Genomic DNA, 56,143 nt, shown 5'->3' on the forward strand with positions numbered 1-56,143 from the left:
CTCCGGCGTCGACGGGGACAGGTGCCACCGTGGCCGGTCAGGATGAGTCCGTCTTCGTCAGGGCCCATGACGCCGAGTACATCCGAGCTTCCAAGCGGCCCCCCATGACGGCGACCCCGCGCGTCTGCGCCCCTGACGTCAAGGACAACGCCCAGCGCAAGGATCTCGTCCTGGCCTCGATGGATGATGAATCCGTCTACGGCTCCGACCTCTACGGGCTCGAGTTCGGCAGGGCCGTGGAGCACGGACTGCTCACCAACTACAAGGCCCTGGTGCTCACGGTCTCCGAGGCCCAGGTGAGCCGCGCCCTTCAGAGCTCCTTCGCCGCCAACGGCGACCTTGCACTGGATGATGCCGCCAGGATCGTCGGCTGTTGGAACGCCTTGGCCAAGCAGACCCAGGACCCCGCCGACTACGAGGCGGATCCGGGAGTCATGCGCACAGCGGTCGCCTTCGCCAGCGATATCAGGACCTCCGAGCGCTTCGCCGGGGCAGACGACGGAGTGGCGGATATGAACCTGGAGCGGACCCGTCAGGCCAGCGAGGCCCCCGGCAATGCTCTGTCCCTTGGGCCCGTCATGTGGACGGCACCGTGAACGCCATGGAGCGCAACGAGGCAAGCGCGCGCCGATGGAGGGGGGCTCCTGCCGCACCCCCACCAATGCGCGCTGCCTGAGTGAGGGCGTGGACGTGCCCGCGCTGATGGTAATAAGTTGAACGAGCTGCACGCCAGCGAGATCCTCCTGCTCGCCTACTACATCGCCTGCGCCAGCATCGAAGTGGCATACCGCAACCTGGCTGTGGAGGCCGGGATCCTCGAGGCGGAGCAACAGATGGCTCCGGAGGGAGGGGTGGAAGAGCGTGTCCTCTTCCGCCCTTCGAGGGGCTCGTCCTGGCGGACACCTTCCAGATGACAGAGGACGGCGATGTCCTGGACCGCACCGTCTTCGCCCGCAACAACGAGCGTGCCGAGGCCCAGTCGGGCCTGGACATCCTCCTACATCCGTGCGATCCGCTGGGCCACTGACCGACTGGGTGAGGCTGGCCCGCCGTCCGTCGTCGGGTCGAAAACGCCCGGCTCCTTACGGCCCGGCCAGCCGCACCCACTTCCATGGGGACGCCTAAACACCGGAGGCCGGCTGGCCAGCTCATCGAGTCATCGATCAATAGGTTCATCCACACACTCAAACCCCTCCAAGAGGTCATCGTCAGCATCAACAGCCACAAGCCCCCCTGCCACTGGCGTACTAACCGTCAGGAGTCGGGCAAGACGACTCCCGCAACAAGGCCTAGAAGACTGTCGCCGCAGAAAAATAGCAGAATCATAGTCATCGCACGCCTTGGCGGGCTGCTGAAAATATGATCGACCGCAATGACTGGCCGGACTACAGATAAGCGGCTTCTGAAGGGTTGACGTCCTTGGCACTGGCCATCGAAGGGCGGCCGGAGTCATCGGTGAAGATCATTGCGGATCGATAGGGCCGAGATCTCCACCAGATCTCCACCAGGTCCCATGACGACGTGATGAGCCCCGAGGCACACAATCGTTGCGGCACTCTTGGCCATGTCCGGAACCAGGATCGTGAGTTCACGGCATCGTGCCTGCATGGAGCGAACCGTGCGGAGCGCCGTCTCGCCATCACCGCCCGGAGAGCACAGCAAGAGGTGCAGGTCCTTAGCGGAACCACAGTCGACCAGGAGCGCCTCGAGGATCGTCATGCCGGTAGCGGTGATCTGGTCAATGACCACGATCAGATTTGCCCCACTGAGTTCTTGATATTGCGCAGTCAGCTCCCGGCGGACATAACGACCCGTGTGCTCGGCGTGCGGGCGGACATCAGATCCTGCCGACCACGGGGCGGAAGCTCTTGATCTTGCCACTGCGCAGCTCGGCGCCCGGGCTGCGAGCCTCCTTCGCACGTTGTACCTGAGCCGCCCAGCCCTGTTCCTGTTTCTCCGTCGAGGGGCGGAGCGCCGGCGTCGTGGGAGGATGCCCAGCAGGTGTTGCAGAAGACGTCGTCGTCATCATGCACCTCCTGGAGCAGTAAGGACTTCGTCCATGATATGGGCCCAAGGGCCTAGTCTGCAGTGACCCAGTCACCCAACCACCCGGGCAGAGGTGCTGGGCGCCGGGGAACCGCGGCCCTGCCGTGCGATCCGAAGCCTGGATGCTGAACCGCTCCTCCCGCTGCTGCGAGCGCAGCGTCCCGCTACTCGGCCCCGCGGTCGTCGTCGTGCGTGTCCGCCGCCGCGGGCCTCTCACCAGGCTCCTCGGCATTTGCGTCAGCCTCCGCGCCCGCAGCCCCGGACGGCGCATCCGCCTGACCGGGCGCACCTGCCTCGGCACATGCATCGTCTGCCCCATCGGGCGAGTCCGCAGCAGGCTTCTCGTCCGGCTTCTCGGGATCAGGATCCCCCGCCTCATCCGCCTCGCCCGGCCCGTCCGCCGTCTCGGGCCCGGCTTCGGCCGCCTCGGCCTCAGAAGCACCGCCCTCCCCGGCACCCTCGGTGACCGCGTCGTCGAGGTGGCGGCGCGAGACCATGATGTAGCCGACCAGGCCGAGCAGGAAGACGAGTATCGAGGTCCACACGTTCAGGCGCATCCCGAGCACGCGGTGGGCCTCATCGACGCGCAGGACCTCGATCCACACGCGCCCCGAGGTGTAGACCATGAGGTAGGCCCACATGAGCCGGCCGCCCACCGCCCCGTCGCGGCGCGCCAGGTAGCGCCCGAGCCAGACGAGGAGGGCGGCGCCCGCCGCGTTCCACAGCGCCTCGTACAGGAATGTCGGGTGGAACAGGGTGCCCGGGGCGTACCCGACCGGCAGGTGGGCCCTGTCGATCTCCAGGCCCCAGGGCAGGGTGGTGGGCCCGCCGAACAGCTCCTGGTTGAAGTAGTTGCCGAAACGCCCCAGCGCCTGGGCGATCAGGATCGTCGGGGCGGCGGCGTCGAAGAAGGGCCCCAGCCGCAGCCCGCGCCGGCGGAGCATCCAGACGCCGGCGGCCACCCCGAAGGCCACGCCTCCCCAGATGCCCAGCCCACCGTGCCAGATCTGCGGGATGAGGGCCGGGTCCCCACCCGGACCGAGGTAGGCGTCCGGCGAGGTGACCACATGGTAGAGCCGCGCGCCGACAATGCCGACCGGCACCGCGACCAGGGCGACGTCCAGGGCCGTGTCGCGCGGCCCGCCCAGCGCCCGGTAGCGGCGGTCGGTCCACCACACCGCCACGAAGACGCCGGCGAGGATGCACAGGGCGTAGGCGCGCAGCGGGAGCGGCCCGATATGCCACACGCCCTGGGCGGGGCTCGGAATGGAAGCGGTGAGCACTCAGAGAACCTCTCTATGGGCTGAGGGGAGGAGCGCCGGGTGGCTGCCTGCGGCGACCAGCTCGGCGACGAACTGCTGGGGGTCGGCCGAGCGGATGACGGCCTCCCCCACGACGACGATATCGGCCCCCGCACGCGCGTAGCTCATGACATCGTGCGGCCCGGAGACGCCGCCGGTGGCCATGCGGGTCACCGACGCGGGCAGCACCTCGGCAACCTGCTCGAAGCGGGAGCGGTCGATAGCCCGGGTGTCCGGATCGCGCGCATCGACCGACACGTAGCGCGCGCCCGCCGACACCGCCGTCAGCGCCTCGCGCCGGGAGTGGGCCTCAACGACCGCCGCCATGCCCAGGGAGTGCGTGCGCTCAATGAGCGACTCCAGGACGAGCGGGGCGAGGCGGGCGTCCAGGACGAGCATGTCGGCCCCGTGGGCACGCGCCTCATGAACCTGGTAGGGGGTGACGATGACGTCGTTGGCGAGCACGGGCACGTCCACGGCCCCGCGCACCGCGTCCAGGTCCGCCAAGCGCCCGCGGGAGCGGATCGGCTCGGTGACCACGGACACGCAGGCGGCCCCGCCGGCCTCGTAGAAGCGGGCGAGGACGGCCACGTCGCCGACCCCGGACAGGTCGGCGAAGGTCGCGGTGGCGCGCTTGACCTCGGCGATCACGGACACGACCCGCCCGGGGGCTCGCAGCGCCGAGGCGACATCGCGCGCGGTGGGGCCCGATCGGGTCCTCTCGCGCAGCTCCTTCAGCGGGGTGGATCTCTGCCGGGATGCGGCGGCGGACCGTGCGGCTGCGACCAGGTCGGCGAAGGCCATCACGGGGCGCCACCTCCTACACGCGTGATACAGGAACCGCGCGGGCGCGCCCAGCAGATGTGCCGGCGGCGCCCGCCGGGGCCATCGTCCCCGGCGGGCGCCGCCGAGGCAAATCCGCTCAACCGGTGGGACGCTCCCCCACCACCGCCGCGAGATCTCCACCGGCCCCGAAGCAGGTGCGCTCACCGGTGTGGCAGGCGGCCCCGACCTGATCGACCTCGACCAGCAGGGCATCGCCGTCGCAGTCGATGCGGACGGCCTTGACGTACTGGTGGTGACCCGAGGTGTCGCCCTTGCGCCAGTACTCCTGACGGGAGCGGGACCAGAAGGTGACTCGGCCCTCACTCAGGGTGCGGGCCAGCGCCTCGTCGTCCATCCACCCGACCATGAGGACCTCGCGGGTGTCGTACTGCTGGACGACGGCGGCGACGAGCCCCGCCGCGTCGCGCTTGAGCCGGGATGCGATTGAGCGAGGAAGAGTCACGACGGCGATTCTTCCACGCCGGGCGCCCACGAGCCGCCGGTCGGGCGCTCGCGCCGGCTCCGGGCACTGCGTTCGGCCCGATCCCGCGGGCAGGAGCCGACTCCGCCGTGTCGTCCGGCAGCCGCGCTCAGCCCGCCGGGCCCAGGAGCGGGCCCAGGTAGACCCACATGCCCGGCAGGTTGCGCACGACGGCGAACACCGCGGCGACGGCGAAGAGCGCCACTGCCTCGTGCGCGGACACGAAGGGGCGGGTGCCGCCGGCGCGGCGACTGACCAGCCAGCGCACCACGAGGAGGACGGCGAGCACCTCAAACCCCAGGGCGAAGGGGTTGTAGCCGATCGCCTCGGTCAGGTTGCCGTGGAGGAGCGCCCGAGTCGCCCGCGTGCCGCCGCACAGGGGGCACCACATGCCGGTCGTGCGGTGCAAGAAGCACAGGTCCGGGCCGGCCGCGGAGGGGCGCAGGCCGCCGATAACGACCAGTGCGCCGGGGAGACAGGCCGCGGCCACCATGACGCCCACGCGGGAGCGATGATGACCGCGACCATGCCCGTCGAAGGGGGAGCCGCAGGCTCCGGTCATCATGAAGCGTTGCCGACGATCTGGCCCAGGATGCCGGTGCTCAGGGCAATAATGGTCCACACGATCGACAGCGACCCCATAATGAGGCCGGCGATGGCCATGCCCTTATTGGAGGCGCGCCCCTCCTTGGCGGCCTGCATCCCGAGGTAGCCCAGGATGATTGCGGGAATACCGGTGAAGAGCCCGCAGCAAACCAGGCTGGCGATACCCAGTCCCAGCGCCCAGCCGCCCAGGTTGTTCTTCTCCGTCGATGCCCCAAAGGGGCTCATTCCCGGGGCGTACCCCCCCCCACCGGGCTGCGCCTGGCCCGGGTACTGCTGATAACCGGGCTGACCACTCGGATAGGCGCTCGGGTCGTTCGAGCCGCCGTAAGGGTTCTGATTCGGGTCGTAGTTCGTCATGGATGCACTCTTCGCTTGGGAACAACATTGCGGAAACTCGTGGAGCATACCTCAAGAAGGGAACTCGTCGAGCATACCGGGGACGAGACTACATGTTCTGACCGATCTGCGCCCACCCCTCACGAGCGCGGGCAGATCACCTCACCGGGTGGCCCGCATCGCGCAGGGCCCTCTTGGCCGCCCCGATGGTCAGCGTGCCGTAGTGGAAGACGCTCGCCGCCAGCACCGCGTCCGCGCCGTGGTCCGCGGCCGCAGCGAAGTCCTCGGCCCGGCCCGCACCGCCGGAGGCGATCAGCGGGACACTCACCTCGCCCCGGACGTCGTCGAGCATCTGCAGGTCGAAGCCGCCGGTCACGCCGTCGGCGTCCATGGAGTTCAGCAGGATCTCGCCCACCCCCAGGTCGACTGCCCGCACCGCCCAGCGGACGGCGTCGATGCCGGTGGAGCGGCGCCCGCCATGGGTGGTGACCTCGTACCCCGACGGGGTGCTCACGCCCTCCGGGCAGCGCCGCGCGTCCACCGACAGCACCAGCACCTGGTTGCCGAAGCGCTCGGCGACCTCGGACAGCAGCCCGGGCCGGTTGATGGCGGCGGTGTTGATGCCGACCTTGTCCGCCCCGGCACGCAGGAGGCGGTCGACGTCCTCGACGCTGCGAACCCCTCCACCCACGGTCAGTGGCACGAAGACCTGCTCCGCGGCGGCCGAGACGACCTCCAGCATGGTGGACCGGCCCTCTGCGGAGGCGGACACGTCCAGGAAGGTGATCTCGTCGGCGCCCTGGGCGTCGTAGCGCTTGGCGAGCTCCACCGGGTCGCCCGCGTCCCGCAGGCCCGTGAAGTTCACTCCCTTGACCACGCGCCCGTCCTTGACGTCAAGGCACGGGATGACGCGGACGGCGACGCTCATAGCAGCTCCTGAACGGATGAGGGGTGCGGATCGTATCAGGGCGGCGCGCGGGCGCCGCCTACTGGTTGGTGGCGCCCGGACTGGCCCCCGGAGTCACGTGCACGGTTCCGGGGCCGGGATCGGGGCTCTCGCTGGGTAAGGCGGCGGTGTCGGCTCCCCCGTCGTCGTCGATGGCCAGGACGTCGATGACAACGGCGACCGCCCCCTCGCCGGCTGCCTGGTCCGCGGGGATGGCGATGACGACCCGACTGCCCACCTGGATGTCAACCAGGTGCTCCTTGACTCCCGCCAGGGCGTTGTTCATGTTGATCGTGCCCGGCGGGGTGGTCGTGCCGTAGGTGGTGGCGTGCTGCACGCCGTCGGCCCAGCTCACGGTGGAGTACCTGGCCAGGACGGTGCAGTCGGCCTGGACCTGGGGTCCGTCGCCCTGCACGAGGACGGCGGCGGTCGAGCGCGTGGGCGCCGGAAGCCCCTGCACGGACAGCCCCGCCGTGCCATCGGCGTTCATCGTCACCGTCGGCATGCCCTCCGCAGGCTCTTGAGCCGTTCCGGTCGCGGTGGTGGGCAGGATGTCGATCACCGTGATCTCAGTGGTCTTGGTCTGGTCGTCCCTTGTCTGCGGAGCGCGCACGACAATGCGTGAGCCCTCGGTGACCCCCGTAACCGCATTGGCGAGATCGGTTCCGATCTTGTCGGCGTCGAGCGTGCCGGGATACAGACGCGTCCCCGTCGCGGTACCGGTGACGTTCGTGCCGTCGTTGCCGTCGAAGACCGCCACGGACAGCAGGACGGCGTCGCCGGCGCCCAGGACACGGCCCTCGCCCATGACGACCTGATCGGTACTCATGACCGTGGCGGGGGTGAGATGGCCCTTGAGCGACAGGACGGGAAGGGCTCCCACGCGTCCGGCGACCTCTAGCACCGTATCGAGCGGGCCGTCCGCACTGACGCTTCCACCGGGATTCGTGCCCGAGGACCCGAGGGAACCCGCCAGCCCCCCCCACACGCGCGCCACGACCAGGGGCGCGGCAACAATGGCCACCGTCGCCACGACCGCCAGGATGACGGCGACGCGTCCTCGCGGCCGGGGGCGTCCCAGCGCGGCGCCGATCGCGCGCTGGGCGCCCGTGGAGGTGGGGGGCTCGGCCGGTGAGGGCGCCGACGGCGGCGCCTCTGCAGGCCCGGTCCCGGGCGACGCGGCCATCGGGGCGGAGGCGGCGCGACGGGGCGCCCCGGCCGCCGGCTGCTCGGCGCGCCCCGCCGGGCCGTACTGCGCCCAGGGCGCCCCCGGGGCGGGCGGCGCGGCGCGGTGGGGGTCTGCGACCTGACGGGCACGCTCCAGCTCACGCTTTTGGCGACGCGTCAACGGCTGGCCGTCCTGCCCCACCTGGGGCAGTCGTGTCGTTTCGCGGGGGGAGGGTGAGAAGGTAGCCATCGGACTTTCCAGTCTGCCAGATGTTGTCGTGCCGCGTCTCAGACGCCGGCGGGTGAATCGGCGGCGGGGGTCCCGTCAGGCGCGTCCATGGCCCTCATGAGTGCGTCGACCCGCTCATCGACGGCGCTGAAGGGGTCGCGCAGGGCGACGGGCCGGGTGCGGCCGTCGTCGAGGCGCAGGTTCACCCAGTCGGCCGACAGGTCCCGGCGCAGGTCCTGCGCCCGCCCGATCGCCGTGCCCCGCAGGTGCGCGCGCGTGGTGGCCGGCGGGGTGTCGACGGCGGCGCGGCACGCCTCCTCGCCGACGAAGCGCCGCAGCAGCCCAGCCCGCTCCAGCTTCAGGCGCAGTCCGTCGCTCGGGCTCACGTCGTGGTAGGCCAGGGCGAGCCGCGCCAGGCGCGGGTCGTCGAGCCCGACGCCGGTGCGCTCGGCGTAGCGGGTCAGGAGCTGGTGCTTGGCCGCCCAGTCCAGGTCCTCGGCCACGTCCTGGGGCCTGCCCGAGCCCACGGCCTCAAGCCCCCGCTCCCACAGGTTGAGGACGTGGCGCTGCAGACCTGTCAGGTCCAGGTTCCGGGCGTGCTCGCTCACCCTGGCCAGGTGCTCGGTCTGCAGGTCCACCGGCGTCATGGTGCGTCCGTCGGCGAGCTCCAGGGCGACCGAGCCGGTCAGGTCGTGGCAGGTGTCGCGAATGGCCCTCATGGGGATGGCGAGCTGGAGGTCCGCCAGGCTCCCGCCCTCCTCGAGGTAGTCCAGCAGCAGGTCCATGGCCCCGACCTTGAGGAGGGTGGAGCCCTGGGCGATATTGGAGTCGCCGACGATCACGTGCATGCGCCGGTAGAGCTCGGCGTCGGCGTGGGGCTCGTCGCGGGTGTTGATCAGGGGGCGGGCGCGAGTGGTCGCCGAGGAGACGGCGTCCTCCATCTGGTCGGCCCGCTGGGAGAAGACGTAGCGTGCGGGGGCCCGGCCGCCGCCGGGCAGGATGTGCCCGGCGCCGACGAGGATCTGGCGGGTGACCAGGTGGGGCACGAGGGTGCGGGCGTCGTTCCAGAAGCTGCCGCGGCGGTGCACGAGGTAGTTCTCGTGGCAGCCGAAGCCGGCGCCCTCGGCGTCGAGGTTGTTCTTGAGCAGGTGGATGCGGCCGGGTACGCCCCGCCGGGCCAGGCTGGCGCTGGCCTGCTCGGCCAGGTCGGCCATGGTGATCTCCCCGGCCCGGTCCTGGGCGAGCAGGTCCTCCAGGCGGTCGCACTCCGCGGTGGCGAACTCGGGGTGGGAGCCGACGTCGAGGTAGAGGCGGGCCCCGCCGCGGGTGAAGACGTTGGAGGAGCGGCCCAGGCGCACGACGGGCTCGAAGAGCTCGCGTGCGGCGTGGTCGGCGTCCAGGGGCGGAGGGCCTCCCGTCGTCGAGGCGCAGGTGATGCCGTACTCGGTCTCCACGCCGATGATCCGCCGCGCCGGTCTGTGCGGGCGCGGCACTCCTATTCGCCGCCCTTCTGGACGAATCCCTGCACGAAGGCCGCGGCGTTGGTCTCCAGGACGGAGTCGATCTCGTCGAGGATGTCGTCGACGCCGGCCACCTGGGCCTGGCCGACCGCCTCGGAGGCCTCGTCGCCGCCGTGGCCCCCGGTGGGCTGGATCTGCTCGTGGGTGCTCATGGTGCCTCCTGCCTGACTCGGGGCGCCGCCCGGCGCTCCTGTGGGTTCAGTCTGCCCCCAGGCCCCGGTGTGGCCCAATTGTGACCTGGACCTGGCCCAGCACGTCGGCGACCCGCTGCGCATCGGCCCGCACGTCGTCCGGCAGGGCGAGCCGCAGCAGGCGCTCGTGGTCGGGCAGGTCCAGCACCAGGCTCGTCCAGGAGGCCGCGACGACCTCGGCGTGACGGGCCACGGCCGGCCCGCGGATGGCGGCGCGCGTTCCGGACGGCGGGGAGCCAGCGGCGGCCTCGACCTCGGCGTCGGTGGTCAGGCGGCGGGTGTGGCCCGCCGCAATGAGCCGCTCCGCCACGCCGTGGCCGGTGCGCAGGTCGGCCCACTGGATGTCGAGGGCCGCCAGGCGCGGGTCGTCCCAGCCCGCGCCGGTCCTGGCGCGCATGGCGTCGCACAGCTGCTTCTTGGCGACCCACTCCACGAGCGCGGCGGCGCGTGTGGTGGCCCCGGGCTCTCCGGAAGCACCCTGCGCCGCCGCGTAGCACTCCAGCGCGGTGAGGGTCTCCTCCCACAGGGCGACGGCGAAGGCCGTCTCCTCGCCGACGTGCTCGCGACCGGTGCCGCCGTAGTCCTCCTTCAGGGCGTCCGCGACCGCCTCCAGGTGCGCCCGCTGGATCTCCAGGGCCGTCATCGGGCCGGAGACCGTGACCAGGGGGCGGGTCAGGGCGGTGTCGTGGGAGGTCGCCCAGTGCTCCTCCACCGGGTCGTGGACCAGGCGCAGGGGCGCCAGGGAGCCCAGCCGGTCCCGGCGGGCCGCCGCCCGCTCGAGGTACCACAGGAGCAGGTCGGTGGTGGCGACCTTGAGGTAGATGGGGGCGTCGAAGCGGTTGGCGTCGCCGTTGATAATGTGCAGGCGGCGGAAGCGCGCGGCGTCCGCGTGCGGCTCGTCGCGGGTGTTGACGATCGGACGGTTGAAGGTGGTCTGCAGGCCGACGTCGCTCTCGACGTAGTCGGCGCGCTGGCTCATCTGGAAGCCGGGGCGCTGGGAGCGCTGGCCGATGCCCACGCGCCCGGCCCCCGCGATGACGGGGCGGGTGACGAGGAAGGGGATGAGGGCCGGGACGAGGTCGCTGAAGGCGAGGTCGCGGCGCACCAGGTAGTTCTCGTGGGAGCCGTAGGTCGCGCCCTTGCCGTCGACGTTGTTCTTGTACAGGACGACCTCGCCGGGCACCACTCCCCCGGCGCCCTCGGCCAGCGCGATCATGGCCCGCCGGGCGACCAGCTCGCCGGCGCGGTCCCACACGACGGCGTCGTGGGGCGTGAGGACCTCCGGGGAGGAGTACTCGGGGTGGGCGTGGTCGACGTACAGGCGGGCGCCGTTGGTCAGCACCACGGTGGAGGCGCGCGGAAGCGCGGCCTCAGCCGCGTTGGGGCGCGGCCTGGTCCCCCACGGGGCGGGCGGCGGGTCCGCCTCCGTGGGCTCTCCCAGGCCGTCGCGAAGCGGCGACCGGGACGCCGGCCGCCCCACCGGGGCGCCGTCCGCCGGGGCACGACCGGGATGCGCGCCGGGCCCGCGGCCGGGGGCATCGCCGGAGGGCGCGGGGCGGGCGGGGTCGTCGGTGAGCAGACTGGGGTGGGCGGCGGCCCGGTCGAGGTGCCCGCCGCGCAGGTCGGCGAGAGGGTCCTCGCCCTCGTAGTCCCAGCGCACGGCCCGCGCCGGGGCGCCGTCCGGGCCGCTCACGCCCGGACGCGAGACCATGCCGTAGGCCTCCACGACCCGGCTGGCCATGACGACGGCGCCAGCGTAGGGGTTGCCCGGCTGAAGGACCCCGAACTCGGTCTCAATGCCGACGGGCCGCGTCACCGGGCCGAAGGCTGGTGCGGGCTGGCTCATGCGCCCTCCCTCGACGTCTCGGCCGGTGCGGCGGTCAGGCGCCGCACTAGGCGGATGGGCTCGCCGCGGCGGCCGACGAGGCGGGCCCAGTCCTCCGGGCCGGCGGCGCCGGTGATCTCCTCGTTCTGGCGGGACTCGGCCGCGACGGCCTCCAGGACGCGGGCGGTGGACAGCCCGCCGCTTCCGCCGTCCAGCTCGTCCTTGATGGCGGCGGTCTTGGCGCGCGCGACGATGGCGGCGAGCATGGCGCCGCTGGCGAGGTCGGCGAGGTGGAGGGTCTCCCGCGCGCCGGAGGCGTAGGTGATCTCGAGCGCCTCGGTGTCGGGGGAGCGGGCGTACAGGGCGCGGACGGCGGCCCGGCGCATGGAGACGGCGGCCGCCTCCCGGTCGCCGCCGGCGGCGGCGAGCTCCGCCGGGTCGAGCGGCAGGTCGGCAGTGAGGTACTTCGACAGGATCTCCAGGGCGCCGTCGGCGTCGGGCCGTCCGACGCGGATCTTCACGTCGAGGCGTCCCGGGCGCAGGATGGCGGGGTCGATCATGTCCTCCCGGTTGGAGGCCCCGATAATGACGACGTTGCGCAGGGACTCCACGCCGTCGATCTCCGCCAGGACCTGCGGGACGATCATGGTCTCGACATCGGAGGACACCCCGGTGCCGCGGGTGCGGAACAGGGCCTCCATCTCGTCGAAGAAGATGACGACGGGCCGGTCCTCGGCGGCGACCTTGCGGGCCTGAACGAAGATGGCGCGGATCTGCCGCTCGGTCTCGCCGACGAACTTGCTCAGCAGCTCGGGGCCCTTGATGTTGAGGAACGCGGCGGGAGGCCTGCTCGCCTCCGGGCCTCCGGCCGGGGTCGCCGAGCCCGCCAGGGACGTGGCCACGGCCTTGGCGATGAGCGTCTTGCCGCAGCCGGGCGGGCCGTACAGGAGCAGCCCCTTGGGAGCGCGCAAGCCGTAGGCGCGGTACAGGTCGGGGTGGGTGAAGGGCAGCTCGAGGGCGTCGCGGATCTGGTCGATCTGGGGGCCGAGGCCCCCGATGTCGTCCCAGGAGACGTCGGGGGTCTCGGTGACCACGAGATCCTCGACGCTGGTGCGCTCGATCAGGGCGGTGGCGATGCCGGCGCGCGGGTCCGCGGCCAGGGTGTCGCCGGGTTTGAGGGTGTCGGGGCGCAGGTGGCCCGCCAGGTGGACGACGCGGGTGGCGCCCGACCCGGTGGCAACCAGGGCGCGGGACGCGCCGGAGGCGGAGGGGGTCAGGACCTCCTCCAGGGTGACGGCCTCGCCGGTGTCGGGGGCCGGCAGGGCGTCGACGACGAGCATCTGGTCGTTGACGGCGACTAGCTGCCCGACGGCCAGGTCGTCGGCGTCGAGGCGCGTATGCAGGCCCAGGCGCATGGGCCGCCCGCCGAGCACGACGTCGACCTCCCCCGGCGGCTCGGGGTGCGCGGCGGTCTCCTGCCGCCCGGCACCCGGGGCGGGAGGCCGGGCGGAGACACCGGTGAGCAGCGCGAGGGTGACCGGCGGCCGGGTGACGGTGTCGAGCTGGGCGCCCAGCTCGGTGATGCGCTCGCGGGCGGCGGTGAGCGCCGCGACGAGGCGCTCGTTCTTCGCGGCCAGGCTGACGGCCTCGGTGCGGGCCTCGCGCAGCTGGTGGCTGGCGAAGCCGGGCGAGGGCATGCCCAGGGGCCGGACGTCAGGCACGGTGCTGCACCTCCTCGGCCTCCTCACCGACGGCCGCCGGGCCGCCGGACAGGACGGGGGTGGCGTCCTCGGGCTGCTTGGCGATGCAGTCGCGCAGGACGCGGCGGACCTTGCGGTCGCTGCTCACGCGCTCCCCCACGTCCTGCGGCGCCCAGTAGCCGCCGTCGTCGTAGGCGCCGCGGGCGGGCGGGCGCTTGCGGCTCAGGGGGCGCGAGCCGGCGGCCAGGCGCCGGGCGGTGATGAGGAAGCCGGTGTGGGCGACCATGCGGTGGTCGGGGCGCACGGACAGGCCGTCGACGTTCCAGGTGCGCACCATGGACTCCCAGGACTCGGGCTCGGTGAACAGGCCGCAGTGGCGCAGGGCCTCGACGGCCCGGGAGAGCTGGGTGGTGGTGGCGACGTAGGCCAGGAGGAGGCCGCCGGGGGCGAGCGCGCGGGCGCAGGCGGCGACGTTCTCCCAGGGGGCCAGCATGTCCAGGACGATGCGGTCGATGGAGGCCGCCTCTATGCGGGTGTCGACCACCTCGGCGAAGTCGCCGGTGCGCAGCTCCCAGGCCGGGTGGTGGCCGCCGAACCAGGAGTCGACGTTGGAGGCGGCGATCCGGGCGAAGTCGGGGCGCCGCTCGATGGAGACCAGGCGCCCGTCCTCGCCGATGGCGGACAGCAGGCTCATGGTCAGCGCCCCCGAGCCGACGCCGGCCTCCAGGACGCGCGCGCCGGGGAAGATGTCGCCCATGGCGACGACCTGGCCGGAGTCCTTGGGGTAGACGACCTGGGCGCCGCGGGGCATGGACAGGACATAGTCGGTGAGCAGGGGGCGCAGCAGGAGGAGCTCGTGGCCGGTCTCGGTGGTCAGCACGGTGCCCTCCTCCAGGCCGACGACGTCGCGGTGGCGGAAGCTGCCGCGTCGGGACTGGAAGCAGCCGCGGGGGTCGAGCCGGAAGGTGTTCCTGGCGCCCTTGGTGTCGGTGACCTGAATGCGCTCGCCGTAGCGGAAGGGGCCGCGGCGTCCGGCCTGGCCAAGGGTCTCCTGGGTGACGGACCGCGCGGGGGGCGCGGGCACCGGCTGCGCGGCCCGGCGGGGCTCGCGCGCGCCGTCGGGGCCGCCGGCCTCGCCCGCGTCGCCGTGCCGGCCGGCGCGGGAGACGACGGCGTCCCCGCTCGGCTCATGGTCCCCGGAGTTCTGCTCGCTCATCGAGGACGAGTCTAGTAAGTGCCGTGCGCCCGCCACCCAGTGGTCCGCAGGGCGGTACGCGGCGGCGGACGACGACCGCGTCACGGCCCTCGCGATCGTCCCGGCCGGGCCCTGGAACCGGCCCTCAGGAGCGTGCGGGCCGGTGCGCGACGACGAGCAGCTGGAGCGGGAGCCTGTTGCCCATCACCGGGTCGGTGAAGCGGTAGCCCTCCTCGCAGGGCTCCATGAGGTCCGGCCACCGGCACCAGGCGGAGATGCGGGTCTCGACGACCTCGGCAACCGCGCTGCGGGCGTCGTAGACATTGGCCCCGACCAGCTCGACGGCGGAGGCGGCGCGCGCGGCCAGGGCGCGGGCCCGCCTCAGCGACTGCGGCAAGAAGTCGAGGCCCGGTCGTCCCAGTTGGCGCGGTTGTCCGCGAAGTGACCGGCGTGGTCCGTCTGCGGTCTCATGGAGGAAGCCCATCCGGGCGCCCGCGGCCCCCGGGCCGGTCGTCCGCGCGGGCTCGAAGGCCGCTGTCAGGCGCCGCCGCCCGAGTCGGCCTTGCCGTCCTTGCCGTCCTTGCCGTCCTTGCCGTCCTCCCGGTCGCCGGCCAGCAGGCGGCCGGCGGTCACGAGGGTCAGGCCCCGGGTCTGCAGCGCGGCGATCGACTCCCCCATGGCGCGCAGCAGCTCCTCGCTGGGCTGGGTGCGGCCGTCGTGGCACAGGATCACCGAGCCTGCGTGAGCCGTGCCGGTCACGTCCGCCGCCAGCTGCGCCGTCGGCGTGTGCTCGCTCCACAGCAGGATGTCCAGCCCCCGCTCCGCGGCCACCATGAGGGCGGGCGCGTCGATGCGGCCATAGGGCGGGCGCCACAGCGCGGGCCTCGGCGCACCGGCGTCCTGGATCGCCGTGATCGTGCGATCCACCGAGTCCCGCAGCTCGTCGACCTCCACCCCGTAGACGTCAGTGTGGACCCAGTTGTGGATGGCGACCTCGTGCCCGGCCTCCGCCTCGCGGGCGACGAGCTCGGGGTGGGCCGCAACCGCCTCGCCCAGCACGAAGAAGGTCGCGGGAGCGCCCAGCTCGGCGAGGATGTCGAGGACGAGCGGCGTCCAGCGCGGATCCGGCCCGTCGTCGAAGGTGACGCAGACCTCGCCGCGGTCGGACGATCCCTGGAAGAGCACGCGAGTCGCGTACCGGCCCGGCTTCGCGGGCCGCGGCGCCACGCGCGCCGTGGGCGGCAGGTGCGTGCCGGCATAGCGCACGGCGCCCGCACCGGCCCCGCCGCCGACGGCGAGGGCCGCGGCGCCCGCGAGCCCGGCGCGCAGGACGCCTCGTCGACCGGGGCGATCCGGCCAGCCGGGAGCGGGCGTACGTTCGGGCACCGCGTAAGCGTAGACCAGCGCGGCCGCAAGGTCCCGGCGGAGCCGTCCTTCCCTCGAAATCAGTCGTCGGGCAGGTGCCGCGCGCCCGGCACGCGCCCCACCAGGAGGTAGGCGCACCACGCCCCCGCGATCCCTGCGAGCATGACGACGACCATGGGCGCGGCGCTGCGTCCGCCGCCCGAGCTCGCCAGCGGGGCCGAGGTCGCGTTGGCCAGCGCCTGGGCGACGCCCAGCAGCGCGCTCGCGGTCCCGGCGACGTGCCGCACCTCTCCCAGGGCGAGCGCGCTGGAGTTGCCGAAGACGAAGGCCTGAGCGACCATGACGAGCACGAAGCCGGCGCACAGCGGGACCAGGGCGACGTCGAGGAGGAGGACGCTGACCGCCACCGACGTCACGCCGACCGCGGAGACGGACAGGCCCAGGGCGATGAGGCGCCGGGGGCCGGCGCGGCGCACCAGGCGGGCGTTGAGGATGCTCAGCAGCATCTGGGCCCCGGCCGTGCAGGCGAAGAAGACGGAGAAGGCCATGGGGCTCAGCCCTTTGATCTCCTGGAGCACAAAGGACGAGGAGGAGATGTAGGCGAACATGGCGAAGCCGGAGAAGGCGGAGGTCAGCATGTACCCCAGGTAGCGGCGGTGGGCGAGGATGTCGCGGCTCCCCGATGCGAATCGCCCCCAGCCGCCGCTCAGCCGGCGCTCGGGAGGCAGGGACTCGGGCACCAGCGCAGCCGCCATGGCCGTCATGAACAGGCCGAATCCGACCAGGCACCAGAACACCGCCCGCCAGGTGGATACCGAGAGCACCGCGCCGCCGGCCACCGGGGCGATCATGGGCGCCAGGGCGCTGACGGCCATGAGGACCGACATCATGGAGGCCAGCCGGTCGCCGTGGGCGAGATCGACCAGGACCGCGCGCCCCACCACGGCCGCGACGCCGCCGCCCAGGCCCTGCAGGAGGCGCCCGGCCACGAGCACGCCGATGCCGGGGGCCAGCGCGCACACGACGGCGCCCAGGGTGCACAGCAGGCCGCCGACGACCACGGGCACCCGCCGTCCGCACCGGTCCGAGACCGTGCCGCCCACGACCTGCCCGGCCCCCATGCCGATGAAGAAGGCGGTCAGCGTCAGGCCCACCGCGGTCGCGCTCGTGGCCAGGTCGGCGGCCACGAGCGGGAAGGCGGGGCTGTACATGTCGGTGGCGAAGGGCGGCACCGCGTTCTGGACCGCCAGGGCGGCTATGAGTCCGACCGATACGGCCGCGGCGGGCCGGCGTGGCGGCGGCGCGTCCATCAGCGGGCCCCTGTGGGCACGGCGCCGGCCATGCGCCCGCCCTCGACGACGATGAGCCAGCGCGACAGGGTGCGCGCCCGTTTGAGGGCGTCGGCCGCGGCCCGCCCGGTCAGCTCGCTGCTCACGGCGGCTGTGGGCAGCACGGTGCAGATCTCGCCCGCGGTGACGGCGGGCTGCTCGGGCAAGGCCAGCTCGTCCAGGGCGGCGTCGTCGATCACGCCCAGCGGTGCGGGGCCGTCCGCCACCAGGACGACGGCGGCCCCCTCGCTGAGCGCGAAGCGGACCTGGGCGATGGTGGCGCTCGCCGGGAGCGTCGCCACCGGGCGCATGAGGGGGCGCAGGTCGACCCGTGCGGCAGCCCGCTCCCCGCGGCCGAGTCCGAGGACCCGCCACGACGTCGAGACGATCGGCCAGGCGACCATGACGGCCAGGATCAGGGAGAAGGAGTCCGGGCGCGAGCCGCGCAGCGCCAGCGGCTCCAGGACCCAGCGCCAGGCGATGGCGGCGACGACCACCAGCCCGCCGGCGGCGGCGACCCGCTCGCCCGCCTGCCTCCGTCCGGTGACCTGGGTGACCAGAGAGGCCAGGGCGTGCCCCCCGTCCAGCGGCAGGCCGGGCAGGGCGTTGAAGATCGCCAGGGCCAGATTCACCCAGGTCAGCGCCAGCACGACCACGCCGACCGGGACCGAGGTGACGGCGCCGCCGCGGAGCAGCGCGCCTCCCGCCGCCCACAGCGCGAGGTTCGCGGCCGGGCCCGCCAGGGAGGTGATGACGTCCTTCCAGGGCGCCCAGGCGCGGGCGGGACCGAAGCTCGTGCGGCCGCCCCACAGGTAGAGCTCGTAGTGCACGGGCCGTCGTCCCAGCAGGGTGCCCGCCAGGCCGTGGGAGAGCTCGTGGATGAGGATGCTCGCGCCCACACCCGCGACCGTGCCCACCACGGTCGCAAGTACCGTGACGAGGCCGGAGCCGGGCAGCGTGGAGGCCACCAGCGGGTACCAGGAGCCGGCGATGAGCAGGCCCAGCAGGAGCGAGGTCGGGGAGACGACGACGGGCGCGGCGCCGATCCGTCCGAGCACCCAGCCCTGGGGCGTGGAAGCAGATGACATGTGGGCGAGCCTATCCGCGATCGCCCGTGAACGGCCGTGTGTACATGTCGGCGCGACGCGGTAGGTTCCTCTCGTGAGCGAGCACGCCGTGTCATTAACCATGATGCCTTCCTCGGCGCCCGCGGGCTCCGAGTCCTCCGAACCGCTGGCGCAGGCCCGCGCGACCGGGCCCGGCGCGAGCCGCCCCCGTCGGGGCGGGCGGGCGGCGCTGTCGCCGTCGCGCGCCAAGGACTTCATGCAGTGCCCGCTCATGTTCCGCCTGCGCACGGTGGACCGGCTTCCCGACCCGGGCTCGCTGGCCACGCACAAGGGGACCCTCGTCCACGGCGTCCTGGAGCGCCTGTACGACCTGCCCGCGCGCGAGCGCACCCGCGAGGCGGCCCTCGCCATGCTGCCCTCCCAGTGGGAGGCGCACCGGGAGAAGAGCCCCGCCGTCATGGACCTGTTCGCCGACCCCGCCCAGATCGCCCCGTGGCTGGGCGAGGCCGAGGACCTCATCGGCGCCTACTTCCGCATGGAGAACCCCGTGCGCCTGGAGCCGGCCGAGCGCGAGCTCTTCGTCCAGGCCGAGACCCGGGACGGCCTGCTGCTGCGCGGCTTCGTGGACCGTCTCGACGTCGCCCCCGACGGGGCCATGCGCGTGGTGGACTACAAGACGGGCCGCTCCCCCGGGCCGCGCTTCCAGGCCGAGGCGCTGTTCCAGATGCGCTTCTACGCCCTGGTGCTGTGGCGCCTGCGCGGTCGGGCTCCGCGGCGCCTGCAGATGCTCTTCCTCAAGGACGGCCGCACCTTGACCCACGACCCCCACCTGGCCGAGCTGGAGACGGTCGAGACCAGGATCGCCCGCATCTGGGACGAGGTCGAGGGCTGCGCCACCGCCGGCGAGTTCGCCCCGAGGCGCTCCCGGCTGTGCGACTGGTGCGCCTTCCAGGCGCAGTGCCCGCTCTTCGGCGGGACCACTCCGCCGGTTCCCGAGGAGGGCCTGGCCCGGCTGCTCACCGCCCGTCGGCGGCCGGCGGGCTGAGACGACGCCACCTGGCCCATCACCGTGCGGAAATAACGCGACCGGCCGCGCGAGCGCTTACGGTTGTCCCTATGGAACACAGGAGGCTCGGCAGCACCGGGCTGCGAGTGTCATCGGTGGGGCTCGGCACGATGACCTGGGGCCGGGACACCGACGAGCTCGAGGCCAAGGAGCAGCTCGACGTCTTCCTCGACGCCGGCGGCACGCTCCTGGACACCGCCGCCTCCTTCTGCGAGGGGGTCTCCGAGGAGGTGATCGGCGGGCTGCTGGCCGAGCACGTCGACCGGCGCGACCTGGTCATCGTCTCCAAGGCCGGCGTGCGCAACTGGCGGACAGGGGCGCGCGGCACGGTCGCGGACGCCTCGCGCGGCACGCTGCTGGACACCCTCGACGACTCCCTGATCCGTCTGGGTACCGACCACCTCGACCTGTGGCTCGTCCAGCTCCCCGACACCACGACGCCGCTGGAGGAGACGGTCGACGCGCTGCGCACCGCCGTGGCCTCCGGTCGCACCCGCTACGTCGGGGTGTCGAACCACCCGGCCTGGGCGTCGGTGCACGCCGCCGACCTGCTGGCCTCGGGCGCGGCGGCCGCCGGCCCGGGCATGGCCGCGGTCGAGGTCGAGCACTCCCTGCTGTGCCGCGGCATCGAGCGCGAGCTCCTCCCGGCCTCCCGCGCGCTCGGCTTCGGCGTGCTCGGCTACGCCCCGCTGGGCCGCGGGGTCCTCACGGGCCGGTACCGGGCCGCCACCCCCCCGGACTCGCGCGGCGCGTCGCCGCACCTGAGGTCCTATGTGGCGCCCTATCTCGGCGAGTCCTGCGTCGGCGTGGTCGAGGCGGTGGCGACGGCCGCCACAGGGCTGGATCGCAAGCCGGTGGAGGTGGCCCTGGCGTGGGCCCGGGACGCGCCCGGAATCGCGGGCGCGATCGTGGGCGCGCGCACGCCCTCACAGCTGCGCGGGGCCCTGGCGAGCGAGGACCTCGTGCTGCCAACGCAGATCCGCCACGCCCTGGACGAGATCACCGCTATCAGCATGGGCTACCCCGAGCAGTTCTGAGCACGCCCGGGGCCGGCCCCGGGCCTCAGCCCCGCACCATGGACACGCGCCGGCCGTCCAGGTCCACCCAGCCCAGGGCCGGCGTGACGACGGCGTCGTCGCCCTCGGTGGGGCGCCCGCGGTTGTGCGGGCAGCGGCCGGCGCCTTTGGCCCCCACGAGGCCGATGAGCCCCCGGCGGGCAGGACGAGATCGTTGTCGGTCAGGACCGGCCCCGTTACCTTGCTGGTGGTCCTGGAGCACCAGGTAGGCGTTGGGGTCGAGCAGGCGCGAGACCATGACAAGGCGCAGGGACTGCCCCTGAGACCCGCCGCGCAGGAGGTCGCCGAAGCGGCCCGTGTCAGGCCGGGGGTCATACGGGCAGCTCGGTCTTGATCTCCTCGGCCATCCGCGGGCTGACCCCGAAACCGCCGCTCGGCGTCGCACCGGCGGTGGCGTCGTCGGCCTCGACGGTCATGTCGGTCGTCGTGAAGCTCTTCGGCAGAGCCTCGTAGAGCCTGGCGGTCCGCTTGGCGACGATGACACGGTCGGGGGCGGGCCCGGCGATCGCCTTGTCATCCGGCTCCTTCACGTTTCCCACGTCGGCGTACTTGTCGCTCTTGTACCGGGAGAGCGAGTCGGGGTAGGCCGAGTCCTGACGGCCAAGGCGCTTCTCGACCAATGCGCCCCCGAGAGAAAGAGCACACCCCGACGGCTCCGGCCGGCGGCGACGCGCACCGGACCCAGGACTGGACGCCGGTGCGCAAACGTTTGTATAGTCTCTGCGTCGCGACGCCCCGTGCGGACCATTCCGCCCCATCCCAACCCACGACGAGGTGGCCCATGTCCATGACGGACAGATTGTTCAGAATCGATGCCCGGCCAACCGGCACCATCCCCCTTCCCACGCAGCGCAAGCGCTGGCTGATGGAGTTCCTCAAGGTCTACTCGGTCCTCATCATCGTCTACGGCGGTTTCTACCTGCTGCGCACCAACTTCAAGTCCGCCCAGCCCTTCCTCGTCGATCAGATCGGCCTGACCACCACCCAGCTGGGCACCATCGGGTTCGCCTTCTCCCTGACCTACGGCTTCGGCGGCCTCATCCTCGGCTTCTTCATCGACGGGAGGAACACCAAGCGCGTCATCTCGGCCCTGCTCGTCGCCTCGGGAATCGCCTCGATCGGCATCGGCGCCGCCCTGGCCGCCATGCACAACCCGTACGGCGTCCTCATCCTCCTGTGGTCCCTCAACGGACTCTTCCAGGCGCCCGGCGGCCCCTGCTGCAACTCGACCATGAACCGCTGGACGCCGCGCCACCTGCGCGGCCGCTTCATCGGCTGGTGGAACAGCTCCCACAACCTCGGCGCCATGGCCGCCGGGGCGCTGGCCCTGTGGGGCGCGAACACCCTCTTCCACGGCAACGTCATCGGCATGTTCATCGTGCCCGCTGCCGTCGCCATCCCACTCGGCGTCTGGGGCTACTACTTCGGCAAGGACGATCCGAGCGAGCTGGGCTGGGAGCGCCCCGAGACCATCTTCGACGAGCCCGTCGCCAAGGCCGACGTCGTCACCGAGGACATCTCCAAGGGGCGGGTCCTCATGCAGTACGTCGTGAAGAACCCGGCCGTCTGGTTCCTGTGCGTCGCCAACGTCGCCGCCTACTGCGTGCGCATCGGCATCGACAACTGGAACGTCCTGTACACCCATGACGTCCTCGGCTTCTCCGACTACACCGCTGTCAACACCACCATCGCCCTGGAGATGGGCGGCCTGGCCGGCTCGCTGTGCTGGGGCTTCTTCTCCGACAAGCTCGGCGGCCGCCGCGCCGTCACCGCCGCGATCGGCATCGCCCTGGTCATCATCCCGATCATGATCTACGCCCACGCCACGAGCGAGGTCGTGGTCTACGGCGCCCTGTTCTGCATCGGCTTCCTCATCTTCGGCCCGGTCACGCTCATCGGCATCTGCGTCATCGGCTTCGCCCCGAAGACGGCCACCGTCGTCGTCAACGCCGTGCCGCGGGCCTTCGGCTACGTCTTCGGCGACTCCATGGCCAAGGTCCTGCTCGGCCGCATCGCCGATCCCACCAAGGACGGCCTGGTCATCGGCGGCTACACTCTTCACGGCTGGGGCTCGACCTTCACGGTGCTCATCGCCTCCGCCTGCGTCGGCCTCGCCTGCCTGATCGCCGTGGCGGTCCTGGAGGAGCGGATGCTGCGCGGCGACCGCGCATTCAACGAGCAGATGGCCGGCAACGCAGACAACGCAGACAGCATCGACAACGCCGAGGAGACTCCCGCATGAGCACCCCGCGCCTGACGGACCACGAGCTCGACACCCTGCTGAAGACCGCCCTGGAGGTCGTGAGGCAGGCCGCCGACATCGCCCGCCGCTCCGCGACCGACCTGGACGTGCAGGCCAAGTCGAGCCGCAACGACCTGGTGACCGCCGTCGACAAGTCCGTCGAGGCCCATGTCGCCCACGCGCTGCGGGAGGCCACGGGCTACCCCCTGCTCGGCGAGGAGGGGCACGCGGTCGAGTCCTTCTCCGGGCTCGTGTGGGTGCTCGACCCCATCGACGGCACCATGAACTACGTCGAGACCCACCGCGACTACGCCGTCTCACTGGCCCTGTGCGAGGACGGCGCCCCCGTCCTCGGTGTCGTCGCCGACGTCGAGGCGCGGCGCGTCTACACCGCCGTGGCGGGGGGCGGTGCGGCCTGCGACGGCGTGCCGCTCGCACCCGTCGGGGAGGGCCCCTCGCGCCACGACTGCGTCATCATCACCGACCTGAAGGAGATGCAGGCGCTGCCCCGTCTGGCCCAGTGCCTCCGGGAGTCCCGGGGTCATCGCCGGTACGGCTCGGCGGCCCTGGAGTGCGTCGAGGTCGCCGCCGGGCGCGCGGGCGCCTTCGTCCACATGTGGGTCTCCCCCTGGGACGTCGCGGCGGCGGCCCTCGTGTGCTCCGAGGCCGGCGTACGCTTCACCCGCCTGGACGGGACCCCGCTGGACGTGCGCCACAAGGGCTCCGTCCTGGTGGCGCCGCCGCGCACCCACGGCGAGCTGCTCCAGCGCCTCATGATCGACCCCGCCTGAGGACTCGGTCCGAGGCGCGGGTGGGGGCCGGGGCGCGCCGGCCCCCACCCGCGCGGCCGTCAGCGCCCGCCCCCGACCGCTCCGGTGGATCCTCTGACGACCATCCTGGTGGCGACCGAGCGGCGCTCGGGCTCCGCGCCGGAGGCGTCGTCCAGGCGCCGGGAGGCGTCGTCCAGGCGCCGGGAGGCGTCGTCCAGGCGCCGGGAGGCGAGCTCGACGGCGATGCGGGCGACCTCGGCGGGCCCTCTGTCGATGGAGGTCATGTTGAAGGCGCGCGAGGAGGCGATACGGGAGTTGTCGCACCCGGTCAGGGAGATGTCCCGGCCGGGCGTCCTGCCCGAGCGCAGGATCGCGACCATCGCCCCCTGGGCGCACTGGTCGTTGTAGCAGATCATGGCGGAGACGGACCCGTCGTGGGCCGATCCCCCCGGATCGAGCAGCCTGGAGGCGGCCCCGTAGCCGTCGTCGGCCCGTGCGCCCGCCGCGACGATCTCGTACTCCAGGGAGGCCCCGCCCGCCGCCTCGCGGAAGGCGGACCGGCGCTCGGCCGCCGACCGCCCCTCGGGTCCGTCGAGGTAGATGACGCGCCGGTGCCCGAGAGCGGCCAGGTGCTCCGCGATCTCGCGCATCCCACGGCGGTTGTCGCTCGTGACGAGATCGGCCCCGGCGACCGGGGCCTCCTGGCCGATGATCACCAGGTGCATGCCGATGTCGGCTCCGGCGACGCCGTCGATCGAGCCGGGGTCCACGACGATGGCGGCGCAGCAGCGCAGCTGGTTCAGGGCGCGGACGGCCCGCCTCGCGGACAGGCTCTCCCCGATGCTCTGAACGATCACGCGCAGCTCGCGCTCGTCCGCCTCCGCAAGAATCTTGTTGTGGTAGGTGAAGTGCAGCTCCTGGTCGAGCCGGCAGATGAGCCCGATGTTCCTGGGCCGGGCGGCCCGCAGGAGCGACCCGGCGAGATCGGCCTGGTAGCCGAGCCGGGCGGCCTCGCGCTCAATCCGCTCGCGGGTCCGCCTGCCGATGCGGGGGCTGCCGTTGAGCGCCCGCGACACGGTGCTCATCGACAGCCCCGTGACGCCGGCGATGTCCTTCAGCGTCGGGCGGCGCGCCGCCCCGTCGGCCATCACCGCGTCCTGCCCGTGCGACGGCGGGGCTCAGTCCTCGTCGTAGTCGTCGTACTCGTCGTCATCCTCGTCGTAGTCGTCCTCGTCCCCCTCGGAGTCGACGATGTCGAAGGGGAGCTCGATGCCGTAGGCGGTGAACAGCGCGTCGTCGTAGGTGAAGAAGGCGTCCTGGAGGGCGTTTTCGGCGGCGACTACGGCCGGCGACTCCTCGTCGCCGGTGACGGCCGCATCCAGATGCGCCTCGAAAGCGGCGATGAGTCGGTTGAGCGCGGACCGCGGGTCGTTCGTCATGAACTCATGCTACCGGCTCGCCAACCGAACGCGCACCGATCGGCCCTTCTCAGCCCTTCACCCCGAGGGCCTTGGCGATGTAGCCGAGGAAGAGGTCCTCGCCCTTCATACGGGCGGTCTCCTCCGGGCCGATGACGACGCGCACGCCGTCGCGCAGCACCTGGGAGGCGCCGCCGTCGGGGCCCAGCGGCAGGACCACGTGCTCCGGCTTGGGGGTGTAGACGGCCTCGGCGGCCCCGCCGGCGATGAGCGAGCGGATGTTGGCGGCGACGACCCCCGCGTGGGCCCGGGCGGCGTCGGCGCGCTTGGTCTCGCGCACGTCGGTGATGTCGCCGATGGCCCACACGCCTGGGTGGTCTACGACGCGCAGGTGGCTGTCGACGCGGATGGTGCCGTCGTAGTGGCGGATCTCGTCGTAGTCCTCGCCGAGGAAGCCGGTGGCGGCCGCCGAGCCGTAGGCGCGGAACCACATGTCGGCCTCCAGGCGCCGACCGGCCCTGGTCGTCACGCGGAACGGGGAGAGCACCCCCGGATCGACCGGCGGCAGGGCGACGAGCCGGTCCCCGGCGATGATCTCGACGTCGCGCTGCTTGAGCTGGAGGCGGATCGCCTCGCGCAGCTCCGGCTTGTAGTCGCGGGAGTGCAGGATGTCGGGCCCGGCCTCGAGGAGGACGACCTCCATCGCGGGGAAGGCGGAGGTGATCTCCCCGGTCAGCTCGATGCCGACCTCCCCGGCGCCGGCGACGAGGACCCGCCCGGCCTGCTCCAGGTTGGTGTGGGCGCGCTCGATGCGGGCCTTGGCGATGACCGAGGAGGACTCCAGGTGCTTGGCGGGGAAGGGGTAGGCGGTGCCGGTGGCCAGGACCAGGTGGTCGGCCTCGATGTCCCCCGCGCCCGCCACCGACACGGTGGTGCCCCTGACCGCCAGGACGGTGCCGTGGACGACCCGCCCGCGGGCCAGGAGACGGTCGTAGGGCAGGAAGATCCTCTCGGCCCACCTCCGGTCGACGGCGGCGCGCAGTGCGGCGGCGTGGTTGACGAAGGTGTCCTTCTGCTCGACGAGGGTGACCTCGGCGACGTCGTCGAGGGCCTTGGCGATGGCGATGCCGCCGTACCCGCCCCCGACAATGGTGACGCGCGTCATATTCGTCCTTCCGGTTCGCAGTGTTAACAGGTGGGATTGTCGGTCTGCTGGGCCGATGCGCCGAAACCGCCCACAGGCTGGTCCCGGGCCAGGCCGCGGCGCTTCAGGAGCGGCTCGATGCGCGGGTCGCGACCGCGGTACGCCCGGTAGGACACCAGCGGGTCGCGCGAGTCCCCGCGGGAGAGGAACTCGCGGCGCAGCCGCTCCCCGGCCCGGCGGTTCAGTCCCAGGTCGCCGTCGAGCGCCCCCTCGCCGTCCGTACGGAGCCACTCGGTGGTGTCGGCGTCCATGACCTCGCTCCAGATGTAGGAGTAGTAGCCCGCAGCGTAGCCGCCGGCGAAGATGTGGCTGAAGTAGGTGCTGCGGTAGCGCGGGGGGACGAGGGCGTCGTCGATGCCCTGCTCGGCCAGGGCGGCGTGCTCGAAGGCCGCGACCTGCTCGGCCTCGGCGGGACCCTGCCCGGGGCCCAGCGTGTGCCAGGCCTGGTCGAGCAGGGCCGCTCCGAGGTACTCGGTGGTGGCATAGCCCTCGCCGAAGGACCCCTGGCCCCGCAGCTGCTCGACGAGCTCGGCGGGCAGCGCCTCGCCGGTGTCCGCATGACGGGCGTAGGAGGCCAGGACCTCGGGGTGGAGCGCCCACTTCTCGTTGACCTGGCTGGGGAACTCGACGACGTCGCGGGGCACGGAGGTGCCCGAGGCGCTGGGCCACCGGGTGTCGGACAGCAGGCCGTGCAGGGCGTGGCCGAACTCGTGGAAGCAGGTGATGACCTCCTCCCAGGTCAGCAGCGTCGGCCCGCGGTCGGGCTTGTCGATGTTGGCGCAGTTGATGACGACGGGCCGCCGGCCCGTCAGGCGGGACTGGTCGACCAGGCTGTCCATCCAGGCGCCGCCCTGCTTGCCCTCCCGGGCGTAGTAGTCGCCCACGAACAGGCCCAGCAGCGGGGCGTCGGGACCGGCGCCGTCGTGCACCTCCCACACGCGCACGTCCGGGTCGTACATGCGGGCGGCGAGGTCGGGCCGCTCGCAGAAGGTGAGGCCGTACAGGCGGGCGGCGGCGTAGAAGACGCCCCGCTCGACAACGCTCCACAGCTCCAGGTAGGGGGCGAGGGTGGCGTCGTCCACTCCGAAGCGCTCCTTGCGCTCGGCCTCCTCGTAGCGGGGCCAGTCGGCCGGCCCGAAGGTCTCGCCGGGGCGGGTCGCCGGGTCGGCGGCCATGCGGGCCGCGTAGGTCTCGGCGTCGCGGCGGGCGTTCGCCATGGCGACGGGAGTCAGCCGGTGCAGCATCCCGGTCACCGCCTCGGTGGTGCCGGCCGCGGACTCGGCGGCGACGATGGCGGCGTGGTGGGGGTAGCCGAGCAGGGCGGCACGCTCGGCGCGCAGGCGGGCGATCTCGACGACCAGGGCGCGGGTGTCGTACTCGCCGCCCAGCCCGCGGCCCATGGCCCTGGCCAGCAGCGCGACGCGCGCGGCGTGCGGCTCGGTGGTCGCCAGCTCGGGGGTGGCGGTGAAGCCGGCGACGCCCGCGGCGTGCATGGCGTTGGCCGCCAGGGTTGCGAAGCGGGTCGTCAGGGTCGTCAGCCGGGAGTTGATCTCGCGCAGCCGGTCGGCGTCGGCGCCGGCCAGGGCGACGCCGTCGCGCTCGAAGGCCTCGACGGTCAGGCGGATGAGGCGGGCGGTCTCCTGGTCGATGGGCGCGCCGTCGGCGTTGACCGGCTCGGCGCCGGCCCGGTGCGCGGCGCGGACGATGTCGTCGAGGGCCCTGAAGCGCCGGTACAGGCGGGGGTCGAGGTCGTAGGCGTCGTTGTGCGCCGACAGCTCGGGGGCGAGGGCCTCCTCCAGCGCATCGAGGTCGGGGCAGTGCGTGGCCGAGGTGAGCGTCACCAGCACGGTGCTGACTCGGTCGAGCAGCTCCCCGGAGCGCTCGAGGGGCTCGATGGTGTTGGCGACCGTGGGCTCGGCCTCGTCGGCTGCCACGGCCTCCCACTCGGCGCGCTGGGCGGCCATGCCCGCGCGCATGGCCGGCTCGATGTCCTCGTGACGCACGGCGGCGAAGTCCGGCAGGCCGAGGTCGAGCGCCCAGGGGCGGGCGAAGGTGCTGGTGGCGGGCAGCGCGTCCGTCGCGGTGCCGGGGGGCTCAGTCATGAGCCCATCGTGCCATGAACCCGCGGGCCTCCCGCCCGCAGCGGGCCGCCGCCGGCCGGATCAGCGGCTCTCTCACGTCCCGCGCTCGTCGGAGACGAGGGAGACGATGAGCGCGCGCGTCGCGGCGTCCATCGCCCCGGTGCACTCCGTCCCGGAGGCGAGCTCGGTCCACCAGCCGTCGACGGCGAGCAGGCCGACGCGCTGGGCGGGGGTGAGGGTGAGGGGGTCGCCGATCCACTGGCGCTGGAACGAGCCCCAGGCGCGGTTCAGGCCGGCGGCCTCGGGGCGGCCCGAGATGAGGAAGGCGAGCTCGCCCGGCAGGAGGGCGCCCTCGAGGACGGAGACCGCCAGGGCGGTGACGCGCTCGGCGCGCGTGGCCGTCTCGAAGGGCTTGCCCAGGGCCTCCAGCGCCTCTGCCTTCCAGCGCGCCAGCAGGTCGGCGGCGATGCCCGCGATGAGGGCCTCGCGCGTGCGGAAGTGGTAGACGATCCCGCTCCGGGTGAGCCCGACCTGCTCGGCGAGGGCGTCGAAGGTGAGCCCGTCGACGCCCTTGCGCCCGATGATCGTCAGCGCGGCGGCGATGATGCGGGCGCGGTTGGACTGCCGCACGGCGCTCAGCGCTCCGCCGCCCGCTCGGCCGCCTCCCCGGCGGGCACGTGCCGCCAGGCCATGACGGCCGCGAACAGGAGGATCGCCGCGGCGACGACCGCCGTTGCCTGCATGGCGTGAGTGAAGGCGTGCTGAGCCTGAAGGAAGAACTCCGCCTGGGCGGCGTCGGCGCGGTCAATGGCGCCGGCCAGGGTGGCCAGGGACTGACGCGAGGCCCCGACGACGGACTCAGGCAGGGCGGAGCCGGCGTCGCCGGCGAGCGGCTCCAGGAGCAGGCGGTAGCCGACGTCCTGGACAGTGCCGAGCACGGCGATGCCCAGGGCGGCCCCGAGCTCCAGGCCGGTCTCGGAGATGGCGGAGGCCGCCCCCGCGCGGTCCGCGGGCACCGATCCCAGCACGGCGCCGGTGGCCACGGAGGCGGCGACGCCGATGCCCGCGCCGATCAGTACCAGCGCCCCGGCCAGGGCGAGGTACCCGGAGACGGACTCGGCGGTGGCCAGGGCCAGGAGCCCCGCGGCGGTGGCCGTCAGGCCGCCGGCACCGGCCCTCCCCTGGCCGAAGCGGGTCACGAGCCGCCCGACGACGGTGATGACGGCGATCGCGGCGATGGAGCCGGGCAGCTCCGCCAGGCCCGCCTGGAGGGCGGAGTACTCGCGCACGAGCTGGAGGTACTGGCTGAAGAAGTAGACCAGCCCGGACAGGGAGAAGATCGCTATGACGGAGATCAGGACCGCCCAGGTGAAGGCGGGGCGGGTGAAGAGCCCGACGTCGATGAGCGGGGTGGTCAGGAAGCGCTGGCGGCGCATGAAGACCCAGCCGAGGGCGAGCCCGACGACCAGGCTCACCAGCCCCGTAATGGTGAGCCCGTCATGGGCGAAAGACTTGACGGCGTAGACGATCGGGACGATGGAGCCCACGGACAGGGCGGCCGACAGCAGATCGACGGGCCCGCCGCGCTCGTTGCGGGACTCGGGCAGCAGCCACGCCCCGGTGGCGACCACGAGCACCATGACGGGGACGTTGATGAGGAAGACGCTGCCCCACCAGAAGTGCTCCAGCAACGCCCCGCCCACCAGGGGCCCCAGGGCCGTGCCGCCGGCGGTGCCCGCGGACCATATGGCGATGGCGGTGGTGCGGTGGCGGGCGTCGGGGAAGATGTTGCGCACCAGGGAGAGGGTCGAGGGCATGATGGCCGCCCCGCCGATGCCCAGGAGCGCGCGGACGGCGATGAGGGCGACGGCGCTGGGCGCGCAGGCCGCCAGGACGCTGGAGACGCCGAAGCCCGCGCTGCCGATGAGCAGGAGGCGGCGCCGCCCGATGCGGTCGGCGACATTGCCCATGGTCACCAGCAGCCCCGCCAGGGTGAAGGAGTAGACGTCGCCGATCCACAGCAGCTCACTGGCGCTGGGCGCAAGATCGGCGCTCAGCGAGGGGACGGCCAGGGACAGGACCGTGGAGTCGATGGCGAGCAGGACGACCGCCAGGGTGAGAACCGCCAGGGCGGCCCAGTCGCGGGCGCGGGGCGCGGACGCCGCATGCGGTGGACGCACGGTGGTGCCGAGGTCGCTCGTCATGCCCGCAATTTTACTGTACGTCAAGTACAGTTGCGGGTGTGGGACTCATCGCCCCTCCCGTGAGGCGGCCCGTCCCGGGCGCCCCCGGGAGGCGGGACGGTCAGCCGCCCCCGGGGCGCGGCCCGCGGCCGATCCCCAGCGCCCCGGCCACGTCCGGGGGGACGTAGCCGGGGCCCTTGAGGACCTTGCCGTCCTCGCGGTAGACGGGCCGCCCGTCCGGGCCCAGCTTGGACATGTTGGAGCGCTGCACCTCGGCCAGCACGGCGGCCAGGTCGATGCCCGTCTCCAGGGCCATGCCGTAGACGACGTAGACGAGGTCCGCCAAGGCGTCGGCGGCCTCGACGGTGCTGCGCCGACCGTCGTCGGCGGCCACGGCCCGGGCGTAGGCGGCCTCCGCCTCGGCGCGGGCGGCCGACCCGTAGACGGCCCCGGTCAGCTCGGCGAACTCCTCGGCGATCAGGCTCATGCGCATGTGGAGGCTCTCGCGCTCCAGGGACGGCCCGTCGGTGCGGATCGGCAGGCCGTAGAGGCGGTGGAAGCGGCGCACGAGGGCCTCGGGGTCGTCGCCCTCCCGCTCGCCGACGCCGTCGGCGGGCACGAGCGGGGTAACGGCACCATGGCTGTGGGAAGAGCCGGCCGCCCGCCCCTCGACGACGGGCCCGTCCCAGGGGGCGCGCGGCTCGCGCGGGTCGTCGGGCAGGAGAGTGGCGATCCAGCCGTCGTGGAGGGCACCGTCGTTGGCCAGGAGGGAGCGCACCCGCCCCTCCCGGCGGAAGCCCAGCCCCCAGGCCACGCGCCAGGACGCCCAGTTGGGGACGCCGTCGTGGATGTCGCAGCGCCACCGCAGGGCGCGGGCGCGCAGCGGCCCGTCCGCCTCGAAGGCCGCCCCGATGAGGGCGCGGGCGGCCCGGGAGACGGTGCCCCGCCCGCGGGCCGCAGGGTCCAGCCAGTAGCCGATCTCCCAGACGCCGCCCGCCCCGCCGGCCAGGCCCATCATGCCCACGAGGACGGGGGCGCCCTCCCCCCGGTCCTCGCGCACGGCCCAGCTGAGGTCCTTCCCGCTCTCCCAGCCGGAGGCGACCGTCCCGGTCACGAAGCTCTCGGCGTCGGCGCGGGTGTAGCCGCGCGGGACGGTGGTCCACTCCTGGATGTCGGCGTCCCGGCAGATCTCGGCGATCCTGTCGATGTCGGCCCCGGTGGGCGCGGACAGCAGGAGCGCGGGCAGGCGGGCGCCGCCTCGCTCGACGGCGGGGACGCGGATCTCGAAGGGCCTCACGCCGGGCGATCATAGCCGCCCCGTCCGGACGCCGGCCGGGCGCGGCGCAGCGAACCGCTGTGCAACCGGCCTGCCGCGCCTCCTACTATGGCGGGGCGCCGACTGATCCGCTCGCCTGACAGACCTGACAGAGAGGACCCGATTCATGCCCCGTCCTGAGCACCCCGAGTCCTCTGCCGCTGGATTCCAGAGCCCCGGTGCCGCAGGAGGGCGGCCCGCGCAGCCCCCCATGCCGAGGTGGCTGCACCCCGGCGTCCGGGTGCGTCGGCGCTCGGGGGTGGTGTGCGTCGAGCAGCGCGTCCCCGCCCGCGTCGCCCGGGCCGGGGTCGAGAGGCAGGACCTCGACGGGCGCGCGGGCGGGCTCAAGCGCACACGCGCCATTCGGCGCTACGAGTCCGGGCTGACCGGCGCCCCGAGCAGTCTGCCGCTCGTCCGCGAGCGCCTGACCGTCCCGCTGCCCGCGGTCGGGTCCGCAGGCGCCGTGACCCGGGCCGTCCACGAGGCGCTGGCGGCCTTCCGGCCGCCCCGAGGCGCCTCGCGGACCGCCGCCCTGCCCCCGCTGGGATTCTTCGTCCGCCTCCTGCAAGCGGTCATGCTGGCCGGCTTCGTCATCATCGCGTGCGCGTTCACCGTCAGGGCATGGCAGGAGTGGCGGGACCCGTCGGGCTCCCCCGGGGCGGGCGACGCGCTCGCATCGACCGCGATCACCGCGATGCTGCTGGTCGTAGCGGGCCTGGCCGCGCTGGCGGCCGTCATGGGGCGGCGCGCCTGGCTGGTGCGCACGCCCCCGTGGCTGGCCGAGGACCAGTGGCAGCTCCTGCGCGGGAGGCTCGCGCGGCTCGCCGGCCAGGAGCCGGGGTCCTCCCGGCCGCTCGACATCGAGATGGGGTGGCGGCGCGACCTCATCACCCACCCGGGCGGGGAGCGGGTCGTGCGCGGCCTGACCCGCAGCGGGCTGCCGGGCCCGGCCTGGCCGGACCGTGTCGAGGTGGCGCGGGCCGCGCGCCGCGCCAGGCGGGGTACGGCGGGACTCGCCGTCGTCCTGGTCGCCGGGCTCGCCCTCGCCGGGCTCGCCCTCGTCATCCCGGTGTCCATGGGGCTGTTCTCCCCCGCGCCCGCGCCGCTGCTCGCCTACGGGATCCTGGGCGCATTCGTCTGCGTGCGCCTCAGGCGCTCCGACCCGGTGGTCCTGAGCCGTCCGCGCACGGCGCCCGGGGACCGCGAGCCCGTCAGGATCGACCTGGACCGCGTCGACGTGGCCGCCCTGCCCTCGTGGTGCCGGGCCCGCCGCCGGGAGGACCGGTGGAACGCCCTGGCTCTTCTGCACGGCGGCCTCGCGGGGGCTGTGCTGGCCTGCCAGGTCCTGGTCGCCGTCGTCCTGAACGGCGAGTCGCGGGTCGCCGGCGGGCCGGGGATCGGGCCGGCGGCCACGGCGGTCCCGCTGGCGGCCTTCGCGCTGACGGGAGCGGTGGGCGCGTGGTGGTGCGCGGCCCGGGTGCGTCGCCGGGACGCCGCGCGGCGGGCCGCCGCCGGGGTGCCCTGAGCGCTCACCGGCCCGCGCGTGCGCCCGTGCGCAGCACCGGCCAGCTCGCCATGAGGATCGCGCCGCCCAGCAGGCCGTAGACCAGGGCCACCCAGGTTCCGTGGGCGTCGGCGAACCAGCCGACGACCGGCGGCGAGACGAGCATGATGACCCGGGCGAGCCAGGACACGATCGTCAGGCCGGCTCCCGGCCTCATGCCGGGCACGTCGTCGGCGGCGGCGTAGGCCACGGGCACGGCGACGGCGCAGCCGGCTCCGGCGACCACCATGCCGGCCAGGGTGCCGGGCACCGACCCGGCCGCGAGGGCCGTCCCCATGCCCGCGGCCACGAGCGCGCCGCCCCCGGCGATCACCGCGCGCGCCCCGAAGCGGTCGATGACGGCGTCGCCCACCAGCCGCCCCACGATCATGGTCGTCTGCAGGCAGACCAGCCCCATGCCCACCGTGCCGGGAGCGGCGCCCTGCTCGGCGAGCAGGAGCGAGGACCAGCTGGCGGTGACGTCCTCGGGGAACATGGCGGCGGCGCACATGAGGCCCAGCACGACGACGGCGCCGACTGTCAGCAGGCGGGCTCGGCCCCCCGGCCGCCCCGGCCGCCCCGGCCGCGCGCCGGCGGGGCCCTGGGAGCCGGCCGGGCCGCCCTCGGGCGCCGTCTCGGGCCGGTCGTCGGAGTCGGGCCCCTTGATCGTCCACGGCGCCGCCGCCGCGGAGACCACGGTCAGCACCACGAGAACGCCCGCCATGTGCAGCCCGATGGGAACGCCCGCGCCGGCCATGGCCTGCCCCGCGACGGCCCCGAGCACCGCGCCCAGGCTCCAGGCGGCGTGGAAGCTGGTGATGATGCTGGACCCCCAGCGGCGCTCCACGCGCAGGGCGTGCGCGTTCTGGGCCACGTCGATAACGGCGTCGGTGCCGCCGACCCAGGCCATGCACAGCGCGAAGACGAGCCAGGAGCCGGCCGCTCCGGCGCCGAGCAGCCCGAGCCCGAGCACGATCATCCCCACCGAGGCCACCCGCGCCGAGGTGAAGCGGGTGATGCACCAGGAGGCCGCCAGCCCGGCTGCGAGCGCGCCGACCGAGGAGAACATGACGGCCTGGCCGAAGGCGGCCTTGGTGATGCCCAGGTGGGCGAGCACCTCGGGGTAGCGGGGCACCAGGTTGGAGAAGCCCAGGCCGTTGGCCAGGAAGGTGAGGTAGACGGCGATGCGGGCCTTGATGACGGGAGCAGGGTGTCTCGTGGGAGGGGCGGCGGGGCCGGTGTCCGGGCTGGTCACAGAGGTGTGTCCTTGCGAGTCGTGACGAGTCGTGACGAGTCGTGAGCAGAGGCGGTGCTGGCGGTGGGCACGAGCATACGAGACCAAACGACCGAAGGGACAATAAAAGGCGGTGTCGGGCTCTCGCGGGCTCCGGCGCACCGGGCGCGTCGCGGGCCCCGGTCCTTCGACCGGGGCCCGCGCTCCTGGTGTCCGAGGGGGGACTTGAACCCCCACGCCCGTTTAATAAGGCACTAGCACCTCAAGCTAGCGCGTCTACCTATTCCGCCACTCGGACGCTGTCGTCACCGCGTCTCCGCCGTCGGGAGGCGCACCTCCCGCAGCGACGGAGAGAAACTTAGCACGCCTCCCGCGAGGCGGGGCAACTCCGCCCCGGTGCGCTCGGTCACAGGGGTGCGGCGGGCTCGGTGGCGATGACGGAGCTCATCGACCATGACGCCCCGGGGTCGATCACGGGCGCGTCCTGGCGCGCCGCGGCGGTCTCGACGCACACGAAGGAGGCGAACTCGTCGTCGGCGAGATCGTCGATCTGCGAGGCGCCCCGGGACCAGGGGTTCCACACGATGGTCGTCGGCGACCCCGTCCCCCGCACCACGATCGCGCGGCCGTTGCCCGGGTCGCTCACGCGCACCGGCGCCTCGGAGCGGTAGATGCGGTCGATGGGTCCGGTGAGCCTGAGCGGCCCGGCCTGCACCTGCCCGGAGACGCCGTCCTCGGTGTACTCGGCGCCCTCCAGGCCGGTCAGGACGCTGGCCGTGACGTCGTGCACCGCCAGGTAGGCGTGCAGGGCGGCCTCGACCAGGCGCGGCTCGGCCCCCGTGTTGCGCAGCGACAGGCCCATGGTCAGCGTCTCCCCCACCGTCACCTCGTAGAGCGCCGAGACGGCGTCGTGCTCCAGGGTCAGCAGGGCGCGCACCCCGCCCTCGGGCGTGGGCTCGACCGAGCGCAGCTCCCATCTCATGATCCGCGCCCAGCCGTGCTTGGGCCGGGATGTGCCCTGAGGCCCCACGCTGAACCACGGCAGGCACAGGGGGACCCCGCCGCGGATGGCGGTCTCGCCGTCGAATCGGGCCTGTCGGGACAGGAACAGGACCGGCCTGCCGCCGCGTGGCGTCCAGGCCGTCAGGTGCGCCCCGAAGAGGTAGATCTCGGCGCTGCCGGCGGGCGCGTCGATCAGCAGGCGGGGCTGGCCCCCCCGGCCGGCGCTCAGGGCTGCGGTGTGCGGAAGACGGGGGCGGGTGGCGTCGGCGCTCATGAGGCCACGCTAGTAGGCTGGCCGGGTCCTGTCCGAGTTTTCCGGCCGAGAGCGAGCATCCTTGAGCACGAGATCATCATTCCGTCCCGCACGAGGCTCAGCGGGCGAGTTCTCGGCCGTCCTGCTGGACCTGGACGGCACCGTCACGGACTCGGCCCCCGTCATCCTGGCGTCCTTCTGCGCGGCCTTCGACGACCTGGGCATCGCGGTTCCCGACCGGGCGAGGCTCATGAGCTTCGTCGGGCCGCCGCTGGCGGAGACCTTCGCGCGCTACGCGGGGCTCACCGGCCGGGCCAATGCCCGCGCCGTGGCGGCCTACAGATCGCACTACCGCGAGCTCATGTACCGGGCCCCGGTCTATAAGGGGGTGCCCGCTCTCGTGCGCTCCCTGCACGAGAGCGGGGTGCCGCTGGCCCTGGCGACATCCAAGCGGGAGTCCCTGGCCCGGCTGATCATCGAGCACACCGGCCTGGGCCCGTGCTTCGACGCCGTGACGGGAGCCGCCGACGACGACCGGGGCGGGGAGAAGGCCGTGGTCATCGCCCGTGCGCTGGTGCTGCTGTCCGCGGCCGGAGCGGACACGAGCCGAGTAGTGCACGTCGGCGACCGCAGCTACGACGTCGAGGGCGCCCGGCAGGCGGGCGTGGAGTGCATCGGCGCGCTGTGGGGCTACGGCGATGCGGACGAGCTGGCGGGGGCGCAGTGGCTGGCCGCCGACGTCCCCGAGCTGGCCTCGCTGCTGGGAGCGGAGGTCTGAGGCATGGCGCAGGAGGAGCAGGAGCGGGAGGCCCGCCCGCAGGCCGCCTCCGCCGAGGCCCGCGAGCGGCCCGCGAGCGCGCACGAGGAGACGCCGACGAGGACGGCCGACGGGGCGGCGAGCCCCCACCAGCCCCACTGGCGGGGGCTCGGGGCCCGACTGCACGACGGGCGCGACGCCCTGTCGCGCGCCATCGACCGGGCCGAAGAGGCCAGGCGGACCGCGCGAGCCGAGCAGCTGCGCTACGAGGACAGCACCACGACGCGTACCGAGACCGCGGGCGCGACGGAGGCCGGCGACGCACCGGCCTCGACGACGGTGGTCCCCGTGGTCCCCTCCACCGTGACCACGCGCGCCACGGTCTTCGAGGCACTGCCCTCCTGGATGGTGCACGGAGGCGTCGGCGCCTGGCTGCTGCTGGGGATCCTCATCGTCATCGCCCTGGTCTTCTACATCACCTCCCAGATCGTCCCGGTGTTCATCGGGCTGTTCATAGCCCTGGTCTTCACCTCGCTCCTCCAGCCCCTGGTCAACCTGTTCGCCCGGATCATGCCGCGCTACCCCGCGACCTTCCTGGCGCTGCTGACCACGGTGGGCGTCGTGGCCGGGCTCGTCTTCTACGTGGTCACCTCGGTCACCAGCCAGTGGGCCACCCTGGGCACGCAGTTCTCCAACGGCGTGGACACGATCCTGGACTTCGTGGAGCACGGGCCCCTGCCCATGCACCTGACCGAGGCCGAGGTCATGGGGCAGGTCCAGCTCCTGGTCGAGCAGGGCCAGGCCTACGTGCAGTCCAACGCCCCGACCCTGGCCACCGAGGTGCTGTCGAACGCGGGCACCGTCGCCGACGTCTTCGCGGTACTGGCACTGGCTCTTTTCTCCACGATCTTCTTCCTCGCCTCGGGCGGGCGCATGTGGCGCTGGTTCCTCAACGAGCTGCCGGCCACCATGCGCGAGTCGGTGCACCGGGCGGCCGGCGCGGGCTGGTACACCTTCGCCGGCTACGCGCGCGGCACGGTCATTGTGGCGCTGACCGACGCCATGATGGCGGGCGTCTTCCTCCAGGTCGTGGGCGTCCCGCTCGCCGCGCCGCTGGCCGTGCTGGTGTTCATCGGCGCCTTCATCCCCATGATCGGCGCGCCGATCGCCATGGGCATCGCCATGGTGGTGGCACTGGCCTCCAAGGGCTTCATCACCATGATCGTGGTGGGGCTGGGTGTGGCGGGGATCGGCCAGATCGAGGGGCACATCCTGCAGCCGCTCATTATGGGGCGCCAGGTCTCCATGCACCCGGTCGTCGTCATTATCGCCGTGGCCGTGGGCACCTACTCCGCGGGGCTGCTGGGCGCGATCGTCGCCGTCCCGCTGGTCAGCGTGCTGTGGTCGGTCTACTCCGAGCTGCACGTCAAGGACGCCCCGGTGGTGGGCGACCTGCCCTCCTACTCCAACGGGAAGGGCGACTGAGCGGCTCGAGGCGGTCAGCACCAGTCGCGGCTGCCGAGCGCCTCAACGCCCTCCAGGGCCTCGAGGCGCTCGGCGATCAGGGAGGTGGCGCCGTCGGACGACTCGACCCGGCCGCGCACGACCAGTGCGCTCGCACGCCGGCCGACGCGGCGGTAGCGCCTCCACAGGCCCACCGAGCACACGACGTTGAGCAGACCGGTCTCGTCCTCAAGGTTGAGGAAGACGGTGCCGGATGCCGTGCCGGGCCGCTGGCGGTGGGTGACGACTCCGGCGACGCGCACGCGCTCACCGGCGCCGCGACGGGCGGCCTCGGCGATGGGCAGGACCCCGGAACGCGCCAGGTCCGGGCGCACGAAGACGGTCGGGAAGCCGCGGGTGGACGTGCCCGTCAGCCGCAGGTCGGCCGCCTGCCGCTCGCGGTCGGTCATGGGGGGCAGGCGCGGGGCGCGCGCGCCGACGGCGGTCCCGGGCAGTGGCGGCTGGTACCACCGGCCGCCTGCCTGGCCGGCCGGGCGGCGGGGCCCTGGTCGGCCGTGCTCCTCGGAGAGCGCCCCGGCGGCCCACAGGGCCTGCCGCCTTCCGACCCCCAGGGAGGCCAGGGCCCCGGCGGCGGCGAGGGTCTCCAGGCGGCGGCGGCTCAGGCGCACGCGCCTGGCGAGGTCGGCGACGTCAGCATAGGGGCCGTGGGCGAGGCGCTCGGAGACGATGGCGGAGGCGCCCCGCCCTCCCAGCCCCTTGAGCCGGGCCAGGCCGAGGCGGACCGCGAGGTCGGGGTGGGTCTCCAGGGGGCTCAGGGCGCTCGGCGACGGGCGCAGCGGCCCCCAGCCGGCGCCCCCGTCCCCTTCCTCGCAAGGCCTCTTCCCGGCCTCCTGCCCGCGCGTGCGCACGCGGGCCTCCTCTCGCGAGGCGTTGACGTCGGCGGGCAGGACGCGCACGCCGTGGCGCCGGGCGTCGGCGACCAGGGTCTGGGGGGACCAGAAGCCCATGGGCTGGGACGCCAGCAGCCCCGCGTAGAAGTCCTCGGGACGCCGGGCCTTGAGCCAGGCCGAGGCGTAGACCAGGTGGGCGAAGGAGAGGGCGTGGGACTCGGGGAAGCCGAAGCCGGCGAAGGCCCGCAGCTTGTCGAAGACGGTCTCGGCGGTGCCGGCGTCGATCCCCCGGGCGGTCATCCCCTCCACCAGGCGCAGGTGCAGGGCCTCCATGCGCTCCGCCGAGCGCTTGGAGCCCATGGCCTGGCGCAGGGCGTCGGCCTCGGCGGGGCTGAAGCCGGCGGCGTCGACGGCGATCTGCATGAGCTGCTCCTGGAAGAGGGGGATCCCGAGGGTCTTGGCCAGGGCCGGTCTGAGGGAGTCGTGGAGGTAGTCGACCTCCTCCCGGCCGAGCCTGCGGCGGATGTAGGGGGTGACGGCGTCTCCCTGGATGGGGCCGGGGCGCACCAGGGCGACCTCGACGACGATGTCGTAGAAGGTCTGCGGGCGCAGGCGCGGCAGGGTGGCCATCTGGGCGCGGGACTCGACCTGGAAGACGCCGACCGTGTCCGCGGCGCTCAGCAGCCGGTAGACCGCGGGGTCCTCCTCAGGGAGGGTGTGCAGCCCCCAGGCCCTGCCGGCCTGGGCGCGGCGCAGGGCGCCGGCCTCTCCGGCGCCCGGCCCGGGCACTCGCTCGCCGCGCTCGGCCAGGCCGGTGAAGGCCAGGCGCAGCGCCGTGAGCACGCCCAGGCCCAGCAGGTCGAACTTGACCAGGCCCGCGCTCGCGCAGTCGTCCTTGTCCCACTGCAGGACCGTGCGCCCCTCCGTGGCGGCCCACCGCACCGGGCAGACCTCGGTGACGGGGCGGTCCGCCAGGACCATGCCGCCGGGGTGGATGCCGAGATGGCGCGGGAGCCTCAGCAGGCGCTCGGCGATGCCGAGGACCTGCTCCGGAGGCTCGGCCGGCGGGTGCGGGCAGCGGTCGGCCGACACGGAGCCGGCGCCGTCGGTGCGCACGCTCCCCCACCGGTCCGTCTGGGCGGCCCAGGCGTCCTGCAGGCCGGGGGGATGGCCGAGGGCCCGGGCGGCGTCGCGCACGGCGGAGCGGGGCCGGTAGGAGATGACGTTGGCGACCTGGGCGGCGCGCTCGCGCCCGTAGCGGGCGTAGACGTGCTGGATGACCTCCTCGCGGCGGCAGGTCTCGATGTCGAGGTCGATGTCGGGGTAGCCGGCCCGTCCGGGCGACAGGAAGCGCTCGAAGAGCATCCTGCGGCGCACGGCGTCGACGGCGGTGATGCCCAGCGCGTAGCAGACGGCGGAGTTGGCGGCGCTCCCCCGCCCCTGGCACAGGATCCCCGAGGCCTGGCAGAAGTCGACGATGGAGCGCACGATGAGGAAGTAGCCGGGGAATCCCAGGGACTCGATGACGTCGAGCTCGTGGGCGAGAGCCCTCCAGGCCTCGGGGTCCTCCTCGGGCGGGCCGTAGCGCTCCAGCGCCCCGCGGCGGGTGAGCTCGCGCAGCCAGGTGGCGGAGGTGTGTCCGGGCGGCACATCGACGGCGGGCAGGTCGGGGGCGACCAGCGACAGGTCGAAGGCGAGGTCCTGGGCGATCTCGGCCGCGGCGTCGACGGCGCGGGGCGCGCGCCGGTGGAGGCGGGCCATGTCCGTCGGCCCGCGCAGCCAGCGCCCGAGCGCGGGCAGGTGCCCGCGGGCGCCCTCCAGGTCGGTGCGCAGCCGGGTGGCGGTCAGCACGTCGGCCAGGCGGGAGTCGGCGGGGCGCGCGCAGCGGACCGCACCGGTGGCCAGCAGCGGGAGCCGGTGGGCGGCGGCCAGGGCGCCGAGGGCGTCGGTGACGGCGGCGTCGGTGGGACCGCCGTCGAGGACGAGCTCGACGGCGAGGGAGTCGGGGCCGAGGGCGTCCACGAGCCCGCCCAGGGCGGCGTCGGCGGCGCGGCGGTCCCAGGCGGCCGGGCGGCGCGGGTCGCCCAGGGAGCGGCGCAGGGGCCCGTTGACCGTGCCGGTCAGGACCAGGCAGGAGCAGCCGGCGCCGGTGCCGCGCAGGGCGGCGGCGAGCTCGGGGAGCCGGTGGGCGGGCTCTGCGCGGCGGCCGGCGTCGAGGTTGTGGCGGGAGATGGCGGCGCTCAGGCGGCGGTAGCCGCGCGGGTCGCGGGCCAGGACGGGCAGGCGGGCGCCGTCGTCCAGGGTGAGCTCGGCGCCGTGGACGGTGGGCAGGCCGTGGGCGCGCCCGGCCTCGGCGTGCTTGACGATGCCGGGCAGGCCGTCGTGGTCGGTCAGGGCGAGTGCCTCCAGGCCCAGCTCGGCGGCGGCGCCGATGAGGTCCTCCGGCTCGTTGGCGCCGTCGAGGAAGGAGTAGGCGGAGTGGGCGTGGAGCTCGGCGTAGCGGTGGGTGCGGCCCGCGGCTGCGCGCCCCACATTATCGAACATATGTACATACTACGGCATTTCTCTGCTCGGCGCTCGGACCGCCGTACCGCCCCGCCGCCGATCACGGCTAGGGTGAGGCCGCCGCGTGCGCGAGTCGCGTCCATGCGACCAGCCCTTGCCCCCGATCCCGGAACGCATCATGACCACATCAACTGCTCAGAAGGACCGTCCCGCGCCCCCGAGCCCCGCCTCCGACGAGGGCCTGCGCCGCTCGTTGCGCAGCCGCCACCTGACGATGATCTCCATCGGCGGGGCGATCGGCACCGGCCTGTTCGTGGCCTCGGGCGCCACGATCTCCACGGCCGGCCCCGGCGGCGCGCTGGTGGCCTACGCGGCCATCGGCGTTATGGTGTGGCTCATTATGCAGTCGCTGGGCGAGATGGCGGCCTACCTGCCGGTGGCCGGCTCCTTCGGCGAGTACGGGACCCGCTTCGTCTCGCCGTCCTTCGGATTCGCCATCGGCTGGAACTACTGGTTCAACTGGGCGATCACGGTGGCGGCCGAGCTGGTGGCGGCGGCGCTGGTGATGAAGTACTGGCTGCCGGAGGTGCCCTCGATCGTGTGGTCGGGCCTGTTCCTGCTCATCCTGTTCGGCATCAACGCGCTGTCCACGCGCGCCTACGGCGAGAGCGAGTTCTGGTTCGCAGCCATCAAGGTCATGACGGTGATCGTCTTCCTCGCGCTGGGCGTGATCATGATCGTCGGGATCCTGGGGACGTCTCCGGGCACCAGCAACTGGACGGGGGGCGAGGCGCCCTTCGTGGGCGGCGGCAAGGGGGTCCTGCTGGTGCTCCTGGTGGCCGGCTACTCCTTCCAGGGCACCGAGCTCATCGGCACCGCCGCCGGCGAGGCCGAGCACCCGGAGGTCACGATCCCCCGGGCGATCCGCACGATCTTCTGGCGCATCCTGCTGTTCTACATCGGGGCGATCGCCGTCATCGGCTTCCTCATCCCCTACACCGACCCGAACCTGCTCAACACCTCGGAGGAGAACGTCTCGATCAGCCCCTTCACGCTGATCTTCGAACGCGCCGGCGTGCTGGGCGCGGCCAGCCTCATGAACGCCGTCATCCTCACCTCGGTGCTCTCGGCGGGGACCTCGGGCCTGTACTCCTCGACCCGCATGCTCTTCGCCCTGGCCGAGCGCGGCCACGCCCCGCGCTTCCTCACCCGGCTGAGCCGCCACCAGGTGCCGCTCAACGCCCTGCTGGCCACCACCCTCGTGGGCCTGGCCGGCTTCCTGACGTCCCTGGTGGGCGACGGGCGGGCATACGAGCTGCTGCTGACGGTCTCGGCCCTGGCGGGCTTCATCACCTGGGCGGGGATCTCCTGGTGCCACTGGAAGTTCCGCATGGCCATGCGCGCCCAGGGGAGGAGCCTGGATGAGCTGCCGTACCGGGCGAGCCTCTTCCCCGCTGGCGCCGTCGTCGCCCTGGTCGCCTGTGCGGCGATCATCGTGGGTCAGGCCTACGAGCCGGCGACCTCCGGGGAGCCGCTGGGCGGCATCCTCATGTCCTACGTGGGCGTGCCGGTGTTTTTCGCCCTGTGGTGGGGCCACAAGCTGGCCACGCGGGCCCCGAAGGTGGATCCGGCGACGGCGGACCTCGGACGGGGCTGAGAGGCTCCGGGGAGAGGACCGGCGACGCCGAGAGCCGCCGGGAGCCTCAGATGGCTGGTTCCGGGCGGGGCGCGTCGGAACGTGAACATACCCTCGCAGTCGATGTCGAGGCCCCGCCCGACGTCGGCGCCGGCCCGCCTCGAACCGATCTCCACGAGGGAAGAGGCCACAGACCCCAGACTTCGATCATCTCAGCGTGCTCAGGGGCGGGTCAGGAGCATGGCGGCCAGCACGGCGAGGGCCCACGAGGCGAGGGACCCGATGAGGAACTCCTCGGCCTTGTCGCCGCGCTCGTCCCTGCTGATCTCAGGGAAGCGGATGACGCCCTTAGCGGCGATGACTGCGGCAACGGCGGCGTGTACGCCCATGGAGGCGAGCAGGAGCAGGAGGAGCCGCTCCAGCGGCCCGATCCACCGCCCGCCGCGCAGGGGCGCCCAGTCGGGCCGCGTCTCGCCGTCCCGGCCGGGTCGCGTCTCGCCGTCAGGCCGCACCCGCCCGCGGGCGATGGCCAGCAGGTCGGTGACGGCGCGGTTGGCCGGCGTCGTCAGCAGGAGGAGGCAGCCTGCGCCCTGGCACAGCCGGGCGGCGCGGCCCGCCGCGGCCTGCGGCTCACCCTGAAGCACCGCGCACAGGGCGATCACCGCGATTGCCGCGCCCCAGCGCCAGAGAGTCGCGCGAGGAGCGGGGGCCAGCCGGGTCGCGGCGGTCCACAGGCCGGCCAGCCCCGCCGCGGCGGCGGCCTGCCACCACGGCAGGCCGAGGACGGGAGCGCCGAGCAGCGCCCCGAGGACCAGGACGACGACCTGCGCGACCCCCAGCCGACCGCCGGCGCCGCGCCAGGCGGCGGGACGGCCGCCCGCGGGGAAGAGAGCAGCCGTGACGCCGAGCAGAAGAACCAGAGCAGCAGTCACCGTAGGACCCTCCTTCCGCGCCTGTCGTCCGTCACCGCGGCGAGCAGGGCCTGCGCCTCGAGCAGCCCCGCGCCCGTGCCCCGCACCAGCGCCGAGACGGCCGACTGGGTGACGCCCTCGGCACCGGCCGCCTCCACCTGCGTGGCCCCCATGAGAAGGCGCCCCATCAGTCGGCGCGGCCGCTCGCGCATGCGCTGAACGGCCTGGTCCCTGAGCGTGAGCATCGCATTGGTGACCCGCTCGTGCTCCCGGACGTTCTCGCAGGCCGCGGGCCCTGCCGGGCCCTCGGGGGCCCCAGCGCCCAGGCGCACCCGGGTGCGCACGAAGCCGAGCCCCGCGTCCTGGGCGGCGTGCGCGCAGTCGATGGCCTCCCGCGCCAGCCACCAGGCGGGGCCGTCCTGAACGGGGGCGCCGTCGTTAGCGCCCACGTCCCGGGCCTCGCCCGCGCCCACGCCGAAGCGCAGCGACAGGACCCCGGGGAGGAGCAGCTGGGTGCGCAGGGTGAGGGTGAGGGCCGCGCCGAGGCTGTCCGCGACCGCCTGGAACTCATCGCCGACAGTCGCGTACGGGCTCCGAGGCAGGTTGAGCCCTTCACCGGCGCGGACGAGGACGTCGGTGAAGGTCCGCTGGGCCTGAACGCGGTCGGGCAGAGCACGCGAGCCCACGATGTCGGCGATGACGGCATAACGGATGAGCATACTCAAGAATATTCCTCATAACCCAGCAAATACAAGTATTAAATTTGACCAACACCGCCTCTTTAACAAGTCATATACTTGTATTCCAGCGGGTAGAAGGCGGAGACTGCTATGGCCGACGCACCTGCCGCCGCCGTCCGGCTGCCCCGCGCACCTGCCCGTTCCCGCCGCCTGGCGCACCCGGGATACCCTCGGCCTCCTCCGCACCGGGGCCTCGCCGGGGCCCGCGCCGCCCGGGCCTCTGCCTCACCTCAGTCGTAGACCGCGTCGAGCCACCAGCGCCCCGCGCGCACGAGCAGCAGCGGCGGGCCGGGATCCGCGACCACCTGGAGGTAGGCCCGGCGCGACGCCCCCTCGGGGCGCCACCAGCCCTCGTCAACGGGCCAGGGTCCGGCCCATGACACGACCCGCCGGTGCCCCTCCCACCGGCCGCCGCCCCAGCCGCCGTCCTGGGGCCGGTCCACCTCCAGGCGCGCGGGCACGCCCTCGAGCTGCCCCTGCCGGTCGACGAGGACGTCCCGGCCCTCGGCGTCCACCAGCACGGCGGGGGCGGGACGCTCCGGCACGACCGACGGGGACGGCGCAGGCAGCGACCCCGCCCAGGGCGCGCCGGTCCCGGTGGCGCCCGCGGCCGACGGCGCCCGCTCCCCCCAGAGGGCCGGCCGCGAGCGCGAGCGCGGGTCGCGTCCGGCCGCGAGACCGGGCACCTGGAGCGCGCCGGCGCCCAGGAGCGACTCGACGCGCTCGGCCGCCCGGTGGGCGCGCCTCTCCCCCTGCTCCCCGGGCGCGGTCCACAGGCCGGCCCGGCCGGCCCCCTCGGGGGCCGGCTCGAGGGCGCTCAGGCGCAGGTGCTCCAGCGGAGCGGCGGGCGGACGCCCCGCGCGCCCCGACAGCCACCCCTCCAGCTGCCAGCGCACCCGGTCGGTCAGCTCGGCGGGGGTGGGGACGGCCCGGAGCATCCAGGAGCGGGCGAGGCCGGTGCCGTCCTCGCAGCGGGCCTCCACGAGCAGCCGTCCCGGGGCCAGGCCGTGCGCCGCGAGCCGGGCCGCGAGGTCCTCGGCCGCCGCGCGCGCGGCGAAGGCGGCGGCATCCGCCCGCGAGACGGGCGGGTCCAGGGGAGCCTCCACGGTGAGCTCGGCCTCCGGCCGCCGCGTCTCCGGCACCCGCCAGGAGGCGCCGGATGCGAGGCCGTGCAGCCGCTCCCCCGCCGCCCCGAAGCGGGCGGCGACGTCGCGAGCCGGCAGGGCCGCCAGGTCCCCGAGGCTGCGCAGGCCCAGACGCGCGAGGATCTCCAGCAGCCCGCGCGCCTCGTGGCGCAGCCGGTGCGTGGGCAGGGCCGCCAGGACGGCCTCCAGAGGCCAGGGGGACAGGAAGGCGGGCGCCCGCCCGGCGGGGACGATGATCCCCTCGTGCGCCGCGAGCACCGCCCCGAGCAGCGAGTCGGCGATTCCGACCTGGCACTCCGCCCCCGGCGCCTCGGCCACGGCCTCGACGAGGGCCGCGGCGAGCGCCTCCTCGCCCCCGGCCCAGGAGGCGGGGCCGCGGGCGCCGGACAGGGCCAGGCCGGGCCGGGCGACGAGCGGATCGGCCAGCAGGGAGCCCAGGGCCTCCATGACGGCCTCGAAGCCGCGGGCCTCGTGGCCGGGGCGGGAGGGGACCGCGACGAGGCCGGGGCACAGGGCGCGGGCGACCCGCAGGCGCATCCCGGTGGCGACGCCGGCGGCGCGCGCGGGCGCGGAGGCGGCGACCACGCCGCGTCCGCCGACGACGGCGACAGGGGCCAGGGCCGGGTCCGGGGCCGCCTCCCGAGCCCGGTCTGCCGGAGCCCGCCGACGCCCGCGCGCCTCGAGGGCGAGGGCGACGACGGGCCAGTCGGGGACCCAGACGGCGACAAGGCGCGGGGCCCGGGGAGTCATGCGCCCCGCCCGGACACGACGGCGGGCCCGGGGCGGGGCTCCGCGCCCGCGGCCCGCGGACCGGCCCCCGCGGCGTCGAGGAGGAGCTGGAAGGAGCCCGCTCCGGCGGGGTCCCGCAGCGACCAGGCGAGGCGGTGCAGGTAGCCTTCGGGCATCTCGCTGGCGGGCCGCCCCGGGAGGGCCGGGTCGGCGGCCCGACAGCGGGGGTGCAGGGCGACGACGGCGCCGGGCCCGCCCGGCGGCGGACCCGTCTGCGGCACGGCGTCCAGGACCCGCGCCCCCTCCCAGGGGGTCGGGGCGAGGAGGAGGGCGCCGCGCTCGCGGGCGCGGGCGGTCAGGTGGCGGCGGTCCCGGGCGCGCAGGGCGGCGGAGCACCGCGGGGAGACGAGAAGGACGTCGACGCCGTCGAGAAGGGCCTCGACGACGGCGAGGAGGGTGCGGGAGTCGACGTCGGAGGCCGAGACGGCCAGGACGCGGTCGAGGGCGAGCCCGCTCTCCGCGGCGGCGCACCAGCCGATGCCCTCGGCGCCGACGACGGCGCACCAGCCGTGAGGCCCCTGCCGGTGGGCGGCGGCGGCCAGCAGGACGCTCGTCGAGCCGGTAATGCTGAGCGCCCCCGGCGCATCCGCGATCGCAGCGGGCCAGGGGTCCGACCGGGCGTCCTCCTGACGGAGCGCGCGGGCCCGGACCATGGTGCGCCGGACGCCCCGGGAGACCTGGTCCGCCAGGCCGGTGCGCTGCTCGGCGCGCCTCAGGGCGGCGCGGGCCGCGGCGAGCCGGCCGGCGGCCGGCGTCCGCGGTGCCTGCGGCGTCCGCGGCGTCCGCGGCGTCTGCGGTGCCTGCATGGCAGCTCCTCCTGGTTCCTGCTCTCGAGCGCACTCGAACGCGCGTTCGACTCATGGGCAAGGATAGCGCCGCCCTCCGACACGCAGCCCGGGCGCGGGTCTCTCCGGGGACTCTCGGGTTCCTGCCAGGTGCGGCGGATAGAGTGACCATGCTCTACTTCTCGTGCCCCATCACGATCCTGAACAGACACCGGAGGTCCGCTGTGAGTACCGACCTGACACGTCCGCGTCCGCCCTTCCCCTACGATCTGCTGCCGCCCCTGCCGGCCTTCACGCTGGAGTCCGAGGACATCGCCGAGGGCGAGCGCATCGCGGATCGTTTCACCGCGCCTGGCGAGAACATCTCCCCCGAGCTGCACTGGTCGGGCTTCCCGCAGGCCACGCGCTCCTTCGTCGTGTCCTGCTTCGACCCCGACGCCCCGACGCCCTCGGGGTGGTGGCACTGGACGGTGCAGGACCTCGACGCCTCGGTCACCTCCCTGCCCCGGGGGGTGGGAGAGTCCGACCTCCGGCTCGAGGGCGCCGCCTTCCACGCCGCCAATGACTCGGGCTCGCACGCCTGGTTCGGCCCCTACCCGCCCGGGGGAGACGGCGACCACCGCTACGTCTTCGCCGTGCACGCCCTGGACGTGGACACCCTGGGCCTGGACGACGAGGCCACCGCGGCGGCGGTCGCCTTCCACTGCGCGGCGCACAGCATCGCCCGCGCCACGCTCACCGCGACCTACTCGCTGCCCGGCGCCCCCGGCGCGGCGCCCTTCCTGCAGGAGTCCCAGTGAGCCCTGCTGGCGTCGCCCGCAATGAGTCCGGCCGGCACCAGCGCCGCCCTGTGGCACTGATCACCGGCGCAACCTCGGGCATCGGGCTGGCGGTGGCGCGGGACCTCGCCGCCGACCACGACCTCGTCCTCCTGGCGCGCACGACCACGGATCTGGACGAGCTCGCCTCGGTCCTGGGGGAGGAGACCGGCGCGCGGGTGCGCACCTGCGCCGTGGATCTCACCGACGACGAGGCGCTGGCCGTCGCCGTCGGCGAGCTCAACCTCACCCAGCTCGACGTTCTGGTCAACTCCGCGGGCGTCGAGGCCTCCGGCACCCTGGAGGAGCTCTCCCCCGCGCGGTGGCGCAGCGTGCTGGACCTGGACCTGGTCGCCGTCGCCCACCTGACCGGCCTGCTGCTGCCCGCGCTGCGCGAGACGCGCGGGCTGGTCGTGATGATCAACTCCGGCTCGGGGCTGCGGACCTGGCCGCGGCAGGCGCTGTACTGCGCGGCGAAGGCCGGGCTCAAGGCGCTGGCGGACGCGCTGCGCGAGGAGGAGCGCAGCCGGGTGCGGGTGACGTCGATCTACCCCGGACGGGTGGACACGCCCATGCAGAAGCGCCTTCAGCGGGACAGGGCCCGTCGTCTGCGCGCCGAGGGGTCGGCGTCCCGCCGCTACCGGGCGGCGGACCACATGGCGACGACGTCGGTGGCGGCCGCGGTCCGGCTGGCGGTGGACACGCCGATCGACGCGGTGGTCGAGGACCTGTCGATCAGGCCCGCGGACATGCTCTAGCCCGGGGCCCTCCCGCCGCGGCTCCCCCTCGCGCTCCTCGGAGCCTTTCAGCGGGCGCCGGGGAAGCCGAGTGCGCGCCACGCCTCGTACAGGCCGACGGCGGCGGAGTTCGCCAGGTTCAGGGAGCGGCTGCCCTCGACCATGGGGATGCGGACCCGCTCGGTGACGCGGGGGTGGGACATGACCCCCTCGGGCAGGCCGGTGGGCTCGGGCCCGAGCAGGAGGGCGTCGTCGCCGCGCCAGCTGACGTCGGTGTAGAGGCGCTCGGCGCGGGAGGTGAAGGCGAGTACGCGCCCGGGCACCTGCTCCAGGCACTCCTCGAAGTCGGCGTGGACGCGGGTGCTGGCCAGGTCGTGGTAGTCCAGGCCGGCGCGGCGCAGCTTGGCGTCGTCCATGTCGAACAGGGGGTCGACCAGGTGCAGCATCGAGCCGGTGTTGGCGCTCAGGCGGATGGCGGCCCCGGTGTTGCCGGGGATCCGGGGGGAGAAGAAGATGACGTGCAGCACAGGCACATCCTGCCACCGCGCGCCGCCCGCGGAGGCGCTCAGCGGGCGGCGCCCATCAGCGGACGCGCGGGGGTCTCCGAGCGCGCCGGGCGGCCCCGTGCGGCGCGTCCGGGGCCGCCCGCGCCGCACGGGCCCGGTCCCTGGCTGCCTTCCCCGGTGCCTCGCCCGTCGTGCCGCACGGGACTCGGAGGAGTCGAGGCCCTCCGCCGGTCGCCTCAGCCCAGGGAGTCCAGGACGATGTTGAGGCCCTCGCCCATGGTGGGGTGGGTGATGACGGCGTCGCGCACCTGGCGCCAGGTCAGGCCGCCCAGCATCGCCATCTGCACGCTGGTGACGACCTCACTGGCCTCGGCGCCGATAATGGCGGCGCCGAGGATCTCGTCGGTGTCGGCGTCGATCACGATCTTGTAGAAGCCCTCGGTTCGTCCCAGAGTCTTGGCTCGCGGCACCGCGGCTGTGGGGGTCTTGGCGATGCGGATGCTGTGGCCGGCCGCGCGGGCCTGCGCCTCGGTGAGCCCGACGTGCCCGAGCTCGGGGGTGGTGAACACGGCCCAGGGGATCAGGCGCCCGGAGGTGGAGGCCTCCTCGCCCGCCAGCAGGTCGCGCAGGACGCGGAAGTCGTTCCAGGAGGCGTGGGTGAACTGCGGGCTCCCGGCCACGTCGCCGGCGGCGTAGACGCCCTCGGCGCTGGTGCGCAGGTGGTCGTCCACCTTGATAAAGCCGCGCTCGGTGGTCTCCACCCCGGCGGCCTCCAGGCCGAGGCCCGCGGTCACGGGGGTGCGCCCCAGGGCGACGAGCAGGTGGGAGCCGGCCGCCTCGCGACCGTCCCGGGCGGTCACGACGACGCCTCCGTCCTCGCCGGCGCCCACCCGCGCGGCGCGGGCTCCGGTGAGGATCGTGACGCCGAGGGCCTCCAGGCCGGCGGCGACCTCGGCGGCGACATCGTCGTCCTCGCGGTCCAGGATGTGCTCGCCCGCGTGCAGGAGCGTGACCGGGACGCCGAGCAGCCCCATGAGCGAGGCCATCTCGACGCCGATGACCCCGCCGCCGAGCACCACCAGGCGGTCGGGCAGCCCGGGCAGGGCCAGCAGGTCCTCGCTGGTCCAGCGGGGCACGTCGGCCAGCCCCTCAATCGGGGGGAGGGACGGCGTGGTGCCGGTGTTGATGAGCACCTTGGCGCCGCGCACGCGCCGGGCGGTGCCGTCGGCCAGGGCGATCTCCACGGTGCGCTCGGCGACGAAGCGGGCCGTGCCCTTGACGAAGTCCATGCCGGAGGCGGGGAACATCGTCTCGTGGGCGGCCACCATGGCGCCCACGACGCCCTCCTTGCGCGCCCGCAGGGCGGCCAGGTCGATGCGGGCCCGCCCCAGGGCGGGGGCGCCGCCGTCGCTCTCGGGCAGGGCGACGCCGTGGGCGGCCGAGCCCTGGACCTCTCTCAGGACGCGGGCGGCGGAGATGAGGGTCTTGGTGGGGATGCAGGCCACGTTGATGCAGGTGCCGCCGACCTTGTCGCGCTCGACCATGACGACGCGGTCGCCCTTCTTGGCGCGCAGCATGGCCAGGGACTTTCCCGCCTTGCCCCCGCCGACGACGAGCAGGTCGACGTCCTCGGTCGGCGCGCTGCCGGTGAAGCCGGTTGTGATGGTGTGGGTCATGGATGCGTCTCCTCACGCAGGGCTGCGGCCGGCGGACTCGGTGTCGGCCGGCACTGGACGGACGGCCGGGCGGCCGCTGTCGGCAGGGCGAACAGGCCGCGACCGACTTCTATTCCATCCGCTTATCTTTCCGCTCCCGCGCGCATGTGGTCTTTATTGACTCCCGGTCGCTCGCGCCGTCACGCACCGTGCGCGTCAAGATGCACCCCGGACACCGGCGCCATTGGTGCGAGGATCTCCCCATGACCCCCGCAGCAGCCCCGGGCTCAGCGCCCGCCCTGTCGTCGGGCCCGCTGACCGGCGACGTCGTCCGGCTCGAGCCCCTGGAGCCCGGGCACGTGCCCGGGCTGCGCGAGGCCGCCGTCGGCGCGGGGACGAGCGCCTTCGCGACCGTGCCCGCCCCCGAGGACGTTGCGGCCTACGTGACCGGCTCGATCGCGCGCCGCCAGGCCGGCTCCTACGCGCCTTTCGCGCAGGTCGAGGCCGCCACCGGCCGCGTCGTCGGGCACACCGCCTACCTGACGCCGCGGTGGATGCCGGGCGGGCGGCTCTTCGCCGTCGAGGTCGGCTCCTCGTGGCTGTCCCCCGCCGCCCGCGGCACGGCGGTCAACCCGGCCGCCAAGCTCCTGCTCATGACCCGGGCCTTCGAGGACTGGGGCGTGGACCGCCTCGACATCAAGACCGACGCCCGCAACGACGTCGCCCGGCGCGCCATCGCCGGCACCGGCGCCCGCTTCGAGGCCGTTCTGCACGCCTGGCAGCCCTCCCTGGCGCCCGGCGAGGAGGGGCGCGTGCGCGACACGGCCATGTTCTGCGTGACGGCGGACGACTGGCCCCGGGTGAGGGCCCATCTGGAGGAGCGCGTCGCCCGGCGCCTGGCCCGCGCCCGCTGAGCGGACCGGCGCGCTGTCGTCGTCCCGGCCCCATAGACTCCTGCCCGTCACGCCGGCGGCCGGCCCGCGCCACCGGCCGCGTCGTCGGAAGGATGCATGATGAGTGAGCTGCTCGATCCCGCCGAGGTCCTCGCCGAGGAGACCGGCTGGCAGCCGGCGCTGGAGCGCACCGACCTGCTCGCCCACCCGGTGGCCGCGGCCCTGAAGGCGCTGGGAGGCTCCTCCGAGGGCGCGCGGCTGGCCCGCCGGGCCCAGGTGGTTCAGATCGACCCGCGGTACTCCGACACCGGTGCTCTCAACGAGCGCTACCGCCTGGATCCCGCGGCCACCGGCAACTGCGTCCTGGTGGCGGGCAAGCGCGCCGGCGAGCAGCGGGTCGCCGCCTGCGTCGTGCGCGCGACTGACTTCGCCGACGTCAACCACGTGGTGAAGAGGCTCATCGACGTCCACAAGGCCTCCTTCCTGCCGGTGGAGCGGGCCGTGGAGATGAGCGGCATGGAGTACGGCGGCATCACGCCGGTGGGCGTGCCCGCCGCCTGGCGGCTCCTTATCGACGCCGGGGTCGCGGCGCGCGCCACGGTGCTCATCGGCTCCGGCGTGCGCCGCTCCAAGCTCCTCGTGCCCGGGGCGCTGCTGGCGGCGCTGCCCGGCGCGGAGGTGATCCGGGGGCTCGGCGTCACCCCGGCCTGACCCGGGGCGCACCCCGCCCCCTCGGCAACGACTGGCCCCTGGGCATGTGTTCTTCGGCATGCCGCGCCTCCTCGCGCGATGCGAGCAGGGCGCGCGCAGCCCACGGAGGCGGCGAAGGCGTCCAGCCGGCGGGATCCGCGCGACTCCGACCCGCGCCGCCTCCAAACAGATGTTCCCGGCCACCGCATCCGCCAGCGCCGTCGGCGGAGACACGGGTCGAAGCGCGCTATCCGTCCCGCCCGCCGCCTCCCGGCCCGTCCGCGCCCCGCTCAGCCCCTGACGGCCAGCTGGCGCAGCACGTACTGCAGGATGCCGCCGTTGCGGAAGTAGTCGGCCTCCCCGGGGGTGTCGATGCGCACGACGGCGTCGAAGGAGACCGCGCTCCCATCGGGCCTGACCGCCTCGACCGCGACCGTGCGCGGCGTGACGCCGTCGTTGAGGGCCGTCAGGCCCGTGATGGAGAAGGTCTCGGTGCCGTCCAGGCCCAGGCTCGCCGCCGACTCGCCGGCCGGGAACTGCAGGGGGGCGACCCCCATGCCGATGAGGTTGGAGCGGTGGATGCGCTCGAAGGACTCGGTGATGACGGCGCGCACGCCCAGCAGGGCGGTGCCCTTGGCGGCCCAGTCGCGCGAGGAGCCGGACCCGTACTCCTTGCCGCCGAGCACCACCAGCGGGACGCCGGCCGCCCGGTAGGCCCGGGAGGCGTCGAAGATCGACTCCTGCCCGCCGGTGAGGAAGTTGCGGGTGTATCCGCCCTCCACGCCGTCGAGGAGCTGGTTGCGCAGCCGGATGTTGGCGAAGGTGCCGCGGATCATGACCTCGTGGTTGCCGCGGCGCGAGCCGTAGGAGTTGAAGTCGCGGCGGGCCACCCCGTGGTCGGCCAGGTACCGGCCGGCCGGGGAGTCGGCCTTGATGGCGCCGGCCGGGGAGATGTGGTCGGTGGTCACCGAGTCGCCCAGCAGCGCCAGCACGCGGGCGCCGGCGATGTCCGTCACGGGGGTGAGCTCCATGGTGAGACCGTCGAAGAAGGGGGCCTTGCGCACGTAGGTGGACTCCTCGTCCCAGGCGAAGGTCTTGCCCTCGGGGGTGGGCAGGCCCCGCCAGCGCTCGTCCCCGGCGAAGACGTCGGCGTAGTCGGACACGAACATGTCCCGGTCGACGGTGGCGTCGATGGTGGCCTGCACCTCGGCGGGGTCGGGCCAGATGTCGGCCAGGAAGACGTCGCGGCCCTGGGCGTCGCGCCCGAGCGGCTGGGTGTCGAAGTCGAAGTCCATGGTGCCGGCCAGGGCGTAGGCGATGACCAGCGGCGGGGAGGCCAGGTAGTTCATCTTGACGTCGGGGTTGATGCGCCCCTCGAAGTTGCGGTTGCCGCTGAGCACCGAGACGACCGCCAGGTCGGCGTCGTTGACGACCGCCGAGACCTCGGCGGGCAGCGGCCCGGAGTTGCCGATGCAGGTGGCGCAGCCGTAGCCGACGACGTTGAAGCCGAGCTCGTCGAGGGCGGGCCACAGCCCCGCCTTGGCGTAGTAGTCGGTGACCACCTGGCTGCCGGGGGCCGTGGAGGTCTTGACCCACGGCTTGCTCCGCAGCCCCCTGGCGACGGCGTTGCGGGCCAGGAGGCCGGCGGCCACCATGACCGACGGGTTGGAGGTGTTGGTGCACGAGGTGATCGAGGCGATGGCCACGTGCCCGTGGTCGAGGACGGTATCGGTGCCGTCGGCCAGGGTGACCGGGGTGGGCCTGGATGCCTCGGCGGCGTAGGCGGGCAGGGCGGCCTCGAAGGCCTCCCTGGCGCGGGAGAGCTCGATGCGGTCCTGGGGGCGCTTGGGGCCGGCGATGGAGGGCACGACCGTGGCGAGGTCCAGCTCCAGGTACTCGGAGTAGACCGGCTCGCGGGCCGGGTCGTGCCACAGCCCCTGGGCCCTGGCGTAGGCCTCGACCAGGGCGATCCGCTCCTCGTCCCGGCCGGTCAGGCGCAGGTAGTCCACGGTGACGTCGTCGATGGGGAAGATGGCGGCGGTGGAGCCGAACTCGGGGCTCATGTTGCCGATGGTGGCGCGGTTGGCCAGCGGCACGGCGGCCACGCCCTCCCCGTAGAACTCGACGAACTTGCCCACCGCCCCGTGGGCGCGCAGCATCTGGGTGATGGTGAGCACGACGTCGGTGGCGGTGGCGCCGGCCGGGATGGAGCCGGTGAGCTTGAAGCCGACCACGCGCGGGATGAGCATGGACACGCTCTGGCCCAGCATGGCCGCCTCGGCCTCGATGCCGCCCACGCCCCAGCCCAGCACGCCCATGCCGTTGACCGTGGTCGTGTGGGAGTCGGTGCCCACGCAGGTGTCCGGGTAGGCCTGGGTGACGACCGTCCCGCCGGGCCCGGCGACCTGCCTGGTGAACACGGTGCGGGCCAGGTACTCGATATTGACCTGGTGGACGATACCTGTGCCGGGCGGCACCACCCGGAAGTTGGAGAAGGCGCCCTGGCCCCAGCGCAGGAACTGGTAGCGCTCGGCGTTGCGCCGGTACTCCAGCTCCTTGTTGCGCTCCAGGGAGGAGGACAGGCCGAAGGAGTCGATCTGGACGGAGTGGTCGATGACCATCTCGGCGGGGGCCAGGGGGTTGATCCTCTCGGGGTCGCCCCCCAGGTCCGCCACGGCCTCGCGCATGGTGGCCAGGTCCACGATGCAGGGCACCCCGGTGAAGTCCTGCATAATGACGCGGGCGGGGGTGAACTGGATCTCCGTGTCCGGCTCGGCCGCGGGGTCCCAGGCCGCCAGCGCCCTCACGTGGTCGGCGGTGACGTTGGCCCCGTCCTCGGTGCGCAGCAGGTTCTCGGCCAGGACCTTGAGGCTGTAGGGCAGGCGCTCCAGGCCGGGGACGGCGTCCAGGCGGAAGATCTCGTAGGAGCGGCCGTCCACGTCGAGGGTGGCGCGCGAGTCGAAGGTGTCGATACTGGCCAAGACGTCACTCCTGTTCTGCGGCTCCCGTCGTCTTACTGGGGATGCGCGACGGTTACGGCGCACACCGTATCCGCCACCGCGTTATCTCGCGTCAACATGGCGCTTCTGGCGCCCGCTTTACGCAAGACGGCCCGCGTGCATTCGGCCAGCGGGCCAGGAGCCCGCCCCCTGAGGGCGCCCACCGTCAGCCCCCGGCCCTCCAAAGGGTCAGGGTCATAAGAGGGTCAGGGTCATGGAGTCCTCGGAGTAGGTGACCGTGGTGAGGTGGTTCTTCGACAGGAGCGAGGAGAGCCCCTCTGCGGGTGAGACGACGACGGTGCCCGTGGGCGCGCTGCGATCGGCGGAGCCGGTGGAGTCGTCGTCGACGGGGGCCTCCCCCAGGTCCTGGCTCCAGGCCTCCGGCAGGCGCCGCTTGCCGGCCGGGGCGGAGGCGACCTCGACCGCCTTGCCGCCGTCGGCGCGGTGCACGAAGTCGGGCCGCGCGGTGCTCGTGGTGACGTCCTTGAGGACGCTCCCGTCCGGACCGAGCACCATGGCCGGGATGCTGATGGTGCCGGGGGCCGTGCCGCCGGTGAAGGACGGCTCGAACATCACCGCCACGGAGCCGTCGGCGAGGGGCGACAGGACCGGGCTGAGGCTGTCGCCCGGGTCCGCGTCCGGCGCCGTGAAGGTGGACAGCCGCGTGCCGGTGGCCGCCTCGGGGACCCGGTTGCCGGACACGACGAG

At 73.8% G+C, this 56,143-nt stretch carries 52 protein-coding genes and 1 tRNA gene (1 of these 53 only partly in view); 14 read left to right on the forward strand and 39 right to left on the reverse strand.

Translation table 11 applies throughout. The features are described 5' to 3' along the window. The first annotated feature begins 29 nt into the window (after positions 1-29). On the forward strand, positions 30-596 hold the full coding sequence (locus AIF0345_RS08970; protein WP_285295940.1) for a hypothetical protein: 567 nt from the start codon (positions 30-32) through the stop codon (positions 594-596). Between the two features lie 117 nt (positions 597-713). Next, positions 714-914 carry a hypothetical protein gene (locus tag AIF0345_RS08975; RefSeq protein ID WP_268916303.1) on the forward strand — a complete coding sequence of 67 codons (201 nt, stop codon included), beginning with the start codon at positions 714-716 and terminating at the stop codon, positions 912-914. A gap of 535 nt (positions 915-1,449) precedes the next feature. On the opposite strand, the gene AIF0345_RS08980 is transcribed toward AIF0345_RS08975, so the two are convergent. The 18 genes from AIF0345_RS08980 to AIF0345_RS09065 form a co-directional block, all read right to left on the reverse strand. Beyond that, a complete protein-coding gene (locus AIF0345_RS08980; protein WP_268916304.1) occupies positions 1,450-1,749 on the reverse strand; it encodes a Clp protease/crotonase-like domain-containing protein in 300 nt (99 codons plus the stop codon). Between the two features lie 88 nt (positions 1,750-1,837). Beyond that, positions 1,838-2,029 carry a hypothetical protein gene (locus AIF0345_RS08985; RefSeq protein WP_268916305.1) on the reverse strand — a complete coding sequence of 64 codons (192 nt, stop codon included), beginning with the start codon at positions 2,027-2,029 and terminating at the stop codon, positions 1,838-1,840. 181 nt (positions 2,030-2,210) lie between these two features. Beyond that, positions 2,211-3,329, reverse strand: coding sequence for a prolipoprotein diacylglyceryl transferase (gene lgt / locus AIF0345_RS08990; protein WP_285295942.1), 1,119 nt, complete (start codon positions 3,327-3,329; stop codon positions 2,211-2,213). Beyond that, the gene (locus AIF0345_RS08995) at positions 3,330-4,154 is read right to left on the reverse strand and encodes an indole-3-glycerol phosphate synthase TrpC (protein ID WP_084682262.1); all 825 of its coding nucleotides are present in this window, start codon (positions 4,152-4,154) and stop codon (positions 3,330-3,332) included. A gap of 115 nt (positions 4,155-4,269) precedes the next feature. Then, positions 4,270-4,635 (reverse strand): phosphoribosyl-AMP cyclohydrolase, encoded by a 366-nt coding sequence (gene hisI, locus AIF0345_RS09000; protein ID WP_268916307.1) that lies wholly within the window; start codon positions 4,633-4,635, stop codon positions 4,270-4,272. 127 nt (positions 4,636-4,762) lie between these two features. Further along, positions 4,763-5,143: a DUF2752 domain-containing protein gene (locus tag AIF0345_RS09005; RefSeq protein ID WP_404976008.1), complete on the reverse strand. Its 381-nt coding sequence runs from the start codon at positions 5,141-5,143 to the stop codon at positions 4,763-4,765. A 71-nt stretch (positions 5,144-5,214) separates the two neighbouring features. Next, on the reverse strand, positions 5,215-5,484 hold the full coding sequence (locus AIF0345_RS09010; RefSeq protein ID WP_268916308.1) for a DUF4190 domain-containing protein: 270 nt from the start codon (positions 5,482-5,484) through the stop codon (positions 5,215-5,217). A 268-nt stretch (positions 5,485-5,752) separates the two neighbouring features. Continuing rightward, positions 5,753-6,523 carry an imidazole glycerol phosphate synthase subunit HisF gene (gene hisF, locus AIF0345_RS09015; RefSeq protein WP_268916309.1) on the reverse strand — a complete coding sequence of 257 codons (771 nt, stop codon included), beginning with the start codon at positions 6,521-6,523 and terminating at the stop codon, positions 5,753-5,755. Positions 6,524-6,581: 58 nt separating this feature from the next. Further along, positions 6,582-7,958 carry an FKBP-type peptidyl-prolyl cis-trans isomerase gene (locus AIF0345_RS09020; protein WP_285295943.1) on the reverse strand — a complete coding sequence of 459 codons (1,377 nt, stop codon included), beginning with the start codon at positions 7,956-7,958 and terminating at the stop codon, positions 6,582-6,584. Between the two features lie 38 nt (positions 7,959-7,996). Beyond that, positions 7,997-9,436 carry a Pup--protein ligase gene (gene pafA, locus AIF0345_RS09025; protein ID WP_268916373.1) on the reverse strand — a complete coding sequence of 480 codons (1,440 nt, stop codon included), beginning with the start codon at positions 9,434-9,436 and terminating at the stop codon, positions 7,997-7,999. Beyond that, positions 9,433-9,609: a ubiquitin-like protein Pup gene (locus AIF0345_RS09030; RefSeq protein ID WP_043558013.1), complete on the reverse strand. Its 177-nt coding sequence runs from the start codon at positions 9,607-9,609 to the stop codon at positions 9,433-9,435. The genes pafA and AIF0345_RS09030 overlap by 4 nt, the downstream gene beginning before the upstream one ends. A gap of 46 nt (positions 9,610-9,655) precedes the next feature. Continuing rightward, positions 9,656-11,494 (reverse strand): proteasome accessory factor PafA2 family protein, encoded by a 1,839-nt coding sequence (locus AIF0345_RS09035; RefSeq protein WP_285295944.1) that lies wholly within the window; start codon positions 11,492-11,494, stop codon positions 9,656-9,658. Then, the gene (gene arc, locus AIF0345_RS09040) at positions 11,491-13,170 is read right to left on the reverse strand and encodes a proteasome ATPase (RefSeq protein WP_285297921.1); all 1,680 of its coding nucleotides are present in this window, start codon (positions 13,168-13,170) and stop codon (positions 11,491-11,493) included. The genes AIF0345_RS09035 and arc overlap by 4 nt, the downstream gene beginning before the upstream one ends. Positions 13,171-13,186: 16 nt before the next feature. Beyond that, the gene (locus AIF0345_RS09045) at positions 13,187-14,389 is read right to left on the reverse strand and encodes a tRNA (adenine-N1)-methyltransferase (protein WP_285295945.1); all 1,203 of its coding nucleotides are present in this window, start codon (positions 14,387-14,389) and stop codon (positions 13,187-13,189) included. A 124-nt stretch (positions 14,390-14,513) separates the two neighbouring features. Continuing rightward, positions 14,514-14,765: a hypothetical protein gene (locus AIF0345_RS09050; protein ID WP_285295946.1), complete on the reverse strand. Its 252-nt coding sequence runs from the start codon at positions 14,763-14,765 to the stop codon at positions 14,514-14,516. 140 nt (positions 14,766-14,905) lie between these two features. Then, positions 14,906-15,754 carry a polysaccharide deacetylase family protein gene (locus tag AIF0345_RS09055; protein WP_285295947.1) on the reverse strand — a complete coding sequence of 283 codons (849 nt, stop codon included), beginning with the start codon at positions 15,752-15,754 and terminating at the stop codon, positions 14,906-14,908. 59 nt (positions 15,755-15,813) lie between these two features. Beyond that, positions 15,814-17,043: a multidrug effflux MFS transporter gene (locus AIF0345_RS09060; protein ID WP_285295948.1), complete on the reverse strand. Its 1,230-nt coding sequence runs from the start codon at positions 17,041-17,043 to the stop codon at positions 15,814-15,816. Continuing rightward, entirely contained in the window at positions 17,043-18,149 is a 1,107-nt protein-coding gene (locus AIF0345_RS09065) for a site-2 protease family protein (protein ID WP_285295949.1), read from the reverse strand. The genes AIF0345_RS09060 and AIF0345_RS09065 overlap by 1 nt, the downstream gene beginning before the upstream one ends. Before the next feature lie 208 nt (positions 18,150-18,357). Between AIF0345_RS09065 and AIF0345_RS09070 the strand changes: the two genes are divergently transcribed. Both AIF0345_RS09070 and AIF0345_RS09075 read left to right on the forward strand, forming a co-directional pair. Next, positions 18,358-19,173 (forward strand): RecB family exonuclease, encoded by an 816-nt coding sequence (locus AIF0345_RS09070; RefSeq protein ID WP_404976009.1) that lies wholly within the window; start codon positions 18,358-18,360, stop codon positions 19,171-19,173. 71 nt (positions 19,174-19,244) lie between these two features. Next, entirely contained in the window at positions 19,245-20,231 is a 987-nt protein-coding gene (locus AIF0345_RS09075; RefSeq protein WP_043558029.1) for an aldo/keto reductase, read from the forward strand. Between the two features lie 25 nt (positions 20,232-20,256). Here the strand turns inward: AIF0345_RS09075 and AIF0345_RS09080 are convergent, their stop codons facing one another. Both AIF0345_RS09080 and AIF0345_RS09085 read right to left on the reverse strand, forming a co-directional pair. Next, a complete protein-coding gene (locus AIF0345_RS09080) occupies positions 20,257-20,508 on the reverse strand; it encodes a hypothetical protein (protein WP_285295951.1) in 252 nt (83 codons plus the stop codon). Between the two features lie 73 nt (positions 20,509-20,581). Next, positions 20,582-20,890 (reverse strand): substrate-binding domain-containing protein, encoded by a 309-nt coding sequence (locus AIF0345_RS09085; RefSeq protein ID WP_285295952.1) that lies wholly within the window; start codon positions 20,888-20,890, stop codon positions 20,582-20,584. 167 nt (positions 20,891-21,057) lie between these two features. On the opposite strand from AIF0345_RS09085, the gene uhpT reads away from it, so the two are divergent. Beyond that, positions 21,058-22,512, forward strand: a complete 1,455-nt coding sequence (gene uhpT / locus AIF0345_RS09090; RefSeq protein ID WP_156966552.1) for a hexose-6-phosphate:phosphate antiporter — start codon at positions 21,058-21,060, stop codon at positions 22,510-22,512. Further along, the gene (locus AIF0345_RS09095) at positions 22,509-23,303 is read left to right on the forward strand and encodes an inositol monophosphatase family protein (protein ID WP_043558033.1); all 795 of its coding nucleotides are present in this window, start codon (positions 22,509-22,511) and stop codon (positions 23,301-23,303) included. Before uhpT ends, AIF0345_RS09095 begins: the two co-directional genes overlap by 4 nt. Before the next feature lie 59 nt (positions 23,304-23,362). Here the strand turns inward: AIF0345_RS09095 and AIF0345_RS09100 are convergent, their stop codons facing one another. From AIF0345_RS09100 to AIF0345_RS09130, 7 genes are all read right to left on the reverse strand, one after another. Then, on the reverse strand, positions 23,363-24,430 hold the full coding sequence (locus tag AIF0345_RS09100; protein ID WP_285295953.1) for a LacI family DNA-binding transcriptional regulator: 1,068 nt from the start codon (positions 24,428-24,430) through the stop codon (positions 23,363-23,365). Positions 24,431-24,460: 30 nt separating this feature from the next. Next, on the reverse strand, positions 24,461-24,721 hold the full coding sequence (locus tag AIF0345_RS09105) for a DNA primase (RefSeq protein WP_268916320.1): 261 nt from the start codon (positions 24,719-24,721) through the stop codon (positions 24,461-24,463). 49 nt (positions 24,722-24,770) lie between these two features. Further along, positions 24,771-25,865, reverse strand: coding sequence for an FAD-dependent oxidoreductase (locus tag AIF0345_RS09110; RefSeq protein ID WP_285295954.1), 1,095 nt, complete (start codon positions 25,863-25,865; stop codon positions 24,771-24,773). Positions 25,866-25,888: 23 nt separating this feature from the next. After that, on the reverse strand, positions 25,889-28,006 hold the full coding sequence (locus AIF0345_RS09115) for a M3 family metallopeptidase (protein WP_285295955.1): 2,118 nt from the start codon (positions 28,004-28,006) through the stop codon (positions 25,889-25,891). Between the two features lie 72 nt (positions 28,007-28,078). Then, positions 28,079-28,615: a TetR/AcrR family transcriptional regulator gene (locus AIF0345_RS09120; RefSeq protein ID WP_268916323.1), complete on the reverse strand. Its 537-nt coding sequence runs from the start codon at positions 28,613-28,615 to the stop codon at positions 28,079-28,081. Positions 28,616-28,620: 5 nt separating this feature from the next. Continuing rightward, a complete protein-coding gene (locus AIF0345_RS09125) occupies positions 28,621-30,189 on the reverse strand; it encodes an MFS transporter (RefSeq protein WP_285295956.1) in 1,569 nt (522 codons plus the stop codon). A 100-nt stretch (positions 30,190-30,289) separates the two neighbouring features. Beyond that, positions 30,290-31,465, reverse strand: coding sequence for a bifunctional GNAT family N-acetyltransferase/nucleoside triphosphate pyrophosphohydrolase family protein (locus AIF0345_RS09130; protein WP_043558043.1), 1,176 nt, complete (start codon positions 31,463-31,465; stop codon positions 30,290-30,292). Positions 31,466-31,610: 145 nt separating this feature from the next. On the opposite strand from AIF0345_RS09130, the gene AIF0345_RS09135 reads away from it, so the two are divergent. Beyond that, on the forward strand, positions 31,611-33,008 hold the full coding sequence (locus AIF0345_RS09135; protein WP_285295957.1) for a hypothetical protein: 1,398 nt from the start codon (positions 31,611-31,613) through the stop codon (positions 33,006-33,008). Between the two features lie 4 nt (positions 33,009-33,012). Here AIF0345_RS09135 and AIF0345_RS09140 read toward each other — a convergent pair whose 3' ends face one another. The 3 genes from AIF0345_RS09140 to AIF0345_RS09150 all read right to left on the reverse strand — a co-directional run bounded on the left by AIF0345_RS09140 (position 33,013) and on the right by AIF0345_RS09150 (position 35,536). Then, positions 33,013-34,281, reverse strand: coding sequence for an MFS transporter (locus AIF0345_RS09140; protein ID WP_285295958.1), 1,269 nt, complete (start codon positions 34,279-34,281; stop codon positions 33,013-33,015). Positions 34,282-34,467: 186 nt separating this feature from the next. Then, a tRNA-Leu gene (locus tag AIF0345_RS09145) sits at positions 34,468-34,558 on the reverse strand. Between the two features lie 108 nt (positions 34,559-34,666). Next, positions 34,667-35,536 (reverse strand): D-hexose-6-phosphate mutarotase, encoded by an 870-nt coding sequence (locus AIF0345_RS09150; protein ID WP_285295959.1) that lies wholly within the window; start codon positions 35,534-35,536, stop codon positions 34,667-34,669. A gap of 61 nt (positions 35,537-35,597) precedes the next feature. Here AIF0345_RS09150 and AIF0345_RS09155 point away from each other — a divergent pair, with 61 nt between their 5' ends. Continuing rightward, complete coding sequence (locus AIF0345_RS09155) at positions 35,598-36,293, forward strand: HAD hydrolase-like protein (protein WP_229118258.1); 696 nt, start codon at positions 35,598-35,600, stop codon at positions 36,291-36,293. A 3-nt stretch (positions 36,294-36,296) separates the two neighbouring features. After that, positions 36,297-37,757 (forward strand): AI-2E family transporter, encoded by a 1,461-nt coding sequence (locus tag AIF0345_RS09160; RefSeq protein ID WP_285295960.1) that lies wholly within the window; start codon positions 36,297-36,299, stop codon positions 37,755-37,757. A 14-nt stretch (positions 37,758-37,771) separates the two neighbouring features. On the opposite strand, the gene AIF0345_RS09165 is transcribed toward AIF0345_RS09160, so the two are convergent. Beyond that, positions 37,772-41,170, reverse strand: coding sequence for an error-prone DNA polymerase (locus AIF0345_RS09165; protein WP_285295962.1), 3,399 nt, complete (start codon positions 41,168-41,170; stop codon positions 37,772-37,774). Between the two features lie 139 nt (positions 41,171-41,309). On the opposite strand from AIF0345_RS09165, the gene AIF0345_RS09170 reads away from it, so the two are divergent. After that, complete coding sequence (locus AIF0345_RS09170; protein WP_268916332.1) at positions 41,310-42,788, forward strand: amino acid permease; 1,479 nt, start codon at positions 41,310-41,312, stop codon at positions 42,786-42,788. A 200-nt stretch (positions 42,789-42,988) separates the two neighbouring features. Here AIF0345_RS09170 and AIF0345_RS09175 read toward each other — a convergent pair whose 3' ends face one another. The 4 genes from AIF0345_RS09175 to AIF0345_RS09190 all read right to left on the reverse strand — a co-directional run bounded on the left by AIF0345_RS09175 (position 42,989) and on the right by AIF0345_RS09190 (position 47,158). Beyond that, positions 42,989-43,699 carry a hypothetical protein gene (locus tag AIF0345_RS09175; protein ID WP_043558058.1) on the reverse strand — a complete coding sequence of 237 codons (711 nt, stop codon included), beginning with the start codon at positions 43,697-43,699 and terminating at the stop codon, positions 42,989-42,991. Then, entirely contained in the window at positions 43,696-44,397 is a 702-nt protein-coding gene (locus AIF0345_RS09180; RefSeq protein WP_285297922.1) for a SatD family protein, read from the reverse strand. The genes AIF0345_RS09175 and AIF0345_RS09180 overlap by 4 nt, the downstream gene beginning before the upstream one ends. A gap of 251 nt (positions 44,398-44,648) precedes the next feature. After that, entirely contained in the window at positions 44,649-46,313 is a 1,665-nt protein-coding gene (locus tag AIF0345_RS09185; RefSeq protein WP_268916333.1) for a Y-family DNA polymerase, read from the reverse strand. Continuing rightward, complete coding sequence (locus tag AIF0345_RS09190; protein WP_285295964.1) at positions 46,310-47,158, reverse strand: hypothetical protein; 849 nt, start codon at positions 47,156-47,158, stop codon at positions 46,310-46,312. Before AIF0345_RS09190 ends, AIF0345_RS09185 begins: the two co-directional genes overlap by 4 nt. Before the next feature lie 203 nt (positions 47,159-47,361). Here AIF0345_RS09190 and AIF0345_RS09195 point away from each other — a divergent pair, with 203 nt between their 5' ends. Both AIF0345_RS09195 and AIF0345_RS09200 read left to right on the forward strand, forming a co-directional pair. Next, positions 47,362-47,937: a YbhB/YbcL family Raf kinase inhibitor-like protein gene (locus AIF0345_RS09195; protein ID WP_043558480.1), complete on the forward strand. Its 576-nt coding sequence runs from the start codon at positions 47,362-47,364 to the stop codon at positions 47,935-47,937. Beyond that, positions 47,934-48,713 carry an SDR family oxidoreductase gene (locus AIF0345_RS09200; protein WP_043558068.1) on the forward strand — a complete coding sequence of 260 codons (780 nt, stop codon included), beginning with the start codon at positions 47,934-47,936 and terminating at the stop codon, positions 48,711-48,713. Before AIF0345_RS09195 ends, AIF0345_RS09200 begins: the two co-directional genes overlap by 4 nt. 47 nt (positions 48,714-48,760) lie before the next feature. Here the strand turns inward: AIF0345_RS09200 and AIF0345_RS09205 are convergent, their stop codons facing one another. Then, positions 48,761-49,219, reverse strand: a complete 459-nt coding sequence (locus tag AIF0345_RS09205; protein WP_043558070.1) for a tRNA (cytidine(34)-2'-O)-methyltransferase — start codon at positions 49,217-49,219, stop codon at positions 48,761-48,763. A gap of 215 nt (positions 49,220-49,434) precedes the next feature. Next, entirely contained in the window at positions 49,435-50,874 is a 1,440-nt protein-coding gene (locus AIF0345_RS09210; protein ID WP_052374431.1) for a dihydrolipoyl dehydrogenase family protein, read from the reverse strand. A gap of 242 nt (positions 50,875-51,116) precedes the next feature. Between AIF0345_RS09210 and AIF0345_RS09215 the strand changes: the two genes are divergently transcribed. Together AIF0345_RS09215 and AIF0345_RS09220 are read left to right on the forward strand one after the other, a co-directional pair. Continuing rightward, a complete protein-coding gene (locus tag AIF0345_RS09215) occupies positions 51,117-51,767 on the forward strand; it encodes a GNAT family N-acetyltransferase (protein ID WP_043558073.1) in 651 nt (216 codons plus the stop codon). 99 nt (positions 51,768-51,866) lie between these two features. Then, positions 51,867-52,457 carry a YbaK/EbsC family protein gene (locus AIF0345_RS09220; protein ID WP_285295966.1) on the forward strand — a complete coding sequence of 197 codons (591 nt, stop codon included), beginning with the start codon at positions 51,867-51,869 and terminating at the stop codon, positions 52,455-52,457. Positions 52,458-52,726: 269 nt separating this feature from the next. Here the strand turns inward: AIF0345_RS09220 and acnA are convergent, their stop codons facing one another. Together acnA and AIF0345_RS09230 are read right to left on the reverse strand one after the other, a co-directional pair. Beyond that, the gene (acnA, locus tag AIF0345_RS09225; protein ID WP_285295967.1) at positions 52,727-55,417 is read right to left on the reverse strand and encodes an aconitate hydratase AcnA; all 2,691 of its coding nucleotides are present in this window, start codon (positions 55,415-55,417) and stop codon (positions 52,727-52,729) included. Positions 55,418-55,630: 213 nt separating this feature from the next. Further along, on the reverse strand, positions 55,631-56,143 hold the 3' portion of the coding sequence (locus AIF0345_RS09230; protein ID WP_285295968.1) for a hypothetical protein. 24 nt of this gene lie beyond the right edge of the window; 513 of the gene's 537 nt are visible here — the last part of the coding sequence; the start codon falls outside the window, past its right edge — the gene reads right to left on this strand; its stop codon occupies positions 55,631-55,633.

It is taken from the genome of Actinomyces israelii (assembly GCF_030253495.1).
Classification (GTDB): Bacteria; Actinomycetota; Actinomycetes; order Actinomycetales; family Actinomycetaceae; genus Actinomyces; species Actinomyces israelii.

Excerpts from the sequence above, each read along its gene's own strand:
- AIF0345_RS09110 (WP_285295954.1), bottom strand. The coding sequence starts at position 25,865 with ATGACGCGCGTCACCATTGTCGGGGGCGGGTACGGCGGCATCGCCATC.
- AIF0345_RS09030 (WP_043558013.1), bottom strand. The coding sequence starts at position 9,609 with ATGAGCACCCACGAGCAGATCCAGCCCACCGGGGGCCACGGCGGCGAC.
- arc (WP_285297921.1), bottom strand. The coding sequence starts at position 13,170 with ATGCCCTCGCCCGGCTTCGCCAGCCACCAGCTGCGCGAGGCCCGCACC.
- AIF0345_RS09020 (WP_285295943.1), bottom strand. The coding sequence starts at position 7,958 with ATGGCTACCTTCTCACCCTCCCCCCGCGAAACGACACGACTGCCCCAG.
- AIF0345_RS09125 (WP_285295956.1), bottom strand. The coding sequence starts at position 30,189 with ATGACGAGCGACCTCGGCACCACCGTGCGTCCACCGCATGCGGCGTCC.
- AIF0345_RS09100 (WP_285295953.1), bottom strand. The coding sequence starts at position 24,430 with ATGGCCGACGGGGCGGCGCGCCGCCCGACGCTGAAGGACATCGCCGGC.
- AIF0345_RS09160 (WP_285295960.1), top strand. The coding sequence starts at position 36,297 with ATGGCGCAGGAGGAGCAGGAGCGGGAGGCCCGCCCGCAGGCCGCCTCC.
- AIF0345_RS09165 (WP_285295962.1), bottom strand. The coding sequence starts at position 41,170 with ATGTTCGATAATGTGGGGCGCGCAGCCGCGGGCCGCACCCACCGCTAC.
- AIF0345_RS09220 (WP_285295966.1), top strand. The coding sequence starts at position 51,867 with ATGAGTGAGCTGCTCGATCCCGCCGAGGTCCTCGCCGAGGAGACCGGC.
- AIF0345_RS09075 (WP_043558029.1), top strand. The coding sequence starts at position 19,245 with ATGGAACACAGGAGGCTCGGCAGCACCGGGCTGCGAGTGTCATCGGTG.
- AIF0345_RS09095 (WP_043558033.1), top strand. The coding sequence starts at position 22,509 with ATGAGCACCCCGCGCCTGACGGACCACGAGCTCGACACCCTGCTGAAG.
- uhpT (WP_156966552.1), top strand. The coding sequence starts at position 21,058 with ATGACGGACAGATTGTTCAGAATCGATGCCCGGCCAACCGGCACCATC.
- AIF0345_RS09080 (WP_285295951.1), bottom strand. The coding sequence starts at position 20,508 with ATGGTCTCGCGCCTGCTCGACCCCAACGCCTACCTGGTGCTCCAGGAC.
- AIF0345_RS09150 (WP_285295959.1), bottom strand. The coding sequence starts at position 35,536 with ATGAGCGCCGACGCCACCCGCCCCCGTCTTCCGCACACCGCAGCCCTG.
- AIF0345_RS09065 (WP_285295949.1), bottom strand. The coding sequence starts at position 18,149 with ATGTCATCTGCTTCCACGCCCCAGGGCTGGGTGCTCGGACGGATCGGC.
- AIF0345_RS09045 (WP_285295945.1), bottom strand. The coding sequence starts at position 14,389 with ATGAGCGAGCAGAACTCCGGGGACCATGAGCCGAGCGGGGACGCCGTC.
- AIF0345_RS09185 (WP_268916333.1), bottom strand. The coding sequence starts at position 46,313 with ATGACTCCCCGGGCCCCGCGCCTTGTCGCCGTCTGGGTCCCCGACTGG.
- AIF0345_RS09035 (WP_285295944.1), bottom strand. The coding sequence starts at position 11,494 with ATGAGCCAGCCCGCACCAGCCTTCGGCCCGGTGACGCGGCCCGTCGGC.
- AIF0345_RS09190 (WP_285295964.1), bottom strand. The coding sequence starts at position 47,158 with ATGCAGGCACCGCAGACGCCGCGGACGCCGCGGACGCCGCAGGCACCG.
- AIF0345_RS09215 (WP_043558073.1), top strand. The coding sequence starts at position 51,117 with ATGACCCCCGCAGCAGCCCCGGGCTCAGCGCCCGCCCTGTCGTCGGGC.
- hisF (WP_268916309.1), bottom strand. The coding sequence starts at position 6,523 with ATGAGCGTCGCCGTCCGCGTCATCCCGTGCCTTGACGTCAAGGACGGG.
- AIF0345_RS09135 (WP_285295957.1), top strand. The coding sequence starts at position 31,611 with ATGCCCCGTCCTGAGCACCCCGAGTCCTCTGCCGCTGGATTCCAGAGC.
- AIF0345_RS09105 (WP_268916320.1), bottom strand. The coding sequence starts at position 24,721 with ATGACGAACGACCCGCGGTCCGCGCTCAACCGACTCATCGCCGCTTTC.
- AIF0345_RS09170 (WP_268916332.1), top strand. The coding sequence starts at position 41,310 with ATGACCACATCAACTGCTCAGAAGGACCGTCCCGCGCCCCCGAGCCCC.
- AIF0345_RS09180 (WP_285297922.1), bottom strand. The coding sequence starts at position 44,397 with ATGCTCATCCGTTATGCCGTCATCGCCGACATCGTGGGCTCGCGTGCT.
- AIF0345_RS09210 (WP_052374431.1), bottom strand. The coding sequence starts at position 50,874 with ATGACCCACACCATCACAACCGGCTTCACCGGCAGCGCGCCGACCGAG.
- AIF0345_RS09115 (WP_285295955.1), bottom strand. The coding sequence starts at position 28,006 with ATGACTGAGCCCCCCGGCACCGCGACGGACGCGCTGCCCGCCACCAGC.
- AIF0345_RS08985 (WP_268916305.1), bottom strand. The coding sequence starts at position 2,029 with ATGATGACGACGACGTCTTCTGCAACACCTGCTGGGCATCCTCCCACG.
- AIF0345_RS09060 (WP_285295948.1), bottom strand. The coding sequence starts at position 17,043 with ATGGACGCGCCGCCGCCACGCCGGCCCGCCGCGGCCGTATCGGTCGGA.
- AIF0345_RS09010 (WP_268916308.1), bottom strand. The coding sequence starts at position 5,484 with ATGAGCCCCTTTGGGGCATCGACGGAGAAGAACAACCTGGGCGGCTGG.